Genomic DNA, 57,671 nt, shown 5'->3' with positions numbered 1-57,671 from the left:
GTCAACAAATACAAAGATAAAGCGGGCTGGGAATATAAATATGACGCTACCGCGGAAGCGCCATACCTGTTCAACAAGAGCAGCGGCACGCTGATCACCTATGACGATGCCCGCTCCGTGCAGGCAAAAGGCAAATTTGTGCTGAACAAAAACCTCGGGGGCCTGTTCGCCTGGTCGCTGGAGTCGGATAACGGCGACATCCTCAACGCGATGAATGAAAGCCTGCTGGCTGGCGGTTCCGGTAGCGATGAGCCGGTAACGACTAACCATGCGCCGGTCGCCTCCGCCCACGACGTCACCGTAACCGGCCCGGCGACCGTGACCCTGGACGGCTCTGCCTCTTCAGACCCGGACAACGATGCCCTGACCTGGAAGTGGACGCAGATTTCGGGTACCCCGGTGACGATCGCCAACAGCACCCGTGAGAAAGCCTCCTTCCAGGTGGGCGCGGTTGCCAGCAACCAGACCTTCGCCTTCCGTCTGACCGTCACTGACAGCAAGGGGCTGAGCAGCACCGCCGACGTGCAGGTGGTGAACAAAGCCCCGCAAGCTAACCAGGCGCCGGTACTCAACACCATGGAGCCGGTAACCGTTGAAGCGGGTCAGCCCGTGTCGTTACACGTGCAGGCTGTGGATCCTGATGGCGATGCGTTGACCTACGCCTGGAGCGTACCGGGTAACGTGAACGCCACCGGTAGCGATACGGCGAACCTTAGCTTTATCGCCCCGGACGTGAGCAGCGAAACCGCTTACAACCTGAATGTGCTGGTCAGCGACGGTAAAACCAGCGTGCAGGGCAACGTGGGCGTCACCGTCACGCCAAAAGCGAGCGACGAGGAGATCGCCCCGCCAGAGGACAACACCCCACCTGCCGATGAGGGCAGCTGCGCCAGCGCCGGGGATGCAAATGCCAGCAACTATGCGGCGTGGAGCGCCAGCAAGGTTTACACCAGCGGCAATATCGTCAGCTTTGATAACCTGGTCTGGAAAGCGAAGTACTGGACCAAAGGTAACCAGCCGGGCTTCGGCGTGGATGCGTGGGAGCTGATGAGCCAGGTGAGATTCGACTGGCGTCCAGAGGTGGCCTACAACGGCGGCGACACCACCACCTTTGAAGGCAACGTCTACCGCGCGAAATGGTGGACGAAGGGGGACAAACCGGGCCAGAACGACGTCTGGGTGAAAGAGGGCGCGGCAGCCGATTGTCAATAATCGTCCGCACCGGATCTGACGGGGGCCAGTCTCCCGTCTTTTTATTTCTTGTGGTTAAGCGAATGAAAAATTTGGTTTTTATTTTCCTGCTGTTCAGCCAGAGCGCCCTGGCGAACTGCTGGAATAACGCGGGGCATCGCTATCACGTCGATCCCTGGCTTCTGTTTGCCATTGCCAAAGTGGAGTCCGGCATGAACCCCCGGGCGGTGGGCTGGAACCGGGATGGCACGCGGGACGTCGGGCTGATGCAGATTAACAGCGCGCACTTTCCGGCGCTGCAGCGCGTCGGTATCGACGAGTACCGCCTGATGCGCGAGCCCTGTACCTCCGTTATGGTCGGAGCCTCGATCCTCTCGGCGATGATTCGGGTGTACGGTTACAACTGGGAGGCAGTGGGGGCGTATAACGCGGGGTTAAAGAAAGAGAACTACCCGCAGCGGATGCTTTACGCTCATAAAGTGTGGCAGAAATACCAGCAGCTGACGTATCGCCGCCAGCGTTCATCAACGATGTAACTTACCGTGATCCCGCAGCCATGCTGCGGTGCGCATAATACCCTCATCCAGCGTCACCAGCGGCTTATAGCCCAGCTCACTCTCCGCGCGTTGCGTATCGAGGGTAAAGTCAAAGTTCAGTTTCGACACGCCATAGTGGGTTAACGCAGGCTCTTTGGCGGCTTTATTGCCCAGACGTTCCATGCTGCGGGCAATGATATCCAGCATCGGGTAGGGCACGGAGCGGATCCGGCAGTGAATGTTCAGCTCGTCAATAAGCCGCTGCACAATGCTGCGCAACGAGCGCGGTTCGCCGTTGGTGATGTTGTACGCCCGCCCGGACGGCAGCCCGTCGCATTCGTGCTGGCTGGCCAGCCACATGGCATGAATGGCGTTGTCGTAATAGGTCATATCCACCAGCGCATCCCCACCGCGCGGCAGCAGCACGCTGCCGTAGTGATGCATCATCTGTGCCAGACGCGGAATAAACACTTTGTCGTGCGGACCAAACAGGCTCTGCGGACGCAGGATGGTAAAGCGGGTGTGCGGGTTGGACTGCGCCAGCAGATCGATCACCTCTTCGCTGGCGGCCTTGCTGCGGGCAAACTCGCAGGCGAAGCGCGCCGGACGGAAATCTTCCTGAATATCGCGATGGTGATGGTAGTCGAAGTAGAGCGACGGCGAGGAGATATGCACGAAGTTGCGCACGCCCCAGGCGACGGACCATTCGCCCAGACGGCGGGTGGCGCGCACGTTCGCCAGATCGAAGGCTTCCTGAGTGCCCCACGGGGAGGTAAAACTGGAGCAGTGCCACAGCGTATCGATGCCGGCGAGCATCACTTTTGCCTGGGAAGAGACCAGTTCCGTCAGGTCGGCATGGACAAACTCTGCGCCCATTTTTTGCAGCAATTTACCCATCGCTTCATTACGACCGGTGGCCCGGACGCTGACGCCTTTATTGCGCAAAAACTCCACCGCATTGCGGCCTAAGCCGCTGGTGGCGCCGGTAACCAGTACCTTCATATCGATCCACTGTATTGAAAGAATTTCGTGCGCATTCTTCCGTGAATTACGCCTGTATGCAATGGGAAACGTGAAAGATTCGGAGTTTAAATCAGACTTTTTCTGGGTTTTGTTCTGCCAGAAAAGCAATACGCCGCGCCATACCCCGAAAGATAAACAGGTGCGCCGGGATCATCAGCAGCCAGTAGAACAGACCCGGCATACCGTGGGGGTGCCACCAGGCGCGCACGTCCAGCTCCCGGTGGTCGCCTTTGTCCTTCAGGGTAAAGCACAAACGCCCGAGGCCGGGGGCCTTCATGCCAAACAGCAGCGCCAGCTGCTTCTCTGGCTCAACGATGATCACCTTCCAGCTGTCGACGGCATCGCCGGTTTGCAGGTATGGCGCGGCCGGGCGGCCTTTCGCCAGCTTATGCCCGACCAGCAGGTCCATCATCCCCCGGGTTTGCCACAGGACGTTACCAAAGAAGTAGCGCTCTTTGCCGCCGATCTGGTTCACCACCTGCCACAGGGCGCGCAGGCTGGCGGTGGTTTTTACCGTATATCCGGCCTGTTTCGGGTAGTAACCATATTCCGGACGCCAGCGGGCGAAGGCCTGGGCGTCGTAGCCCCAGTCGCTGGAGTTCACCAGCTTCTCTTCCTCTTTCAGCGTATTGCGTACCGCGTCATCAAAAGGGATTAATCTTTGCGGGATCAATGCCCGCAGTTCGCGATCATCCGCCAGCAGATCGTGTTTCAGCCCCTGGATTAACGCTTTGGCCGTGGTGGGCGGCACCGAGGTGATGACATTTAAAAACCACACCGAGATCCAGCGGGTCGGGAAGGGGATGGGGATCAGCGGACGGCGGCGACCGCTCACCCGCATAAAGTGTTCGAACTGCTGCTGGTAGCTCAGCACCTCGGGGCCGGCGGCCTCCAGCACCCGGTGCGCTGTGGCCGGGTGATCGAGAAGCGCCACCAGGTAGTGCAGCAGGTTTTCCAGCGCTATCGGCGTGGTGCGCGAGCGCACCCAACGCGGCGGCGTCAGCACCGGCAGGTTGTAGACCATGTCGCGCATTACCTCGAAGGCGGCCGACCCGGCGCCAACGATGATCCCGGCCCGCAGTTCGGTAAGCGGGATCCCGGCGCTGCGCAGCGTGTCGGCGGTGAGCTGCCGGGCACGAAGATGGTCGGACTGCTCATGTTCCGGGGCCTGCAACGAACTGAGGAAGATAATCTGCCTGACCGGATGTTCCAGCAGCAGGTCACGCACGTTCATCGCCACCTGGCGCTCGTGGGCGATAAAATCCCCCCCTTCGCCCATGCTGTGTACCAGATAGTAAAGGGTATCCACCCCCTCAAGCAGCGCGGCCAGCGTCTGCGGCCAGGTGAGGTCGATGGCATGACAGGTCACGCCAGGCAGATTCTGCTTTTCCAGGCGCTCAATGCCGCGTGCCGCTGCCCGTACCTGATGCCCGCGTGCGCTCAGGGCGGCCACCAGATGTTGACCGATATACCCGCTGGCACCCAGCACCAGAATACGTTGCGGCACGAGAGCTCCTTAGCGCTGTAAAAACGCCTGCCAGTGAGCAACCACCTCTGCCAGCTGCGCGCGGTTCACATCGAGATGCATCACCAGACGTACCACCGGCGAGGCGTTAATCAGCACGCCGCGCGCCTTCATAAACTCGCCCAACGCCGCCGCGTGCTCTTCCCCGACGCGGACAAACAGCATGTTAGTATCATGGCGCATCACGTCGGCACCGATCTCCCGCAGCTGGCTCGCCATCCACGCGGCGTTGTCGTGATCCTCTTTCAGGCGGACAACGTTGTTTTTCAGGGCATACAGCCCCGCCGCGGCGAGGATCCCGGCCTGGCGCATGCCACCGCCGGTCATTTTGCGCCAGCGGTTTGCGCGCTTAATGTAGTCGGCGTTGCCCACCAGCAGGGAGCCCACCGGCGTGCCCAGCCCTTTGGAGAGACAAATGGTGAACGAGTCGCAATATTGCGTAATATCTTTCAGCTCGCAGCCATACGCCACCACGGCGTTAAAAATGCGTGCGCCATCGACGTGCAGCCCCAGTTTGCGCTCGCGGGTAAATTCCCACGCCGCTTTCAGGTAGTCGCGCGGCAGCACTTTGCCGTTATGGGTGTTTTCGATGCTGAGGAGTTTTGTGCGGGCGAAGTGGATGTCGTCGGCTTTGATTTTGGCGGCGACCTTGTCCAGCGGCAGGGAGCCGTCGGCGGCGGCATCAATTGGCTGCGGCTGAATACTGCCGAGCACCGCTGCGCCACCGGCTTCGTACAGGTAGTTATGCGCACCCTGACCAACGATATACTCTTCGCCGCGCTCACAGTGGCTGAGCAGGGCCACGAGATTCGCCTGGGTGCCGGTTGGCAGGAACAGCGCCGCCTCTTTACCACTGAGTTCAGCGGCATAACGCTGAAGTTCATTAACGGTCGGGTCGTCGCCATAGACGTCGTCCCCGACCGGCGCGGCCAGCATCTCTTCCAGCATGGCGCGCGTCGGGCGGGTCACGGTATCACTACGTAAGTCGATCATTTCACATCCCTATAGTTTTAAAGGTGATGTGAAATGTTTTACCTGAGCCAGTTGGTTTTGGCTAGCTCCAGAACTTCGTCACCGCGGCCGCTGATAATGGCGCGCAGCATGTACAGGCTAAAGCCCTTCGCCTGCTCCAGTTTGATCTGCGGCGGAATGGCCAGCTCCTCTTTGGCGACCACCACATCCACCAGCACCGGGCCTGGGGTGGCAAAGGCGCGCGTAAGAGCCTCATCTACCTCAGACGCCTTCTCCACGCGAATACCGGTGATGCCGCAGGCTTCGGCGATGGCAGCGAAGTTGGTGTCGTGCAGATCCGTACCGTCGGTGAGATAACCACCCGCTTTCATTTCCATCGCCACAAAGCCCAGCACGCTGTTGTTAAAGACGATGATTTTGATCGGCAGCTTCATCTGCGCCACCGAGAGGAAATCCCCCATCAGCATGCTGAACCCGCCGTCGCCGCACATTGCCACCACCTGACGATCCGGCGCGGTGGCTTTCGCCCCCAGCGCCTGCGGCATGGCGTTAGCCATCGAGCCGTGGTTAAACGAGCCCAGCAGGCGGCGCTTGCCGTTCATTTTCAGGTAGCGGGCCGCCCAGACGGTAGGGGTGCCAACGTCGCAGGTGAAGATGGCGTCCTCGTCGGCGTAACGGCTGATCTGCTGGGCCAGATACTGCGGGTGCAGCGCTTTGTCGCCGGGTTTCGCCAGATCGTCCAGCCCTTTGCGGGCATCGCGATAGTCGCTGAGGGCCTTATCAAGGAAGGTGCGATCGGTTTTTTCCTCCAGCAGCGGCATAAGTGCGGCGAGGGTCGCTTTGATGTCGCCCACCAGCGCCATGTCCACTTTGCTGTGTGCCCCGATGCTGGCGGGGTTGATGTCGATCTGGATGATTTTGGCGTCGGTGGGGTAAAACGCGCGATAGGGGAACTGCGTGCCCAGCAGCACCAGGGTATCGGCGTTCATCATGGTGTGGAACCCTGACGAGAAGCCGATCAGCCCGGTCATCCCGACGTCGTATGGGTTATCGTACTCCACATGCTCTTTGCCGCGCAGGGCGTGAACTATCGGCGCCTTAAGGGTACCGGCAAATTCCAGCAGCTCGTCATGGGCACCGGCGCAGCCGCTGCCGCACATCAGGGCGATATTGCTGGAGTAGCGCAGCAGCTGGGCCAGTTTTTTCAGCTCGGCGAGGGCGGGCGTCACCACCGGCTGGGGCGCCGGATACCAGTGGGTGCTGGCCTGCTCCGGCGCCGGTTTCAGCGCCACGTCGCCCGGCAGAACGATCACCGAGACGCCGCGCTTGAGAATGGCGTTGCGCATCGCCAGGGCCAGTACCTGGGGGATCTGTTCCGGCGACGAGACCAGTTCACAGTAGTGGCTGCATTCACGGAACAGCTCCTGAGGATGCGTCTCCTGAAAATAGCCGCTGCCGATTTCGCTCGAGGGGATGTGTGCCGCGATGGCCAGCACCGGGACATGGTTGCGATGACAATCAAACAGACCGTTAATCAGGTGCAGGTTGCCCGGCCCGCAGGATCCGGCGCAGACCGCCAGTTCACCGGTAAGCTGCGCCTCGGCCCCGGCGGCGAACGCGGCGACCTCCTCATGGCGGGTCGGCATCCATTCGATGGTGCCCATCCGGTTCAGGCTGTCGCTCAGACCGTTAAGGGAATCTCCGGTGACACCCCAGATTCGCTTAACCCCCGCCTGTTCCAGCATTTTCGCAATATAGTTCGCCACGGTTTGTTTCATGGTAGTCCGTCTCCTCGATGTGATAACGCTTTCAAGCTTAGATGAAACTCACCGCTATGCCTGTTTAATCCCCCTGATTATTAGTTGCTTTCAATGTGCAATATTTCGTCATACTCTGCGGGGTAGCTGATAAAAAAATGGAGTTAATTCAGATGGTTAAATCATTGTTAATGGCTGTTAATAAAACGCTAACACAGGAAGATTTTGGCAAACTGTTGCTGCGACTGGCAGTAGGGGGATTAATGCTGTTTCACGGTCTGCATAAGGCTATTGACGGAGTGGGGGGCATTGCAGGAATGCTGGTGGCGAAAGGGCTGCCGGGCTTTATCGCGTATGGCGTGTTGATTGGTGAGGTGGTGGCGCCGATCCTGATTATCCTCGGCATTCTTACCCGTCCGTCGGCGCTGGTGCTGGCCTTTACCATGGTAGTGGCGTGGCTGATGGTAGGCACCGGGAAAACCTTCGCGCTGGATGCGGTAGGGGCCTGGGCAATTGAGAGCCTGGTCTATTTCTTTGTGGGTGCGCTGGCAGTGGCGTTTTTAGGGGCTGGGCGGTATTCGGTGGTAAGCGATCCAGTCTGGAAGTAACGCCGGGCGGCACTGCGTTTGCCCGGCTTACGGATTCATTGCACGTTGTGGGTTTTGTAGGCCCGGCAGCGCCACCGGGCTTTTTCATCACGCCAGAACCAAATCCCCCTGCGGATGACAGGAGCAGGCCAGCACGTAGCCTTCCGCCACTTCGGCATCCGTCAGCGTCATGGTGCTGGTGACGGTATAGTTCCCGTCCACCACCTTCGTTTTACAGCAGCCGCACACGCCTGCGCGACAGGCGGCCACCACCGGCACGTTATTACTCTCCAGCGCCTCCAGCAGCGTGCTGCCCACGCGGCCAAAGAAGGTCTTTGCCGGCTGCAGTTTGGTGAATTTCAACCCGCTGGCGGCAGCTTCTGCTACCGGCGTAAAGAACTGTTCTTTGAAGAAGCGGGTGACGCCCAGCGCTTTGACCTCTTGCTCAACGATCTCCATGTACGGCGCCGGACCGCAGGTCATCACGGTGCGGGAGGCGATGTCCGGCACGCTTTGCAGCAGCTCGCGGCTCAGGCGTCCGGCGACAAAGCCCTCTGTGGCGTTGTTCTCGGCCACCAGGGTAACCGGATAATTACGCCATTCGTCGGCAAAAATCACATCCTGCGGCGAACGCACGCTGAAGATCACCTCCACGTCGGCCTGCGGACGGTTCTTCGCCAGCCAGCGGCGCATCGACATCACCGGGGTCACGCCGCAGCCGGCGGCCAGCAGCAGGAATTTATCTTCCGGCTTATCGTCACAGGTGAAATCCCCCTGTGCGTCGGACAGCCAGATGTAATCCCCGCGCTTCACATCGTGCGTCAGCCACTGCGAGCCCGCCCCCTTATCAATGCGGCGGACTGTCAGCGTAATGTATTCGCTGATGCCGGGCGTTGAGGAGATCGTGTACGCCCGCAGCGTCTCTGCGGAGTTACGCACGCTGACCAGCGCATACTGTCCGGCACGGTACGGATAATAGTCGTGGCAGAGCAACGAAATTGTCCAGACATCCGGCGTTTGCTGGTGGATGTGATGAACCTGCATCCGCCATGGGCACTGATGGGTTGGCATCGTCATACTTATACTCCTTACGCGCTCAGCAGTTGCTTCATGTCATCTTCAACGGTGGTCACGGAACGCAGACCAAACTTCTCGTTGAGGACCGCCAGCAGATCCGGGGTAAAGAAGCCGGGTGCGGTTGGGCCGGTAACAATGTTTTTCACGCCCAGCGAGAGCAGGGTCAGCAGGATCACAATCGCTTTCTGTTCGAACCAGGAGAGCACCAGCGACAGCGGCAGGTCGTTTACGCCACAGCCCAGTTTTTCTGCCAGGGTGACGGCCAGGATGATGGCCGAGTACGCATCGTTGCACTGGCCGGCATCGATAAGACGCGGCAGCCCTTCGATATCGCCGAACTCCAGCTTGTTAAAACGATACTTACCGCACGCCAGGGTCAGGATCAGGCAGTCGTCCGGGACGCTGGTGGCAAAGTCCGTGAAGTAGTTACGTTCGCCGCGCGCCCCGTCACAGCCGCCCACCAGGAAGATGTGACGCAGTTTTTCGCGGCTCACCAGGTCAATCAGGGAATCGGCGGCACCCAGCAGGGTCTGACGGCCAAAGCCAACGGTGATCAGGTGTGGGATTTCGCTGTACGGGAAGCCCGCCATCTGCTGTGCCTGGGCGATAACCGGACCAAAGTCGTCGCCTTCAAGGTGGCTTACGCCCGGCCAGCCGACGATGCTGCGAGTCCAGATACGGTCATCGTAGGCGCCAACGGTTGGGTCGATGATGCAGTTTGAGGTCATCACGATGGGGCCAGGGAAACGGGCAAATTCTACCTGCTGGTTCTGCCAGCCGCTGCCGTAGTTACCGATCAGATGTTTGAATTTGCGCAGCTCAGGGTAACCGTGGGCGGGCAGCATCTCGCCGTGGGTGTAGACGTTAACGCCGGTGCCGTCGGTCTGCTCCAGCAGGTTGTAGAGATCTTTCAGGTCGTGACCGGAGATCAGGATGCACTTGCCTTCAGTCGCCTTAACGTTGACCTGAGTCGGGGTCGGGTGACCGTATTTGGTGGTTTCACCGGCGTCCAGAATGCTCATTACTTTGAAGTTCATCTGGCCGATTTCCATGGAACACTCCAGCAGGGCGTTCATGTCGGCAGGCCAGGTTCCCAGCCACGCCATAATCTTGTGATACTGGGCGTAGATGTCGTTGTCGTACTGATCCAGAACGTGGGCGTGTTCCATATAGGCTGCGGCGCCCTTCAGGCCGTACAGGCACAGCAGACGCAGGCCGAGGATGTTCTCGCCAATAGCGGCTTTGTCTTTGTTCGGAGTAAATTCCGCCGCCTGGCGCTGCAGGTCGCCCAGGTCATCGCTGATCAGCTGCAGGTCAGCCATTGGGTTAGCGACACGAGCGCTGGCATCCACGTTGAGGCACTGGGCTTTCAGGGCTTCACGCAGGGCAATGGCTTCGCGGGCGTAGCCCACAATGCGCGGAGAGTCGAAGTTAACGTTCGTCAGGGTTGAGAAAAACGCACGCGGGGCGAAGTTATCAACGTAGTGATCGATAATGCCATATTCCCGGGCTTTTACTGCCCATGCGGATAAACCCTGCAGGGAAGCAATCAGTAAATCCTGCAGATCGGAGGTTTCTGCGGTTTTACCGCACATGCCCTGTGCGTAAGAGCAGCCATTGCCGGCTGGGGTACGGATGGTTTGTTCACATTGCACACAAAACATAATCACACCTGTTAAAGTTATATTTGAGATACATGTTTAAGGTTATGCCTGTGGCGATACGGTGGAAAGTGCTTTCTGCTACAAAATAGAGGGATGTTGATTTAGCGCAATTTTGGCGGCAGCGGGCTACCGCCAAAGAAGTATCAGGCTGAGAAAAACGCCATCAGGACGGGCACCAGCAGGCTTAAAATAAAGCCATGCACGATGGCGGCAGGGACCATCTCCAGCCCGCCCGAGCGTTGCAGAACCGGCAGGGTAAAGTCCATTGAGGTGGCGCCGCACAGACCCAGCGCCGTGGAGCGACTGCGGCGCACCAGTCCCGGGATCAGCATAATGGCGATCAGCTCGCGTCCAAGATCGTTAAAGAAGGCGGCGCTGCCAATCACCGGGCCGAAGGATTCGGTTAACAAAATGCCGGAGAGAGAATACCAGCCGAAACCGGAGGCCATCGCCAGGGCGGTATTGAGCGGCAGATCGAGAATAAAGGCATTAATCACTCCGCCAATGAGCGAACTGCCCACCACCGCCACCGCCACCATCATGCCGCGACGGTTGAGAACGATCTGCTTCAGGGTCATACCATTATTTCGCAGCTGAATACCAATCAGGAACAGCAGGAAGATGAGCGTATATTCGCTGGCTTCGGTGGCATGCTGTAAAAAAGCGAACCCCGTCAGCCCCAGCAGAAAACCGAGCACCACCACGCCGCACAATTTTAATGACTCCAGCGCCATGGCAATGCGCGAGGGTAATTTTTCCTGATGGTGATGGTTTTTCCACGGCATAGTGCGCTCCAGCCAGAACAGGGCCGCGATATTGCAGAGCAAAATAACCGCCATCGTAATAATGGAGTAATGCAGGATAGAGAGCAGATTGGTGGCCAGATTATCGAGGAAGGCGAGACTGATCCCCATAAAAAAGAGGATGACGTAGACAATCCAGCTTAGTAAGCGGTTGATCAGTTTTAACGCTGACAGCTGACGAAGAGGAATGAGGTAGCCCACGACCAGTGGGAGAAGAATGATTAAGAGTCCTGAAAACATGAACAACCGGTCCTTTATTTGAGTGGCGCTGAGACACTACCCAATTAAGGCTGTTCAGTAAAGGCGGAAAAGGGGAGCCGGTGCGGTTTAAAGCCGGGCGGCGCTGGCGCTGGCCCGGCCTGGGTTTTGTTGGCCGGGTAAGACGAAGCCGCTACCCGGCACCACAACGCACAGGAAATTAATCGTGTTTTTCCAGCAGGGTGCGGTACAGCACGCCGCCGAGGATCCCGCCAACAATCGGCATTACCCAGAACAGCCACAGCTGCTGCAGCGCCCAGCCCCCCTGGAAGATGGCCACCGCGGTGCTGCGCGCCGGGTTAACGGAGGTGTTGGTCACCGGAATGCTGATCAGATGGATCAGGGTCAGCGCCAGACCAATCGCAAGAGGTGCGAAACCCGCCGGAGCCTGTTTGTCGGTGGCACCGTGGATCACCAGCAGGAAGCCTGCGGTCAGCACGATTTCAATCACGATGGCAGAGAGCATAGAGAAGCCGCCCGGGGAGTGTTCGCCAAAACCGTTCGAGGCGAAACCGCTCGCGGTGGCGTCAAAGCCCGCTTTACCGCTGGCAATAACATACAGAATGGCAGCAGCGATAATCCCGCCTACCACCTGGGCAATAATATAGCCAAGGATCTCTCTGGCCGGAAAACGACCGCCAGCCCATAAACCCAGAGTCACCGCCGGATTAAAATGGCCGCCGGAAATATGGCCCACGGCATACGCCATGGTTAATACCGTTAAGCCGAAGGCCAGTGAAACACCGACAAAACCAATCCCTAATTCCGGGAATGCGGCTGCCAGAACAGCACTGCCGCAGCCGCCAAAGACCAGCCAGAATGTACCAAAACATTCAGCCGCTAATTTTCTGAACATATCCACCTCTGTAAAAGTAATACCCTGCGGCTATTTAACGCGCAGTGTTATTTATTGCCCCAAAATGTTAAGGGCTTAAGTCAAGCGGCTATATTTTATAAATGACAAAGAGCCTTCACCAGCGGAATAACTCAGAGGAAATTGATTTAAGACAATGATAAGTCATTCGCCTGACGATGGGCGTAAATAATTACAGCCTATAAAGTGAATTACGCGACCGGATATCCATAGATAAATCTCATCCAAACTTATCTAATATTGATGATGACGATAAATACAGGACATATTCTGAATATGGTTGCAAACATTGACACAGGTGAAGGGGAATAAATAGTATTCAACCGAAAATAGACATAAAGACTATTTTCGGGAAATATTGCCGGATAAGGTAATAACGATCAAACTTCTGAAAAAGGATTTTTACAATGAGAGAATTACAGACCGAAGAAATCGCCGCGGTAAATGGTGCGGGTTTAATTGCTGACGCGGCTGCGGCACTGGGTCAGGGCATCGGTAAAATTATTGATGCATCCATGAAAAATGGCACCACTAACGCAGCCGCCGCAGGAGAATCGATGGGCCGTGGTATTGGGCAGATCGTTGAAGCTTCTGTGAATATTTTGCAGAGTCTTTTTTCTTCACTGTTTTCAAAAAAATAAGTGATTCACTGTTTGTAAGGAGAGCTTGCTCTCCTTTTTTATTCCCTCCGGTTCACATCGCAGTACTCTCTCTTCGCTACCAGCGCTATACTCTTGATAACTTAAAGGAAAAAGTTCATCTCTCCCGGAGGGTGCATGTTACTTGAACGTGTGGAAATCGTGGGATTTCGCGGTATTAACCGCCTGTCGCTGATGCTTGAGCACAACAACGTGCTGATTGGGGAAAACGCCTGGGGTAAATCCAGCCTGTTGGATGCCTTAACATTGCTGCTCTCCCCGGCAGCGGATCTGTACCATTTTGTCCGGGAAGATTTCTGGTTCCCGCCCGGAGACGTTCTGGGGCGTGAACATCATCTGCATATCATTCTTACCTTTCGCGAAACCGAGCCGGGTCGCCATCGTGTCCGTCGCTACCGCCCCCTTGCCGACTGCTGGGTGCCTGGCAATGACGGCTATCAGCGTATTTTTTATCGGCTGGAGGGGGAGCTGGCAGACGATGACAGCGTCCTGACGCTGCGCGGTTTTCTGGATCCCGAAGGCCATGCCCTGCCGCTTGACGATATCGACGAGCGGGCGCGCCATCTGGTACGCCTGATGCCGGTGCTGCGTCTGCGCGACGCCCGTTTTATGCGCCGCATCCGCAACGGTACGGTACCCAATATGCCTGATGTGGAAGTTACCGCCCGGGAGCTGGACTATCTGGCTCGCGAGCTGGTAGCCCGCCCGCAAAATTTAACCGACGGCCAGATCCGCCAGGGGCTGTCGGCGATGGTGCAGCTACTGGAACACTACTTCTCCGAGCAGGGCTCTTCGCCGGTACGCAACCGCCTGATGCGGCGTCGTTCGCACGATGAACAGCGTAGCTGGCGCTATCTCGACATCATCAACCGCATGATTGACCGGCCCGGCGGTCGTTCTCACCGGGTGATCCTGCTGGGGCTCTTCTCAACCCTGCTGCAGGCCAAAGGCACCGTTCGCCTGGACCGGGATGCCCGTCCGCTGCTGCTGGTGGAAGATCCCGAAACGCGCCTGCACCCCATCATGCTCTCGGTGGCATGGCACCTGCTGAATCTGCTGCCCCTGCAGCGCATCGCCACCACCAACTCCGGCGAGCTGCTGTCGTTAACCCCGGTAGAGCATGTCTGCCGCCTGGTTCGCGAGTCCTCCCGCGTGACGGCATATCGCCTGGGGCCCGGGGGGATGAACGCCGAAGACAGCCGTCGCATCGCCTTTCATATTCGCTTCAATCGCGCCTCCTCGCTGTTCGCCCGCTGCTGGCTGCTGGTGGAAGGGGAGACCGAAACCTGGGTGATTAACGAGCTGGCCCGCCAGTGCGGCCACCACTTTGATGCCGAGGGTATCAAGGTGATCGAATTCGCCCAGTCGGGACTCAAACCGCTGATCAAATTTGCCCGGCGGATGGGCATAGAGTGGCATGTGCTGGTGGACGGCGACGAGGCGGGTAAAAAATATGCCGCTACCGTGCGCGGGCTTATCAATAATGACCGCGAAGAGGAGCGGGAGCACCTGACGGCGCTCCCCGCTATGGACATGGAACATTTCATGTACCGGCAGGGCTTCTCCGATGTCTTTCACCGGGTGGCGATGATCCCCGACGATATTCCGATGAACATGCGGCGGGTGATCATGAAGGCCATTCACCGGTCGTCGAAACCCGATCTGGCGATTGAGGTGGCGATGGAGGCCGGACGTCGCGGCGTCGAGGCTGTTCCAACGCTGTTGCGTAAGATGTTCTCCCGCGTGCTGTGGCTGGCGCGCGGGCGGGCGGATTAGCGGCAGGTCACCTGGTTGACCTGTTCAATCAGGCTGTCCAGCAGGGCGAAGCGGCGACGGTATTCGGCGCGTTTTTTGCTGGCGATCTCCTCCATCGGTTTACGCGGCATAGCGAGCGGCAGACGGAAATTGCCTTCGTCGTCGCGCTCTCCGCCAAGCGACAGCCAGAAGCCGTCATAATCAGCCAGCAGTTTGCCCTCTTTTTTCTTGCGATAACGCCAGCTGCGGTAAATATGGGTGCTGTTGCTGACGGCAATAATCTGCTCGACGGCCAGGGCGCTACCCAGCGTCATGGCGGCCTCCACCAGCAGACGTTTCGGGAACAGGCCGTGGCAGGCTTTGGTGGCGCTCTGGATCGCTTCATGGGGTACAAAGGCTTTTGCCCCCTGCATCCCGCCGATAAACAGCGTTGGAATGCCGTTAATCTGACACAGCGTAAAGGTCATCTCTGCCAGCACCGTCTGTTGTGCGTCGCAAAAGGCCAGCGTCGCTTCGCCCTCTTTATCGAGAAAGGCGTCAGCGCACAGGCGCAGGGTGAAGGGCCGATCGTCTTTGCCGGTGAGGGTCAGGAGCGTTACCCCTTCCCGGGAGAGATAGCCGTTCATCAACGTGGCCGGGAGCTGACGCTGCATAGTCTGATAGTGCCAGTTCAGCGCTTTCAGCGTCTGCTGGCGGTTCATCGCCACAGAGAGCCACGGGCGATGCAGGCGGCAGGGCAGCCCTGGCTGGGCCTGTAACATTTGCAGGAGTTGCGGCTGCTTCGCCAGGTTAGTCAGCAGACGTGCGGTGCTGAACGGCGTCATCAGCGAGCGCAGCATAAACTTGCGGCGGTAGGCCGGGTTGCGCCAGGCAAGACCGGGAGTTAATGTCCCGGATGCCAGATGCTGAAACAGCTGCCAGGCTGATTTAGGTTGCGGCTGATGTGAATAAGATGACTCTGCGATGGAGGACATAATAGATCCCGGTCTTGTTGCCAGGGTTTTATTTCAGCAGGGGGGATATCAACCTTTCCTCAATAACGTGTACACGCCAGCAAAAGCAGGGGTTTCGTTGAGGCGCGGTTTAGTTAGAATCAACAGTTATGTAAGCCGGAATAGCTATTTGGAATATTTATGAACTTAAAGGGAAAGCGCAGGAAGCTGTTTCTGCTGCTGGTGCTGATTGTACTGGTGGGTGGATTCTGGCTGTGGCGGGTGCTCAATGCACCGGTGCCGCAATATCAGACACTGATTGTCCGTCCGGGCGAGCTGCAGCAGAGCGTGCTGGCAACGGGCAAGCTGGACGCGTTGCGTAAGGTTGACGTGGGTGCTCAGGTCAGCGGGCAGCTCAAAACGCTGTCGGTAGAGATTGGCGACAAGGTGAAGAAAGGCCAACTGCTGGGGGTCATCGACCCGGAGCAGGCCGAAAACCAGATTAAAGAGGTGGAAGCAACCCTGATGGAGCTGCGCGCCCAGCGTAGCCAGGCGGAAGCGGAGCGTAAGCTGGCCCAGGTGACCCTGAATCGTCAGCGGCAGCTGGCGACCACCCAGGCGATCTCGCAGCAGGATCTGGACACCGCGGTCACCGAACTGGCGGTGAAGCAGGCGCAGATTGGCACCATCGACGCGCAGATCAAACGCAATCAGGCCTCGCTGGACAGCGCGAAAACGAACCTCGATTACACCCGTATCGTCGCGCCAATGGCCGGGGAAGTAACGCAAATTACCACCCTGCAGGGGCAGACGGTGATTGCCGCACAGCAGGCACCGAACATCCTGACCCTCGCGGATATGGGCACCATGCTGGTGAAAGCCCAGGTCTCCGAAGCGGATGTGATCCACCTTAAGCCGGGGCAAAAAGCCTGGTTTACCGTGCTGGGGGATCCACAAACCCGCTATGAAGGGGTGCTTAAAGATATTCTGCCGACCCCGGAGAAGGTTAACGACGCCATCTTCTATTATGCCCGTTTTGAGGTACCTAACCCGCAGGGGGTGCTGCGTCTGGATATGACCGCGCAGGTGCACATCCAGCTGTCCGGGGTGAAAAACGTGCTGACCATTCCGCTGGCGGCGCTGGGAGAGCCGGTGGGGGATAACCGCTATAACGTCAAGGTGCTGCGTAACGGTGAAACACGCGAGCGTGAGGTGAGCCTCGGCTCGCGTAACGACACCGATGTGGTAGTGGTTAAAGGGCTGGAAGAGGGTGAAGAGGTGGTCATCAGCGAGAGCCAGCCGGGGGCGGTTAAATGACCGCCCTGCTGGAGCTGAATGATATCCGCCGCAGCTACCCCTCCGGCGACGGTCCGGTGGAGGTGCTGAAGGGTATCACCCTGCAGGTGGAGGCCGGGGAGATGGTGGCGATTATCGGGGCGTCAGGTTCCGGTAAATCGACGCTGATGAATATCCTCGGCTGTCTGGATAAACCTACCAGCGGCACCTACCGCGTGGCGGGTACCGACGTCGCCACGCTGGACAGCGACGCGCTTGCCAAACTGCGGCGGGAGCATTTCGGCTTTATCTTCCAGCGTTACCACCTGCTTTCGCATTTGAGCGCGGCGCAAAACGTCGAAGTGCCGGCGGTCTACGCGGGCGTGGAGCGGAAAAAACGCCTTGAGCGGGCGCAGGCGCTGCTTACCCGGCTGGGGCTGGGGGAGCGGGTGGATTACCAGCCTTCGCAGCTCTCTGGCGGCCAGCAGCAGCGGGTGAGTATTGCCCGCGCGCTGATGAACGGCGGGCAGGTGATCCTCGCCGACGAGCCGACCGGCGCGCTGGACAGCCACTCCGGGGAAGAGGTGATGGCGATCCTGCACCAGCTACGGGATCAGGGACATACGGTGATTATCGTTACCCACGATCCGCAGGTGGCATCCCAGGCCGGGCGGATTGTTGAGATCCATGATGGCGAGCTGGTCAGCAACCCGCCAGCCGCCAGCAACCCGACGCGGCGACAGGAGGTGGCGCTTCCCCCGCCGTCCGGCTGGCGGCAGTTTGCCAGCAGCTTCCGTGAAGCGCTGACCATGGCCTGGCTGGCGATGGCCGCCAATAAAATGCGCACCCTGCTGACCATGCTCGGGATCATCATCGGTATCGCCTCGGTAGTGTCGATTGTCGTGGTGGGGGATGCGGCCAAACAGCTGGTGCTGTCAGATATCCGTTCTATCGGCACCAATACCATCGACGTCTATCCCGGCAAAGACTTTGGCGATGATGAGCCGCAGTACCAGCAGGCGCTGAAGTATGACGATCTGACGGCTATCCAGAAGCAGCCGTGGGTTAATTCCGCCACCCCGGCGGTATCCCAGAACCTGCGTCTGCGCTATGCCAATATCGACGTGGCGGCCAGCGCCAACGGCGTCAGCGGCGATTACTTTAACGTTTACGGCATGACCTTCAGTGAAGGGGGCACCTTCAATGCGGAACAGCTGGCGGGGCGGGCGCAGGTCGTGGTGCTTGACAGCAACTCCCGGCGGCAATTGTTCCCCAATAAAGCGAAGGTGGTGGGCGAGATCGTGCTGGTGGGCAACATGCCCGCAACGGTGATTGGCGTGGCGGAGGAGAAGCAGTCGATGTTTGGCAGCAGCAAGATTTTGCGCGTCTGGCTGCCTTACACCACTATCTCCGGGCGCATTATGGGGCAGTCGTGGCTCAACTCGATCACCGTGCGGGTGAAAGATGGTTACGACAGCGCCCAGGCAGAGCAACAGCTTGAGCGCCTGCTGACGCTGCGCCACGGGAAGAAAGATTTCTTCACCTGGAACATGGACGGGCTCTTGAAAACGGCGGAAAAGACCACACGTACTTTACAGCTCTTTCTCACCCTGGTGGCGATCATCTCCCTGCTGGTGGGGGGAATAGGGGTGATGAACATCATGCTGGTGTCGGTGACCGAGCGTACCCGTGAAATCGGCATCAGGATGGCGGTCGGCGCCCGTGCCAGCGATGTACTGCAGCAGTTTTTAATTGAGGCGGTGCTGGTGTGCCTGGTAGGCGGCGCGCTGGGGATTTCGCTCTCGCTGTTAATCGCCTTTACCCTGCAGCTGTTTTTACCCGGCTGGGAAATTGGTTTTTCGCCGATGGCACTGCTAACCGCCTTTCTTTGTTCTACCTTTACCGGGGTGCTGTTTGGCTGGTTGCCGGCACGAAATGCCGCACGGCTGGATCCGGTGGATGCCTTAGCCCGGGAGTGAGTCTGTTGCCGGGTGGCGGTTATGCCTTACCCGGCCTACAAATCTACCCGTGCCAGCGCTGCCGGACGTTAAGCCGCACAACCGCGCACAAATAAAAATGCCAGCGCATCGGGCTGGCATTTTGAGTGCGGGGTGTACACAATGAAACAGAGGGCTATGCCACCACTTCTGCTTCGATGGGCACAATAACGCTGGCATGATTACCTTTTGGCCCAAGGTGTACATCGAACCGGACGGCCTGCCCGGCTTTCAGCGTTCTGTATCCATCCATCTGAATGGTGGAGTAATGTGCGAAGATGTCTTCGCCACCGCCTTCAGGGCAGATAAAACCAAACCCTTTGGCGTTGTTGAACCACTTAACTGTACCCGTTTCCATGCTTCGACATCCTTCGTAAATCTTATTGAGTTAGATGTAATGAACCGGTGGTGGAGTGGGGGCTGTTCAAAACCTCGCCAACTCACGCTTGTACAATTTAGATAAACCAAAGGGATCGTCAAGCATTTGCCGGGGTAGCGGGGGGAAAAATGAGTCAAAATTTGAAGCAGTTAACGCTATTGGTGGGTATTGTGACAGACATCGCGGATGGCAATAATAGATGTGAGTTATCTGATATCTGAGGTAGATTCAGGTTATGCATAGCCTCCTGTCAGCATCAGAGACACACGACCGGAGACCGTAAACGAAGATGACGACTGACAATGGGTAAGACGAACGACTGGCTCGATTTCGACAAGCTGGCGGAAGATAAAGTGCGCGACGCGCTAAAACCGCCATCTATGTATAAAGTTATGTTAATGAACGATGATTACACGCCGATGGAATTTGTTATTGACGTGCTACAAAAGTTCTTTTCTTATGATGTAGAACGTGCAACGCAACTGATGCTTACGGTTCACTATCATGGTAAAGCCATCTGCGGTGTTTTTACTGCAGAAGTCGCAGAGACGAAGGTGGCGATGGTGAACAAGTATGCGAGGGAGAACGAGCATCCGTTGCTGTGTACGCTGGAAAAAGCCTGAATAAGGCAATGAAAATTGGGGGAGGTGCCTATGCTCAATCAAGAACTGGAACTCAGTTTAAACATGGCTTTCGCCAGAGCGCGTGAGCACCGACATGAGTTTATGACGGTCGAGCACCTGCTGCTTGCACTGCTCAGTAACCCATCCGCCCGCGAAGCGCTTGAAGCCTGCTCCGTGGACCTGGTGGCGCTGCGTCAGGAACTTGAAGCCTTCATCGAACAGACCACACCTGTGCTGCCCGTCAGTGAAGAGGAGCGCGATACGCAACCTACGCTCAGCTTCCAGCGTGTACTCCAGCGTGCGGTATTTCACGTCCAGTCCTCCGGACGTAGCGAAGTCACCGGTGCCAACGTGCTGGTTGCCATCTTCAGCGAGCAGGAGTCGCAAGCTGCCTATCTGCTGCGCAAACACGAAGTCAGCCGCCTTGATGTGGTGAACTTCATCTCTCACGGAACGCGAAAAGACGAGCCGAACCAGGCATCGGATTCCAGCAATCAGGTCAACAGCGAAGAGCAGGCAGGCGGGGAGGAACGTATGGAAAACTTCACCACCAATCTTAACCAGCTTGCCCGCGTCGGCGGTATCGACCCGCTGATAGGCCGCGATAAAGAGCTGGAACGGGCGATTCAGGTGCTGTGCCGCCGCCGCAAGAACAACCCGCTGCTGGTGGGGGAATCGGGTGTGGGTAAAACCGCCATTGCTGAAGGGCTGGCCTGGCGCATTGTACAGGGCGATGTTCCGGAAGTGATCGCCGACTGCACCATCTACTCGCTGGATATCGGTTCTCTGCTGGCCGGAACCAAATACCGTGGTGATTTTGAAAAACGTTTCAAAGCGCTGCTGAAACAGCTGGAGCAGGATACCAACAGCATCCTGTTTATCGACGAAATCCACACCATCATCGGCGCCGGTGCGGCATCGGGTGGCCAGGTGGATGCCGCCAACCTGATTAAACCGCTGCTCTCCAGCGGCAAGATCCGGGTGATTGGCTCAACCACCTATCAGGAGTTCAGCAATATTTTCGAAAAAGACCGTGCCCTGGCGCGTCGCTTCCAGAAAATTGACATTACTGAACCGTCGGTTGAAGAAACGGTGCAGATCATCAACGGCCTGAAGCCGAAGTACGAGGCGCACCACGACGTGCGTTATACCGCGAAAGCGGTGCGTGCGGCGGTAGAGCTGGCGGTGAAATACATCAACGACCGTCATCTGCCGGATAAAGCGATTGACGTGATCGACGAAGCGGGCGCGCGTGCGCGTCTGATGCCGGTCAGCAAGCGTAAGAAAACGGTCAACGTGGCGGATATCGAGTCCGTGGTGGCCCGCATCGCGCGTATCCCTGAGAAGAGCGTCTCTCAGAGCGACCGCGACACGCTGAAAAACCTCGGCGATCGCCTGAAAATGCTGGTCTTTGGTCAGGATAAAGCCATTGAGGCCTTAACCGAAGCCATTAAGATGGCCCGCGCCGGACTGGGGCATGAGCACAAGCCTGTCGGTTCTTTCCTGTTCGCCGGTCCTACCGGGGTGGGGAAAACCGAGGTGACGGTTCAGCTCTCCAAAGCGCTGGGTATTGAGCTGCTGCGCTTTGATATGTCCGAGTATATGGAGCGACACACCGTCAGCCGTTTGATCGGTGCGCCTCCGGGTTACGTGGGCTTTGACCAGGGCGGCCTGCTCACCGACGCGGTGATCAAGCATCCGCACGCGGTTCTGCTGCTCGATGAGATCGAGAAGGCGCACCCGGACGTCTTTAACCTGCTGCTGCAGGTGATGGACAACGGAACGCTGACCGACAACAACGGGCGCAAGGCGGACTTCCGCAACGTGGTGATGGTGATGACCACCAACGCCGGGGTGCGTGAGACCGAGCGTAAATCCATCGGCCTGATCCACCAGGATAACAGCACCGATGCGATGGAAGAGATCAAGAAGGTCTTTACGCCGGAGTTCCGCAACCGTCTGGACAACATTATCTGGTTCGATCATCTCTCTACCGAGGTGATTCAGCAGGTGGTGGATAAGTTCATCGTCGAGCTGCAGGTTCAGCTGGATCAGAAAGGGGTCTCCCTGGAAGTGAGTCAGGAAGCCCGCAACTGGCTGGCAGAGAAAGGCTACGATCGTGCGATGGGTGCACGTCCAATGGCGCGTGTGATTCAGGACAACCTGAAAAAACCGTTGGCTAACGAGCTGCTGTTTGGAACGCTTGTGGATGGTGGGCAGGTGACGGTGGCGCTGGATCAGGCGAAGAATGAGCTGACGTATGATTTCCAGAGTGCGGCGAAGCATAAGCCGGAAGCGGCTCACTGATCTTGTTGAGTGATGATACAAACCGGGCGAAAGCCCGGTTTTTTTATGCCTGCTCGATCGGTTCCCTCTCCTCTTTGGGGAAAGGGTTAGGGTGAGGGGAAACATGCCGACTCCGGTGGTGGTTCCGTTCACCTCACGTTTCCTGCTTCTCTGAGACTCCTGAACCGGTGAACGTGTTAAGGGGGCTATCGCCGCCCCCTTAACAATCCCGGCTCCCGGCAAAGAAAATCGCCGCTTCGCGGTCCCCTCGGCTTATTCCCTTCGGCTTTCGGGTCGGGGGCGATCCTACATCCATGTAGGTCGCCCCCTCTCGGCGCGTCCATGCGCCTCGCCCCGGCCTGCGGTCAACGCCTCAGCGATTTTCAGCCGGACCTGGGCGTTGCTGGCGTTGCTGAGCCCAACCTGCATTCCGTCATCGCTGCACGCTCGATCGGTTCCCTCTCCCTTGAGGGAGAGGGTTAGGGTGAGGGGGAACCGCGCGCACTCTTGCCAAAAATTTTGCGAGGCGTTATCCAGAATTTAAATGCGAGTATTGCTGGATAAAACCACAGTAATAGAATGGCGATGCACCTGCAAAATCAGGTGCCAGGATTGGCGTCCTGAATTGTGTGCACAGATATGTTCCCGTGCATAAAGGATGATTTATGACTAATGAAAATAATGTTGCCCAGCTTTACAGCGAACTCGAACACAGCACCCCCGATCTCTCCACTCTCGCCGCGCGCTGCAACCTGCTCACCGAAATCCTTGTCGATTGCGACTCGCTGCCGCAAACCCAGCCCGTCTGCCGCTGTCTGGCGGCTTACCTTGATGTATTCAGCGCTGAGCTGGCAAAATCGATGACCGATTTTCGCGTGCTGGATGAGAATGAGATCCCGCCCACGCACCAAAAGGAGTGGCTGCTGGACAGCACCGAAGCCCAGTGCGATTACTGCCGGGCGTTAAATCATGTGCTGCTGGTGTCGCATTTCGACCGCGAGATGCTCCCGCACCTTACCGGCCTGCTGCATGAGATTTCCCACGCGATGCTGGCGGATCTGACCGTGGTGCATATCCACTGATACGCGACGGGCACAAAAAAAGGCCGGGATAACCCGGCCTTTATTAATCTCTCTACGCCATTCGCGGCGAAAAACTCTTAGCGACTACGGAAGACAATGCGGCCTTTGCTCAGGTCGTACGGGGTCAGCTCAACAGTCACTTTGTCGCCCGTCAGAATACGGATATAGTTCTTACGCATTTTACCGGAGATATGCGCGGTAACAACGTGACCGTTTTCCAGTTCTACGCGAAACATGGTGTTAGGCAACGTTTCAAGAACGGTACCCTGCATTTCAATATTGTCTTCTTTGGCCATCTAATCCTCTGGGGTATCACTACCAAGTTTTGAACCGGCAAGATAATGCCGAAATTCATCAATTAAGTAAAGATTTGCGCGTTTAAAACGCAACAAAGCAGTTTCAGCGTATTACCCGGACGTCACGGATGAACCGTACGAAAAGCGCATACGTAAAGGGGAGGTGGCAGGATAAACGATAGGGCGTTATCGGATGCGAACTATTCCCAAACGGCGGCGGGGCAACAGGCAGAACCTACTCTGCGGCAGAATTATAGCACCTTGAGGAAAAATATGCGGAAAACATTTATCTCTGGGGCACAAATAACGTCGTCGGCACCCAGAAGTTCTGCGGTAATTTTTGCATGCGCAGGGTCGCCAGCTGCGACAGATATTCATGACGGGTAATTTCAACGGCACCCAGGGAGGCGGTATGTTCGTTCAGCACCTGACAGTCAATTAACTGGCCGCCGCTGCGGACAAAACGTTCGCAGAAGACCAGCAGCGCGGTTTTCGACGCGTTAACCGCCCGGCTGAACATCGACTCGCCGCAAAACAGCGTGCCCTGCGCCACGCCGTACATCCCGCCCACCAGTGCGTTGTTGTCATCCCATACCTCAATCGAGTGGGCGTAACCCAGCTCGTGCAGGCGATGGTAGGCGTCGACGACCTCGGGCGTGATCCATGTCCCTTCAAAGCGATCGCTGGCGCACCCCCGGATCACCTGACCAAAGGCGTGGTTGAGGGTGACGCGATAGGGGGAGCGGGTGTGAAAACGCTTCATGCTGCGGCTGACATGAAACGCCGCGGGCCACAGAACAGCCCGGGGGTCGGGCGACCACCATAAGATCGGATCGCCCGGGGAGAACCACGGAAAAATCCCTCGCTGGTAGGCCATCAATAAGCGTGACGGGCTCAGATCGCCGCCCAGGGCCAGCAAACCGTTAGGTTCACGCAGCGCCCCTTCCGGAGAAGGGAACGCAAGAGAATGACGAGAGAGCTGGACCAGGCGCATGACAACAAAACTCCAGTACGCAAAGTGGGGATCGGTTCAAATATAGACTACAGACGTTGTTTAAACTGGTAGTAGCGGCCCTGTTTTGCCAACAGTTCAGCGTGATTACCTTGCTCAATAATTTGTCCGTTGTCCATCACAATAATTCGATCGAAATCCGCCAGCCCGCGCAGACGGTGCGTCACCATCAGCACCGTTTTGCCCTGCATCTCTTTTTTCAACAAATCAAGGATTTGCCGCTCGGTGGTAGCATCCAGCCCTTCGGTAGGTTCATCCAGCAGCATCAATGGCGCATTGTGCAGCAGCGCACGCGCAATCGCCAGGCGGCGCAGCTCGCCGCCGGAGAGCTGACGGCCACCTTCGCCGAGCCAGCTGTTCAACCCTTCATCTTCCAGCAGCTTGTGCAGCCCCACCTTTACCAGCATCCCGCGTAATTCTTCATCGGAGGCGCCGGGAGCGGCCAGCAGCAGGTTATCGCGCAGGGTGGCGCTGAAAAGATGAACCCGCTGCGGCACCACGCTTACCGTCTTGCGCAGCGCGGGCTCGCTCATCTGTACCAGAGGCGTGTCGTTAAACAGGATCTGCCCCTGGGCCGGATCCCAGGCACGGGTCAGCAGCTGCAGCAGGGTCGATTTACCGCAGCCGGTACGTCCCAGCACCGCCACACGCGCGCCAGCGGGAACCGTCAGGTTAACCTGGTTCAGCGCCGGTTGCGCCTGGCCTGGGTAGGCAAAGCTGACATCCGCAAGGCGCAGGGCCAGCTGCTCAGGCACCTCAGCCGCGGTGGCGCTGAACTGCACTTCGGGCTGCTGGCCGGTGATTTGCGTGATGCGCAACGCGGAGGCCACGACCTGACCCAGATGCTGGAAAGCGCCGGTCACGGGGGCAAGGGCTTCGAACGCCGCCAGCGCGCAGAAGACAAACAGCGCAATCAACGGACCGGGCTGAGTGTTACCGCCGACGCCGCCTGAGGCCAACCACAGCATCGCCATTACCGCCAGCCCGCCAATCAGCAGCATCAGTGCCTGGGACAAGGCCGTCAGCTCCGACTGCTTGCGCTGGGCTTCGTGCCAGTTCAGTTCGGTGTTTTCCATTTGCGCGCGATAGCGACGGCTGGCGCCAAAGATGGTCAGCTCCGCCTGACCCTGCAGCCAGCCAGTAAGCTGCTGGCGATACTCGCCGCGAAGACGCGTCAGGTTTTCGCCGGTCGGTTTTCCGGCGCGGTAAAACAGCGGCGGTAATATAACGAGCGTCGCGAGCATGATCCCGCCGAGCACCAGCGCAATATTGACGTCCAGCAGGCACAGCCCCAGGGTGACGACCACAATCACCACCAGGGCGCCAACCAGGGGAGAAATCACGCGCAAATAAAGGTGATCGAGGGTATCCACGTCGGCGACGACGCGGTTAAGCAGTTCGCCCTGACGATAGCGTACCAGCCCGGCAGGGGAGAGGGGCAGTAATTTACTGAAGGTGGTGACGCGCAGGTGTTGCAGCACGCGGAAGGTCGCGTCATGGCTGACCAGACGTTCAAAATAGCGCCCGGCGGTACGAGTGATGGCCGTGCCGCGCACCCCGGCGGCAGGCAGCATATAGTTAAAGCTATAGAGACCGGCAAACCCGGCTACCGCTGAGGCAGAAAGGAACCAGCCGGAAAGCGTTAACAGGCCGATACTGGCCAGCAGGGTAACGATCGCCAGCACCACACCAAGCGTCAGCATCCATTTGTGACGCATATACAGCGCCAGGTAAGGCAGTAAAGCGCGCATCAGATCTCCTCCTGACGGTTCGCCAGCAGAGCCGCAAACGGCCCCTGGGCCGCCGCAAGCGTGGCGTAATCGCCCTGCTCAACAAGCTGGCCATTTTCCATGACCCAAATCTGATCCCACCGGGCGATGCCCTCCAGCTGGTGAGTCACCATCAGCGTAGTTTGTTGCTGCGACGCGGCATCCAGCGCCAGCATCACGCGCTGTTCACTGTGCGCATCCAGGCTGGCGGCGGGTTCATCCAGGAGTAAAAGCTGGCACGGGTTGAGCAGGGCGCGGGCCACGGCGATACGCTGCGCCTGGCCGACGGAGAGCCCTGCGGACTGATCGCCCACTACCGTGTCCACGCCGTTCGACAGCAGGGGCAGAAACTCGCTGACCCAGGCGCGATCGAGCACCGACTGCAGCTCCTCTTCGCTGGCATCCGGGCGCGCCAGCAGCACGTTTTCCCGCAGCGTGGCCGCTGGCAGCTGCGGGTTCTGGCCCACCCAGCTTAAATGGGTGCGCCACTCGTCAGGATCGAGCGCTGAAAGCTCAACCTGATTGATCCGCAGCGAGCCGCTGTAGGCCATAAAGCCGGATAACGCATTCAGCAGCGAGCTTTTACCGGAGCCGCTGGTGCCGACCAGCACCACGCGCTGGCCAGCGGCCAGCGTAAAGTTGAGCGGTCCGGCCAGCACTTTGCCTTCCGGTGAGAGCACGCAAAAATCGTCTGCTTCAACGCTGACCGGCCTGGTGGTGCTCAGGGTCACGTCGCCGCGCTGCGGATGCGCCAGCGGCGTTTCAAGGAAGGTTTTCAGGCTGTCTGCCGCGCCCACCGCCTGTGCTTTCGCATGATAGAAGGTGCCCAGATCGCGCAGCGGCTGGAAAAACTCCGGTGCCAGAATCAAGGCCAGGAAGCCTGCGGAGAGGGTCACGGCGGTACCGTAATGACCAAAATCGAGTGCGCCCAGGTAGGAGAAACCAAAATAGACAGCAACCAGCGCAATCGACAGCGAGGTGAAGAACTCCAGCACCCCGGAGGATAAAAAGGCCAGGCGTAACACTTCCATGGTGCGCTGACGGAAATCCTGCGAAGCGTGGCGGATATTTTCGGTTTCGGCTTCACCACGACCAAAGATACGCAGCGTTTCCATGCCGCGCAGGCGGTCAAGGAAATGGCCGCTGAGGCGCCCGAGGGCCAGGAAGTTGCGGCGGTTGGCATCGGCGGCGCCCATGCCGACCATCGCCATAAACAGCGGGATCAGCGGAGCGGTGCCCAGAAGGATCAGTGCGGCGACCCAGTTGTAGGGGAAAATCGCGAGCACAATCAGCAGGGGGACGAAAGCGGCGAGCGCCATCTGCGGCAGATAGCGGGCATAGTAGTCGTGCATATCATCGATTTGTTCGAGGATAAGCGTTGCCCAGCTTCCGGCAGGTTTGCCCTGGATCCAGGCGGGACCGGCCTCCTGCAGCCTGTCGAGCACCTGGCGGCGAATTTCATAGCGGATATTCTGCCCGGCGTGAAAACCCACGCGCTCACGCAGCCAGACAACCCAGGCGCGCAGAATAAAGACCAGAGTCAGCACAATGAAAGGCAGTAACAGAGCCTCGCGCGGGATATTTTCCATGATCATAAGGTTAAGAATGCGGGCCAGAAGCCATGCCTGGCCGACAATCAACAGTCCGCTGATAAACCCTAAGAGACGGGAAATATTCAGCCAGCGGCGGGAAAGAACGCTTTGCTTTTTAAGCCAGCGCGTTAACTCTTGTTGACGGGTTTTTTCCATTGCGTGCTTTGCAGGTGATGTTATGTGGTATTGGGCACGGCAATGTTACATCGCAGAGACAATAAAGGCGACTTATCGCCGCCTTATTTACGTTTGTTGCTGATTTGTAAAAATTATTTACTCTGATCGGCCAGTCCGTCGAGATAACGTTCTGCATCCAGCGCCGCCATACAACCGGTACCCGCAGAGGTGATCGCCTGACGATAAATGTGGTCCATCACGTCACCCGCAGCGAACACGCCCGGGATGCTGGTCTGGGTAGCATTACCATGAATACCAGACTGCACTTTAATGTAGCCGTTCTCCAGCTCCAGCTGACCATCGAAAATCGCCGTGTTCGGACTGTGACCGATGGCCACAAACAGACCTGCTACTTCCAGCGTTTCGACGTTGTCGGTGTTCTGCGTATCGCGAATACGCAGGCCCGCCACGCCCATCTGATCGCCGGTCACTTCTTCCAGCGTGCGGTGGGTGTGCAGCACGATATTGCCGCTGGCCACTTTGTCCATCAGACGCTTAATCAGGATCTTTTCCGCGCGGAAAGTATCACGGCGGTGAATGAGGTGTACTTCAGAGGCGATATTCGCCAGATACAGTGCCTCTTCTACTGCAGTGTTGCCGCCGCCGATGACCGCAACCTTCTGGTTACGGTAGAAGAAACCGTCGCAGGTTGCGCAGGCGGAAACGCCACGGCCTTTAAATTCCTCTTCAGACGGCAGACCCAGATAGCGGGCAGAGGCGCCGGTGGCAACGATCAGCGCGTCGCAGGTGTATTCCGCGTTATCGCCGGTCAGGCGGAACGGGCGGTTTTGCAGATCGACCTTGTTGATGTGGTCAAAAATGATTTCGGTATCAAATTTGGCGGCATGTTCGTGCATGCGCTCCATCAGCAGCGGCCCGGTCAGGCCTTCAGGATCGCCTGGCCAGTTTTCTACTTCGGTTGTGGTGGTCAGCTGACCGCCTTTTTCCATGCCCGTAATCAGTACCGGTTGCAGGTTAGCGCGTGCAGCGTAGACCGCTGCGGTGTATCCCGCAGGTCCAGAACCAAGGATTAGCAGCTTACTGTGTTTGGCCGTGCCCATGAGATCCCCATTGTTGTTGGCAGACATTTTCACGGATTGTAGGGAATTTGTTGCCGTAAAAAAAGGGCGCAGCGATTTTGTTAACGATGTGTGTAATAGAAAGCGCCAATCAACGGCAGGGCAGGAAAGGTAATTTTATAACAATAATGGTGGGTAATCGGTCGAAACGACGGCGATAAAATGAGGATTAATCGCCGGACGTAATGAATATCCGGCATGTTGTACTAAAAATCGATGTTTTGCTTTGACAATCCCCTGCGCTTTTGCGAAAACATTCAAGGAAGAAAAAAAACGGTGCTTTTGTAACGCATAGTCATGCACAAAATCACCATTTTTACCGGGTCAGCGAAATCTACGCATGGTGTGGACAGATGCCATACGTGATGTTGATGGCCGCCTCTGGGCAACGGTCTTCATACCACATAACCCCAATCGGCATCGCGTAAACTAAAAAACAGGCGATGCGATTAACCGCGGGGAAAGACTCTGAACAGTGAAGTGCACAGGGTCCTGGCAGGAGTTAGGGAAGGAATACAGAGAGACAATAATAATGGTAGATAGCAAGAAGCGCCCTGGCAAAGATCTCGACCGTATCGATCGTAACATTCTTAATGAATTGCAAAAGGATGGGCGTATTTCCAACGTCGAGCTTTCAAAACGTGTGGGACTTTCCCCGACGCCATGCCTTGAGCGTGTGCGCCGACTGGAAAGACAGGGTTTTATTCAGGGCTATACAGCACTGCTGAACCCGCATTATCTGGATGCCTCACTTCTGGTATTTGTTGAGATTACTCTGAATCGTGGTGCGCCGGATGTGTTTGAGCAATTCAATGCCGCCGTACAAAAACTTGAAGAAATTCAGGAGTGTCATCTGGTTTCCGGTGATTTCGACTACCTGTTGAAAACCCGCGTACCTGATATGTCCGCCTACCGTAAGCTGCTGGGTGAAACCCTGCTGCGACTGCCTGGTGTGAACGACACCCGTACCTATGTGGTAATGGAAGAAGTCAAACAGAGCAATCGTCTGGTTATTAAGACGCGCTAACACGGAACAGGTGCAATATCAGCGTACTTTGATTACACTCCTGGTAATCCATACAGCAACAGTGTCGGGCTTCCCGACACTGTTGTCCGTTTAGCACTCAGGCAGGAATTGCCTGATACCTGGAGAGCCTGTTTTGAGCCAGGAATATACCGAAGACAAAGAAGTCAATTTAACCAAGCTCAGCAGTGGACGCCGACTCCTTGAGGCGTTACTGATCCTTGTTGCTCTTTTTGCCGTCTGGTTGATGGCAGCCTTACTCAGTTTTAATCCCTCCGATCCGAGCTGGTCACAAACCGCATGGCACGAGCCTATCCATAATTTAGGCGGTGTACCGGGCGCCTGGCTGGCGGATACGCTGTTCTTTATCTTTGGCGTGATGGCGTACACCCTTCCCGTGATTATTATCGGCGGCTGCTGGTTCGCCTGGCGCCATCGCCAGAACGATGACTACATCGACTATTTTGCCGTGTCGCTGCGCCTGATTGGTGCGCTGGCTTTAATTCTTACTTCCTGCGGTCTGGCGGCGATTAACGCCGATGACATCTGGTACTTTGCCTCCGGTGGCGTGATTGGTAGCCTGCTGAGCACCGCGCTGCAGCCGATGCTGCACAGTAGCGGCGGCACGCTCGCGCTGCTCTGCGTCTGGGGGGCGGGACTGACGCTCTTTACCGGCTGGTCCTGGGTCACTATCGCCGAGAAAATCGGCAGTGTAATCCTCAATATTCTCACCTTCGCCAGCAACCGTACCCGTCGCGACGATACCTGGGTTAACGACGAAGAGTACGAAGACGACTATGAAGACGCCGAGCCGGTCGCTGAGCGTCGCGAATCTCGCCGTGCCCGCATTATGCGCGGGGCGCTGGCGCGTCGTAAGCGTGTGGCAGAGAAATTCGCCAATCCATTAGGCCGCAAAACCGATGCGGCGTTGTTCTCCGGCAAACGGATGGACGACGAAGAGGTGGCTTACAGCGCCCGTGGCGTGGCCGCCGATCCGGATGATGTGCTGTTCTCCGGTAATCGTGCGCTGGCATCCGATTATGATGAATACGATCCGCTGCTCAACGGGCACTCAGCGGCTGAGCCGCTTGCCGCCGCCGCTGCTGCAACCACGGCAACTCAGGCCTTCGCAGCCCCGGTTGAGCCGGTGATTCCGGCGCCTGCTGTGCCGGAGATGCCACTTCAGCCGCCGGCAGTTGACTGGCAGGCTGAGCCTGGTGCGCCAGTAGCCCCGGCGTATATCCCTGAGCCAGAACCTTACACCGCCCCTGCATCACAGGAGCAGTGGCAACCGCCTTATCAACCTGAGCCGGTCTATGCGCAGCCGCAGTACGAGCCGCAGCAGCCCGTGTATCAGCCGGAACCCGTGTATCAGTCTGAACCGGTCTGTCAGCCTGAACCTGTTTATCAGCCTGAGCCGGTTATCGCTCAACCGGTCGCTGAAGAGCCTCCGGTAGAAGAGGTTAAACCCTCCCGTCCGCCGCTTTACTATTTCGAAGAGGTGGAAGAGAAACGTGCCCGTGAGCGCGAGCAGCTCGCGGCCTGGTACCAGCCGGTGCCTGAGGCGGCGCAAGAGCCAGCCCCGGTTCAGGCTGCTGAAATTCCGGCTGTTCCGGTTCCGGTTGTGGAGCCAGCGTCTACCGTCGCGCCAGTTGCCGCAAGCGTGCAGCAGGCAACAAGCGCAGGCGCTGCTGCGGCCAGCGTTGCCTCACCTTTATTCAGCCTGGCAACCGGCGGCGCACCGCGGCCGCAGGTGAAAGAGGGTATTGGCCCGCAGCTGCCGCGCCCTAACCGCGTGCGGGTTCCTACCCGCCGTGAGCTGGCCTCGTATGGCATTAAGCTGCCTTCTCAGCGAATGGCGGAGGAGAAAGCGCGTGAGGCCGGACGTCAGCAGTACGAAGATGAACATTACGACGATGCCGATGGCATGCAGCAGGAGGAGCTGGCCCGCCAGTTCGCCCAGCAGCAGCAACAGCGTTATGGTGATGAGTATCAGGCTGAGCCGCAGCAGTATCAGACCCAGGATGACGAAGATGATGCCGCCGAGGCGGAGCTGGCTCGCCAGTTCGCCGCCACGCAGCAGCAGCGCTATTCCGGTGAGCAACCGACAGGCGCCAATCCGTTCTCTCTGGCAGATTTCGAATTCTCGCCAATGAAAGACTTGGTGGATGACACGCCGAGTGAACCGCTGTTTACGCCGGAGGTAATGCCTGAAGCTGAGCCGCCGCGTCAGGCGTTTACGCCGCCCCAGCCGCAGCAGTATGCCCAGCCACAGCAGCCAGCGCAGCCGCAGCAGTATGCCCAGCCACAGCAGCCAGCGCAGCCGCAGCAGTATGCCCAGCCGCAGCAGCCCGTGCAGCCGCAGCAGTATGCCCAGCCGCAGCAGCCGCAGCAGCCAGCCGCTCAGCCTCAGCAGAGCCTGATCCATCCGCTGCTGATGCGTAACGGTGACAGCCGCCCGCTGCAGAAGCCGACCACGCCGCTGCCGTCGCTGGATCTGTTAACGCCGCCGCCAACGGAAGTCGAACCGGTCGATACCTTTGCCCTGGAGCAGATGGCGCGTCTGGTTGAGGCGCGTCTGGCCGACTTCCGCATTAAAGCCGATGTGGTGAACTACTCCCCGGGCCCGGTGATCACTCGATTCGAGCTGAACCTGGCACCGGGCGTGAAGGCCGCGCGTATTTCTAACCTCTCCCGTGACCTTGCGCGATCGCTGTCGACCGTGGCCGTGCGCGTGGTGGAGGTGATCCCGGGCAAACCTTACGTTGGCCTCGAGCTGCCGAACAAAAAGCGCCAGACCGTTTACCTGCGTGAGGTGCTTGATAACGCCAAATTCCGTGATAATCCATCCCCGCTCAGCGTGGTGCTGGGTAAAGATATCGCTGGTGAACCGGTGGTGGCGGATCTGGCTAAAATGCCGCACCTGCTGGTCGCGGGTACGACCGGTTCCGGTAAATCTGTCGGCGTGAACGCCATGATCCTCAGCATGCTCTATAAAGCGCAGCCGGAAGATGTGCGTTTCATCATGATCGACCCGAAAATGCTGGAGCTGTCGGTCTATGAAGGAATACCGCATCTGCTGACCGAAGTTGTGACCGACATGAAAGATGCTGCCAACGCCCTGCGCTGGAGCGTTAACGAGATGGAGCGTCGCTACAAGCTGATGTCTGCGCTGGGCGTGCGTAACCTTGCGGGTTATAACGAGATCATCGCCGAAGCGGCGAAGATGGGGCGCCCCATTCCGGATCCGTACTGGAAACCGGGCGACAGCATGGATGCCGAGCATCCGGTGCTGGAGAAACTGCCGTATATCGTGGTGCTGGTGGATGAGTTCGCCGACCTGATGATGACCGTCGGCAAGAAGGTGGAAGAGCTGATCGCCCGACTGGCACAAAAAGCACGTGCGGCAGGCATCCACCTGGTGCTGGCGACTCAACGTCCGTCGGTGGATGTGATCACCGGCCTGATTAAAGCCAACATTCCGACCCGTATCGCCTTTACCGTGTCGAGCAAAATCGACTCCCGTACCATCCTCGACCAGGGGGGCGCGGAATCGCTGCTCGGCATGGGGGATATGCTCTTCTCCGGCCCTAATTCGACCTCGCCGGTGCGTGTCCACGGTGCCTTTGTCCGCGACCAGGAAGTGCATGCCGTAGTCCAGGACTGGAAGGCGCGCGGTCGTCCGCAATATGTCGAAGGCATCACCTCTGACAGCGAAAGTGAAGGCGGTGGCGGTGGCGGCTTTGACGGCGGTGAAGAGCTGGATCCGCTGTTCGATCAGGCAGTTAACTTCGTCACCGAAAAACGCAAAGCTTCTATTTCCGGGGTACAGCGTCAGTTCCGCATCGGTTACAACCGGGCGGCGCGCATCATTGAGCAGATGGAAGCCCAGGGCATCGTCAGCGAGCAGGGGCATAACGGCAACCGGGAAGTTCTGGCGCCGCCGCCGTTTGAGTGATCCCCTCTCGATTGCAAAGATGGGTAAATCAACAAAAATTAAGCATTTTCTTCTGTCGCCTGCCTGCGGGCAGGTCCAGAATAGTGACAGAACCCCCATTCCGGGAAGACGCTTTGTAAGGATGAACAATGAAAAAAATCGCAATCACCTGTGCATTACTGACTGGCTTTGTGGCAAGCAGCGTCTGGGCTGATGCCGCCAGCGACCTGAAAAGCCGTCTGGATAAAGTGAGCAGCTTCCATGCCAGCTTCACGCAAAAAGTGACCGACGGCAGCGGCAACGCGGTGCAGGAAGGTCAGGGTGACTTGTGGGTTAAACGACCGAATCTATTCAACTGGCATATGACCCAGCCGGACGAAAGCATCCTCGTCTCCGATGGCAAAACCCTGTGGTTCTTTAACCCCTTTGTTGAGCAGGCCACGGCAACCTGGCTGAAGGATGCGACCAGCAATACGCCATTCATGCTGATTGCCCGTAACCAGTCCAGCGACTGGCAGCAATACAACATCAAACAGACCGGCGACGACTTTGTGCTGACCCCGAAAGGCAGCACTGGCAATCTGAAGCAGTTCACCATCAATGTGAGCAGCAACGGCACCATCAATCAGTTCAGCGCCGTAGAGCAGGACGATCAGCGCAGCAGCTACCAGCTGAAATCCCAGCAGAACGGTGCGGTCGATGCATCGAAATTCACCTTTACCCCGCCGAAGGGCGTAACGGTGGACGATCAACGTAATAAGTAAGAGGCGTGAGTGAGCAACCTGTCGCTCGATTTTTCAGATAATGCGTTTCAACCTCTGGCCGCCCGTATGCGGCCAGAAAATTTAGCGCAGTATATCGGACAGCAGCATCTGCTGGCTGCGGGCAAGCCGTTGCCGCGGGCCATTGAGGCCGGGCATCTGCATTCGATGATCCTCTGGGGGCCGCCGGGTACGGGCAAAACAACGCTGGCTGAAGTGATAGCCCGCTATGCCGATGCGGACGTCGAGCGCATTTCCGCCGTCACCTCCGGCGTGAAAGAGATTCGCGAAGCCATCGAGCGGGCGCGACAGAACCGCAATGCCGGGCGCCGCACAATCCTGTTTGTCGACGAGGTTCACCGCTTTAACAAAAGCCAGCAGGACGCCTTTCTGCCGCACATCGAAGACGGTACTATAACCTTTATCGGCGCCACTACCGAAAACCCTTCGTTTGAACTGAACTCGGCGCTGTTGTCCCGTGCCCGCGTCTATCTGCTGAAGTCCTTAACCACTGACGATATCGAGCTGGTGCTGACTCAGGCAATGACCGATAAGGCCCGGGGCTACGGCGGCCAGGATATCGTGCTGCCTGACGATACCCGTCGCGCCATTGCTGAACTGGTAAACGGCGATGCGCGCCGGGCGCTGAATACCCTGGAAATGATGGCCGATATGGCCGAAGCCGACGACAGTGGAAAGCGGGTTCTGCTCCCGGCACTGCTGACTGAAATCGCCGGCGAGCGCAGCGCGCGCTTTGATAATAAAGGCGATCGCTTTTACGATCTGATCTCTGCGCTGCATAAATCGGTACGAGGTAGTGCGCCCGATGCCGCGCTTTACTGGTATGCGCGTATTATCACCGCCGGTGGCGATCCGCTGTATGTTGCCCGTCGCTGTCTGGCGATTGCCTCAGAAGATGTTGGCAATGCCGATCCGCGCGCCATGCAGGTGGCACTTTCCGCCTGGGACTGCTTTACCCGGGTCGGGCCTGCCGAAGGCGAGCGCGCCATTGCACAGGCGATTGTCTATCTGGCCTGTGCGCCAAAAAGTAATGCCGTCTATACCGCCTTTAAAGCGGCGATATCCGATGCCCGCGAGCGTCCGGATTACGACGTGCCGGTACATTTGCGCAACGCGCCGACCAAACTGATGAAAGAGATGGGTTACGGTCAGGAGTATCGCTATGCGCACGACGAGCCCAACGCCTACGCCGCCGGAGAAGAGTATTTCCCTCAGGAAATGGCACAAACACGCTACTATCACCCGACAAACAGAGGCCTTGAGGGCAAGATTGGCGAAAAGCTCGCCTGGCTTGCCGGACAGGATCAAAATAGCCCTATAAAACGCTACCGTTAGGGCTATCGTTGCGGTAATGTTGGCAATGTATACCCGTTATACTTCAGGTTGCATGTGCGTTGGCTGCGCTCGTTCACCCCATTCGCATAGTTTTCTATGCTCCCGGGGATTCACTCGCTTGCCGCCTGCCTGCAACTCGAATTATTCAGGGTATATTCTTGTGACCGCAGGCTGCGGTCATTTCCTCCTATTTTTTTAATTCGATAAGCACAGGATAAGCATGCTCGATCCCAATCTGCTGCGTAACGAGCCAGACGCAGTCGCTGAAAAACTGGCACGCCGGGGCTTTAAACTGGATGTAGATAAGCTGCGCGCTCTCGAAGAGCGTCGTAAAGTTCTGCAGGTACAAACAGAAAACTTGCAGGCAGAGCGTAACTCTCGATCGAAATCCATCGGCCAGGCGAAAGCGCGCGGGGAAGACATCGAGCCATTACGCCTGGAAGTGAACAAGCTGGGTGAAGAACTGGATCAGGCGAAAGCGGAGCTGGACGTGCTTCAAGCCGAAATTCGTGATATCGCGCTGGCGATCCCTAACATCCCTGACGACAGCGTACCTGTCGGTAAAGACGAAAACGACAACGTGGAAGTGAAACGCTGGGGCACCCCGCGCGAGTTCGACTTCGACGTGCGCGATCACGTGACCCTGGGCGAAATGCACGCGGGGCTCGATTTTGCCGCTGCCGTTAAGCTGACCGGTTCTCGCTTTGTGGTGATGAAAGGCCAGATTGCTCACCTGCACCGTGCACTGGCGCAGTTCATGCTGGATCTGCATACCGAGCAGCACGGCTACAGCGAAACCTACGTCCCGTATCTGGTCAACCACGATACGCTGTACGGTACCGGCCAGCTGCCGAAGTTTGCCGGCGATCTGTTCCATACTCGTCCGCTGGACGAGGAAGCAGACAGCAGCAACTACGCGCTGATCCCAACGGCAGAAGTGCCGCTGACCAACCTCGTGCGTGACGAAATCATCGATGAAGATGACCTGCCGATCAAACTGACTGCGCACTCGCCGTGCTTCCGTTCTGAAGCGGGCTCCTATGGCCGCGATACCCGTGGTCTGATCCGTATGCACCAGTTCGACAAAGTTGAAATGGTGCAGATCGTCCGTCCTGAAGAGTCCATGGCGGCGCTGGAAGAGATGACCGGTCACGCGGAAAAAGTGCTTGAGCTGCTGGGTCTGCCATACCGTCGTATGGCGCTGTGCACGGGTGATATGGGCTTTGGTGCCTGCAAAACCTTTGACCTTGAAGTGTGGGTTCCGGCGCAGGGTACCTACCGTGAAATCTCCTCCTGCTCCAACGTCTGGGATTTCCAGGCGCGTCGTATGCAGGCACGTTGCCGCAGCAAGTCTGACAAGAAAACCCGTCTGGTGCACACCCTGAACGGTTCTGGTCTGGCCGTAGGGCGTACGCTGGTCGCGGTGCTGGAAAACTACCAGCAGGCTGACGGACGTATCGAAATTCCTGAAGTGCTGCGCCCGTATATGAAAGGCCAGCAGTACATCGGTTAATTTGCTTTTAAGTAAAAAAGCGCCTGTGGGCGCTTTTTTTATGTCCTGCTTTTGATGTCAGGCAATATTCCCTCCCTCTAAAGTAGTAATACTTCTCAAACAGCTGGTTAGCGTAAACGTCTGCTAACGAACGCCTTCCTTATATAAAAAACTATATAGCGGTTATCGCCGCACTTTTGAACTTTGTGAGCAATCAAAGTGAGAGCCTATGAAAATGAAAACGCCTGATGCGTTGCTGGCGGCTGAGGTGAGCCGGCGTGGGTTGATGAAAACCACCGCGATTGGCGGTCTGGCTGTTGCCAGCAGCGCATTGACCCTGCCTTTTTCACGTCTGACATCTGCCGCCGAAGCCGTTGCGGCAGTCAAGCCTGACGAGAAAGTGGTCTGGAGCGCCTGCACGGTGAACTGTGGCAGCCGCTGTCCGCTGCGTATGCATGTCGTTGACGGTGAAATTAAATACGTTGAGACCGACAATACCGGGGACGATAACTACGAAGGGTTACATCAGGTTCGCGCCTGCCTGCGTGGTCGCTCGATGCGCCGCCGCGTCTATAACCCGGATCGCCTGAAACAGCCGATGAAGCGCGTGGGCAAACGCGGTGAAGGCAAATTTGAACCCATCAGCTGGGAAGAAGCCTATGACACCATCGCCAGCACGATGCAGCGTCTGATTAAGGATTACGGCAACGAATCTATCTATCTGAACTACGGCACCGGCACCCTCGGCGGCACCATGACCCGCTCCTGGCCGCCGGGAAAAACCCTGATCGCGCGCCTGATGAACTGCTGCGGGGGTTACCTCAACCATTATGGTGACTACTCCACCGCGCAGATTGCCGCAGGCCTGAATTACACCTATGGCGGCTGGGCCGATGGCAACAGCCCCTCGGATATCGAAAACAGCCAGCTGGTGGTGCTGTTCGGCAATAACCCTGGTGAAACCCGCATGAGCGGCGGCGGGGTGACATACTACGTTGAACAGGCGCGGCAAAAATCGAACGCCCGGATGATCGTCATTGATCCTCGCTATACCGACACCGGGGCTGGGCGTGAAGATGAGTGGATCCCCATCCGTCCGGGAACCGATGCGGCGCTGATCTCAGCGCTGGCGTGGGTCATGATCACTGAAAACCTCGTCGATCAGCCTTTCCTTGACAAATACTGCATCGGCTACGATGAAAAAACGCTGCCGGAAGGCGCACCAGCGAACGGTCACTATAAAGCCTATATTCTTGGTCAAGGAAATGACGGCATTGCCAAAACCCCGGCCTGGGCCGCAGCCATCACCGGTATTCCCGAGGCGCGTATCGTTAAACTGGCACGTGAAATTGCCGGGGCGAAGCCCGCATTTATTTCCCAGGGCTGGGGCCCGCAGCGCCATGCCAATGGTGAACTGGTCTCCCGCGCTATCGCCATGCTGGCAATTTTAACCGGCAACGTCGGGATAAACGGCGGCAACAGCGGCGCACGGGAAGGGTCGTATTCCTTGCCGTTTGTACGTATGCCGACTCTGGATAACCCGGTTCAGACCAGTATTTCGATGTTTATGTGGACCGATGCCATTGAGCGCGGTACGGAGATGACCGCCACCCGCGACGGCGTTCGCGGCAAAGATAAACTTGACGTACCGATCAAAATGGTCTGGAACTACGCCGGGAACTGCCTGATCAACCAGCATTCGCAGATCAACCGCACCCACGAGATCCTCCAGGATGACAAAAAGTGTGAGCTGATTGTCGTGGTAGACTGCCATATGACCTCCTCGGCGAAGTATGCCGACATTCTGCTGCCGGACTGCACCGCCTCTGAGCAGATGGACTTCGCCCTGGATGCCTCCTGCGGCAACATGTCTTATGTCATTTTTGCTGACCAGGCGATCAAACCGCGCTTCGGCTGCAAAACCATCTATGAGATGACCACCGAGCTGGCAAAACGCATGGGCGTTGAGCAACAGTTCACGGAAGGCCGCACCCAGGAAGGCTGGATGCGCCACCTGTACGAGCAATCCCGCGAAGCCATTCCGGATCTGCCGTCATTTGATGAATTCCGCCAGCAAGGTATGTTCAAAAAGCGTGACCCGGAAGGGCATCACGTGGCTTACAAAGCCTTCCGCGCCGATCCTGTCGCTAACCCGCTCACTACGCCGTCGGGCAAAATTGAGATCTACTCCGCCCAGCTGGCGCAGATTGCTGCGACCTGGGAGCTGGCGAAAGACGACGTGATCGATCCGCTGCCGGTGTACAGCCCGGGCTTTGAAAACTACGACGATCCGCAGAGCAAATCCTTCCCACTGCAGCTGACCGGCTTCCACTATAAAGCGCGTACGCACTCCACCTACGGCAACGTTGACGTCCTGAAGGCAGCCTGTCGTCAGGAGATGTGGATCAATCCACTGGATGCAAAATCGCGCGGGATCGCCAACGGTGACCGGGTGCGCATCTTCAACGGTCGTGGCGAAGTACACATTGAAGCCAAAGTAACGCCGCGTATCCTGCCGGGCGTGGTCGCGTTAGGTGAGGGGGCCTGGTACAACCCGGACGCGAAGCGCGTCGACCAGGCGGGCTGCATTAACGTGCTCACCACGCAACGCCCGTCGCCGCTGGCGAAAGGCAATCCGTCTCACAGTAACCTCGTTCAGGTTGAAAAGGCGTAAGGAGTAGCCGATGACCACTCAGTATGGATTTTTTATTGATTCAAGCCGCTGCACCGGGTGTAAAACCTGTGAGCTGGCCTGTAAAGATTACAAAGATCTGACGCCGGATGTCAGCTTCCGCCGTATCTACGAGTACGCGGGAGGCGACTGGCAGGAAGACAACGGCGTCTGGCATCAGAACGTCTTTGCCTACTATCTGTCCATTTCCTGTAACCACTGTGAAGATCCTGCCTGCACCAAAGTGTGCCCGAGCGGTGCGATGCACAAGCGCGACGACGGTTTTGTCGTCGTGAATGAAGATGTCTGCATTGGCTGCCGCTACTGCCATATGGCCTGCCCGTACGGTGCGCCGCAGTATAACGCCGCCAAAGGCCACATGACTAAGTGCGACGGTTGCCATGACCGCGTGTCCGAAGGCCATAAGCCCATTTGCGTTGAATCCTGCCCGTTACGCGCGCTGGATTTTGGCCCGATTGCCGAGCTGCGGCAGAAATACGGCAAGCTGGCTGCCGTCGCGCCGCTGCCGTCAGCGCACTTCACGAAGCCGAGTATCGTCATTAAACCCAATGCCAACAGCCGACCAACGGGTGATACCACCGGCTATCTGGCTAATCCAAAGGAGGTGTGAGATGGGAAGTGGATGGCATGAATGGCCGTTAATGATTTTCACTGTCTTTGGACAGTGCGTAGCGGGTGGTTTTATTGTGCTCGCGCTGGCGTTGCTAAAAGGTAATCTCAGTACCGAACAACAGCAGCGTCTGGTAGTGAGTATGTTTGGCCTGTGGGTGCTGATGGGTATTGGCTTTATCGCCTCTACGCTGCACCTGGGGTCGCCAATGCGCGCATTCAACTCCCTGAACCGCGTGGGTGCCTCTTCACTCAGCAATGAGATCGCCAGCGGGGCGATCTTCTTCGCTGTTGGTGGTCTGGGCTGGCTACTGGCGGTGCTGAAGAAGCTGCCTGCCGGGCTGCGCAGCCTGTGGCTGGTGGTCACTATGGTGCTGGGTGTGGTCTTTGTCTGGATGATGGTACGGGTCTATAACACCATCGACACGGTGCCCACCTGGTACAGCCTATGGACGCCGATGAGTTTCTTCCTGACGATGTTCATCGGCGGGCCGCTGCTGGGCTTCCTGCTGCTGCGCATGGCAGGCGTAGACGGCTGGGCAATGCGTTTACTGCCTGCCGTGTCGCTGCTGGCGCTGGTTGTCAGCGCCATCGTCGCCGTGATGCAGGGCGCTGAACTGGCAACGATCCATAGCTCCATTCAGCAGGCTTCGGCCCTGGTGCCGGATTACGGCTCGTTGATGGCCTGGCGTTTGGTACTGCTGGTGGCTGCGCTGGGCTGCTGGGTCGTACCTCAGGTTAAAGGCTATCAGCCTGCTCTCCCGTTACTGTCGGTGGCATTTGTGCTGGTGCTGGCGGGTGAGTTGCTGGGGCGTGGGGTGTTTTACGGCCTGCATATGACCGTTGGAATGGCTGTCGCCAGTTAACCCTGATTTTTGTTATATAAAGCCGGGACTTAGTGCCCGGCTTTTCATTTTCGATCATGAAATTTTTCAACTGTCGTTTGGTTTTAATTTTGTCCCTACATAAATAAAAACAAACACATAATTAATATCGATAGCAGTCATTGCATGAACAGGATGAGTTTTTTCAATCGACAGGCAACATATTGTGCGTGCGGCCCAATCGGGTGGATTGACTTTGTTTTTGCCAGTGGCATGATGCGCACGAAATCTGAACTTCCTCACGGTTTTTAATCCATGTCGACCTATACCCGGCCAGTGCTTTTGTTGCTCTGTGGCCTGCTTTTGCTGACCCTGGCGATCGCGGTGTTAAATACGCTCGTTCCGCTGTGGCTCGCCCATGAAAACTTACCGACCTGGCAGGTGGGCATGGTCAGCTCGTCCTTTTTTACCGGCAACCTGCTGGGAACATTGCTGACGGGAAGCCTGATAAAACGCTTCGGTTTTAACCGCAGCTATTATCTGGCATCGCTTATTTTTGCTGCCGGATGTGCCGGGCTGGGGTTGATGGTCGGCTTCTGGAGCTGGATGTTCTGGCGATTTATTGCCGGCGTAGGCTGCGCCATGATCTGGGTGGTGGTGGAAAGTGCCCTGATGTGCAGCGGCACCTCCCGCAACCGCGGCCGCCTGCTGGCAGCCTATATGATGGTCTATTATGTCGGCACCGTTCTGGGCCAGCTGATGGTCAGCAAACTTCCGACCGACCTGATGAACGTGCTGCCGTGGGTGACGGGCATGGTACTGGCCGCGATTCTGCCGCTGCTCTTTACGCGCATTGTCAATCAGAGCAGCGAGCATCAGGAAGCGACCCACGTGTGGCCGATGCTGAGATTGCGCCAGGCGCGTCTGGGCGTTAATGGCTGCATCATCTCCGGAATTGTGCTGGGTTCACTCTATGGTCTGATGCCGCTCTACCTCAACCATCAGGGCGTCAGTGATTCTGGAATTGGTTTCTGGATGGCGGTGATGGTCAGCGCGGGCATTGTCGGACAGTGGCCGGTGGGACGTCTTGCTGACCGCTTCGGGCGCCTGCTGGTGCTGCGGGTTCAGGTCTTCGTGGTGATCATGGGTTGTGTTGCCATGCTCAGTAATGCCGCCATGGCGCCTGCGCTATTTATTCTGGGCGCGGCAGGCTTTACCCTCTATCCGGTTGCAATGGCCTGGGCCTGCGAAAAAGTGGAGCATCATCAGCTGGTTGCCATGAACCAGGCGCTGCTGCTGAGCTATACCATCGGCAGTTTACTGGGGCCGACTTTTACCGCCATGCTGATGCAGAATTATTCCGACAATCTGCTCTTTATCATGATCGCCAGCGTGTCGTTTATTTACCTCTTAATGCTGCTGCGTAAAGTGGGTGAACACCCAACGCCGGTGGCGCATGCCTGAAGAAATAAAAGCCTGTCGACGACAGGCTTTTTTGTCTCTGTCACATCTAAGAGTTTTACGCATTGTTTGTTTATTACGCCTGGCGATAATTCAGATGCGTTCTACCACTAAAAGGCAGCGATCATGTCTATTTGTCGTTTTACCACTACCGCGCTGGCAGTAGTGTTGTCTTTATCATTTGCAACTGCACCTGTTATGGCTAATCCGGGAAATGGCAATGGCCACGGCAACGGCGGTGGGCAAGGTAATAGCGGTAATCATGGTAACGGAAATGCCGGCAAAGGGAATGCCGGCAAAGGGAATGCCGATAACCATGGCAATAAACAAAATAATGGTAGCCACAGTTCCGGAAAATCAAATAAAAGCGTAAGGGATGATGTGGATGCGCGTGTCAGTTACGATCATGTCCGTCATCTGGCTCTGAACTATGGTTTAACAGGCTATGATTCACTGCCGCCGGGGATTGCAAAAAACCTTGCGCGCGGTAAACCGCTGCCTCCGGGCATTGCGAAAAAGACCGTACCGGCGTCGATGTTAGGCCAGTTGCCCTCTTATCCAGGCTATGAATGGCGGGTAGTCGGTAAAGATCTGGTATTAATTGCGCTGAGTACGGCGATTGTGACCACCATTATTAATGGTGTCTTTGACTAATAAATAAAACGCCCGGTGAATACCGGGCGTTTTGTTAATACATTACCTTGTGACCGTACTGCTCAAGAATGCCTTTGACGCGTTCCATGGTCTCTTTCTTCGGCGGCTTCACGCCATCAAGCTTGTACTCTTCACCCATCGCCACCCATTTATGTTTGCCCAACTCGTGATAAGGCAGCAATTCAATTTTCTCGACGTTACCCATATCACGCGTGAACTCACCCAGGCGGTGCGCGGAGTCGTCGTCGTCTGACCAGCCAGGAACCACAACATAACGGATCCAGGTTTTAATGCCTTTGGCGGAAATATATTTCGCGAACTCTAAAGTGCGATGGTTAGAGACGCCCACCAGATTCTGGTGGATTTCATCGTTCATCTGCTTGAGATCGAGCATCACCAGGTCAGTCACTTCCAGCAGTTCATCGATCACCGGATCGTAGCGGCGGACAAAGCCGTTGGTATCCAGGCAGGTATGAATGCTCTCTTTACGGCAGGCGCGGAACCAGTCGCGCACAAACTCGGCCTGCAGGATCGCTTCACCACCGGATGCGGTCACACCGCCACCGGAGGCGTTCATAAAGTGGCGATAGGTCACCACTTCTTTCATTAATTCTTCGACGGTGACCTCTTTGCCGCCGTGGGTATCCCATGTATCGCGGTTATGGCAATACATGCAGCGCATCAGGCAGCCCTGGAAGAAAGTAATAAAACGGATGCCCGGGCCATCGACGGTGCCACAGGACTCAAAGGAGTGAATGCGACCAATAGTTGACATTGCGGTGATATCTCCAGATTCGGCCCGTCCGGGGCCTGTTTATTTGCACAGCTCAGGCGGCTGTGTCGAGTCTGTTTTGGCTGTTATCCATTCATTATAGATAGCGGGCAAAAGAGACTGCGGAGCGGGAGGTGTTAAAAAGGCCCCACTTATGTGGAGCCTTTATTGTACGCCTTTTACCTGGCGTTTTCAGTCAAATCCACTTACATGGACTGAGTGAAAGTACGGGTAATAACGTCTTTCTGCTGTTCTTTAGTCAGCGAGTTAAAACGTACTGCGTAGCCAGATACACGGATGGTCAGCTGCGGATATTTTTCCGGATGTTCCATCGCATCGAGCAGCATTTCACGGTTCATCACGTTCACGTTCAGGTGCTGACCACCTTCGATGGATGCTTCGTGATGGAAGTAACCGTCCATCAGACCCGCGAGGTTGGTTTTACGCACTTCGTCGTCTTTACCCAGCGCATTTGGAACGATAGAGAAGGTGTAAGAGATACCATCTTTAGCGTAAGCAAACGGCAGTTTGGCAACGGAAGTCAGAGAGGCAACTGCACCTTTCTGGTCACGGCCATGCATTGGGTTGGCACCAGGTCCGAATGGCGCACCAGCACGACGACCGTCTGGGGTGTTACCGGTTTTCTTACCATACACAACGTTAGAGGTGATGGTCAGAACAGACTGGGTCGGGATAGCGTTACGGTAAGTAGTCAGTTTCTGAATTTTCTTCATGAAACGTTCTACCAGGTCAACCGCCATGTCATCAACGCGAGCATCGTTGTTACCAAACTGCGGATATTCGCCTTCGATTTCGAAGTCGATAGCCAGACCGTCTTCATCACGAACGGGTTTAACTTTCGCATATTTGATAGCAGACAGGGAGTCAGCAGCCACGGACAGACCTGCGATACCACACGCCATGGTGCGTACCACGTCACGGTCGTGCAGCGCCATCAGAGAGGCTTCGTAGCTGTACTTGTCGTGCATGTAGTGGATGACGTTCAGCGCGGTGACGTACTGTTTAGCCAGCCAGTCCATGAAGTGATCCATGCGATCCATCACTTCGTCGTAGTTCAGCACATCGCCTTTGATCGGCTCAGACTTAGGACCAACCTGCATTTTCAGTTTTTCATCAACGCCGCCGTTGATTGCGTACAGCATGGTTTTCGCCAGGTTTGCACGCGCACCGAAGAACTGCATTTGTTTACCAACAACCATTGGGCTTACGCAGCAAGCGATAGCGTAGTCATCGTTGTTGAAGTCAGGACGCATCAGGTCATCGTTCTCGTACTGCAGAGAAGAAGTGTCGATGGAGACTTTAGCGGCGAATTTTTTGAAGTTCAGTGGCAGTTTTTCAGACCACAGAACGGTAATGTTCGGCTCCGGAGATGGCCCCATGGTGTACAGGGTATTCAGGAAGCGGAAGCTGTTTTTAGTGACCAGGGTACGGCCATCAACACCCATACCGGCGATGGATTCAGTTGCCCAGATTGGGTCACCAGAGAACAGTTCATCATACTCTGGGGTACGCAGGAAGCGAACCATACGCAGTTTCATGACCAGGTGGTCAATCATTTCCTGAGCGTCAAGTTCTGTGATTTTGCCTGCTTTCAGGTCACGTTCGATGTATGCATCCAGGAAGGTGGAGACACGACCGAAGGACATTGCTGCACCGTTCTGGGACTTAACAGCAGCCAGATAACCGAAGTAGGTCCACTGAATAGCTTCCTGAGCGTTGGTCGCAGGTCCAGAGATATCGCAACCGTACTTAGCTGCCATCTCTTTGATCTGGCCCAGCGCACGGTGTTGTTCAGAAATCTCTTCACGCAGACGGATAGTGGCTTCCAGGTTTACGCCATTTTCCAGATCGGACTGCAGAGACAGGAACTGGGAGTATTTGTCTTTCAGCAGGAAATCAATACCGTACAGCGCAACGCGACGGTAGTCACCGATGATACGGCCACGGCCATACGCATCTGGCAGACCGGTCAGGACGCCAGATTTACGGCAGTTCAGGATGTCTTTGGTGTAAACGTCAAACACGCCCTGGTTATGGGTTTTACGGTATTCAGTGAAGATTTTTTTCAGCATTGGGTCCAGCTCGCGATTGTACGCTTTGCAGGAACCTTCAACCATTTTGATACCACCGAACGGGATAATCGCACGTTTCAGTGGTGCTTCAGTTTGCAGACCAACGATCTTCTCAAGGGACTTGTTGATATAACCCGCGTCGTGAGAAGTGATGGTGGACGCGATGGAGGTGTCGAAATCAACAGGCGCGTGAGTGCGGTTTTCCTGCTTAACGCCTTCCATAACGCTGTCCCACAGGGCTGTGGTTGCGTCGGTAGCACCGGCCAGGAAGGATTCGTCACCTTCATATGGGGTGTAGTTTTTCTGGATGAAGTCACGAACGTTGACTTCATTCTGCCAATCACCTTTGGCAAAACCTTCCCATGCTGTGGCTAACTTTTCATTAAGTTCGGACATGTAACACCTACCTTCTTAAGTGGATTTTTTATTTACTGCCTGAGAAAACCATTACTCACTAATGATGGTTATCGCCACGCAGGTAAATGACCCAGTATGTCAACCCAACCAGCAGACCACCGCCAATAATGTTCCCGATTGTGACTGGGATCAGGTTATCAGTAATGAAGTTCATAACGGTCAGGTGAGAGAAACTTTCCGGGCTGGCGCCAACTGCGGTCCAGAACTCCGGGGTGGCAAAGTTACGGATTACGATACCGAAAGGAATCATAAACATGTTTGCAATGCTGTGCTCAAAGCCGCTGGCAACGAACATGGCGACCGGCAGCACCATGATCATGGCTTTGTCCATCAGGCTGCGTCCGGAGTAGCTCATCCAGACTGCCAGGCAGACCATCAGGTTTGCGAGGATGCCAAGGGCAACGGCTTCAATAAATGTATGGTGTACTTTGTGGTCGGCGGTTTGCAGGACGTTAAGCCCCCACGCACCGTTGGCGGTCATATATTCACCTGACAGCCACATCAACAAAACAAAGAGCAGGGCACCAATCAGGTTGCCTACGTAAACGTTGAGCCAGTTTTTCCCCAGTTGACCCCAGGTGATCCTGCCGCTGGCTTTTGCCACCACGATAAGCACCGTAGAGGTAAAAAGATCGGCACCGCAAATGACGCACAGAATCAGACCCAGTGAGAAACAGATGCCGCCAATCAGCTTGGCAATACCGAATGGCATCGCGGCTGTACCGGTGGTCGCAGTAATATAAAAAACAAAGGCAATGGAGATGAACACCCCGGCAGTAATCGCCAGGAAGAACGTCGTCAGCGGTTGTTTCGTTGCTTTATAGACACCCGCTTCTTCGGCAACTTTTGCCATTGCAGCTGGGAGTAAAAGATCAAAAGGGTTGTCAGCTTTCACACTAACTCTCTCTTTATTAAGTCGGCGACGAGATACTAACAAAGCATTATAGAAGAGAAATTGATATAGATCATATCTCGCCTGGCTTATAGGCCCGCACGGTGTATGGTTTTTCAGCAAATGCGGGGTAAGTTTATGATTATCCAAATAAAAATAAATTTTAAAAGTTACAAAATGATTTGATTTTTTTCTCCTGACGCCATCTGTGACAGTTAATTAGAATGGAGTATTTCATATAAAAAGTAACAATAACCGCCAGGTCGCTATTATTATAGCTACCAATATTTAACTTAATTATTACAATTAAACATTTATTACCGCAGAAATAAAAAACGGGGCAATAAAATTGCCCCGTAATATAACGTAGGTGATTGTATTCGCCTACTCTTTGTAATGGTATGTAACGTTATTTAGCCCAGAATGCGCTTTTTGCCTTCTGCAACTTCTCATAGGCTTTTAGTAATGACTGGTGCGCAGGGAAGGCTTTCAGATCGCTATCCACTGCTTGCAGGCCATAGAACGGCGCTTCGCCGCAGAGGGCCGCGCTGGCGTTCTCTACCGCTTCGGCACCATACATGCGGGTAAAGGCATTCAGATACTGTAAAGGCTGACGATCTTCTTCCTGTGACAGTAACAGCAGCGTCTGCAGGCAGCGGTAGTAGTTCGCACGCTCAGCGCTGAATACCGAGGCGTTGAATTCGATGGTCCACTCAGTCCAGATGAGCGCCTGTTCCAGATCGCCACCCGCCAGCGCCAGCATCGCCTTCAGCTCGCCGATACGCAGGGTGTACCAGCCGTTATCTTTGCCTGTTGCCAGACCCAGCAGCTCGCGCACGCGCGTGAAGTCGTCGTGACCTTCGTCGTCCAGTTGGGTAATGAGATTCAGGTAATCCTCTTTCTCCCATGCACTCTCCGGCAGCGCCAGCAGGGTTTCGCGCAGATGGCTGCCCATGCTGTTATTTGCCAGCCACAGATCTTCCACCGGATAGATATCAGACATGCCCGGCACCAGAATACGACAGGCATAAACGCCCAGGTGCTCATAATCGGCGATGTACACTTCCTGATCTTCGGCTGTGAAGATAGCCATCAGCGTGGCGAACTCTTCCTCCGTGGTACCGGAGAAGCTCCAGTCAACAAATGGATAATCGGCGTCCTGCTTAAACAGATCCCAGGAGATAGAACCGCTGGAGTCGATGAAGTGCGTTTCCAGGTTGGCATGTTCCGCCACCTCTTCGTCATCGAACGTCGGCGGCGTAAACACGTCGAGATCTTTAAGGCTACGGCCCTGCAGCAGTTCGGTAACGGTACGCTCCAGCGCCACGCCGAAGTCCGGATGTGCTCCAAAGGAAGCGAAGCAGGTACCGTTCGCTGGATTGAACAGCACCACGCAGATGACCGGATACTTACCGCCCAGAGAGCCGTCATAGGCGAAGATCGGGAAGCCTTCTGCTTCCAGTTTGGCAATAGACTCCACCACGCCCGGATAGCGGGCCAGTACTTCAGCCGGGATTGCCGGCAGGCTGATAGATTCTGCGATAATGCGATTTTTAATATGACGCTCAAAGACCTCGGACAGACCCTGAACACGCGCTTCGTTGCGGGTGTTACCGGCTGACATGCCGTTGGAGACGTACAGGTTGCCGACAATGTTCATCGGAATATAGACGGTTTGCTCATCCGACTGACGGGTAAACGGCAGGGCGCAAATACCGCGATCTTCATTACCCGACTGCAGATCGACCAGCATGCTGGCGGTCAGTTGATTCTCCAGATCGTAAAACGCACGCAGACGATCGTCGAGGATCCCTTCCGGCAGTTCATCGTCTTCGGTCAGCGGGAACCATTTTTCATTTGGATAGTGGACAAACGGGCCATTTGCCACAGTCTCGCCCAGCCAGAAATCGGCAAAGAAATAGTTAGTGGAGAGACGCTCAAAATACTCACCCAGCGCGGAGGCCAGCGCCGCTTTTTTGGTCGCGCCTTTACCGTTGGTAAAGCACAGCGCACACTCTTTATCGCGAATATGCACAGACCAGACGTGGGGAACCGGGTTTAGCCAGGAAGCCTCTTCGATGTTAAAGCCCAGGTCGGTCAGTTTTTGCTGGAAGCGCGCAATGGAATCTTCCAGGGCGGCGTCTTTGCCGGGGATAAACGTTTGGGTCATGGGGATCACTTATATCGTACGGAAAGCGCGCAATGATACGGGTTTTACGTGACAGGCGCTATCTCCGCAGGGGTCGCGGCAAAAATAAAAGCCTGGGCTATGCTTATCTTCAGTAACTTGCTGTAAAGGAATATAAAAATGAAAGCGTTCGATCTTCAGCGGATGGCCTTTGATAAAGTGCCCGTTGAATTTTTAGGTGAGGTGGCGCTGCGAAGTCTCTACACCTTTGTGCTGGTTTTCCTGTTTCTTAAGATCACTGGCCGGCGCGGTGTGCGCCAGATGTCCCTCTTTGAAGTGTTAATCATTCTTACCCTGGGGTCGGCGGCGGGTGACGTGGCCTTTTACGACGATGTGCCGATGGTACCGGTGTTCATCGTTTTTGTTTCGTTGGCCGTGCTCTATAGGCTGGTCATGTGGCTGATGTCCAAAAGTGAAAAGCTGGAAGATCTGCTGGAAGGAAAGCCTGTCGTCATCATCGAAGAGGGAAAACTGGCCTGGGATAAGGTCAAAGGCGCCAATATGACTGAATACGAGTTTTTTATGGAACTTCGAAACAGTAGCGTTGAGCAACTGGGCCAGATCCGGCTGGCCATTATGGAAACGAATGGTGAAATTAGCATTTATTACTATCCAAATGACGAAGTAAAGCCGGGATTATGTATCCTGCCAGCTGAGTATGTTGAGCGTTATACCCATGTTCCTTCAACGCAGGAATACGCCTGTATAAGATGTGGCCACGTCGAGGCAATGGTCGCGGGGGATCATAAATTGTGCCCACGCTGCGTGAATCCAGAATGGACGAAGGTTAGCCGGGCCAAACGCATTGCCTGACAGCGATTTTGTCGGTTTTGTGACAGCCCGCTGGCAGAATCTATTGTGTGATGGCGGGCACATTTTCCGGGTCATAAGTTTTAGACATTGCGGCGCGTGTCACTGAATGATAAAACCGATATCCACAGTTATAACTTATTGCTTTTAGCGTGGTGAGGGGAAATGGCTCAGGTTTTTAATTTCAGTTCAGGTCCGGCAATGTTACCGGCGGATGTACTCAAACAGGCTCAGCAGGAGCTGGTTGACTGGCAGGGTCTTGGTACGTCGGTGATGGAAATCAGCCACCGTGGTAAAGAGTTTATTCAGGTGGCGGAAGAGGCAGAACAGGATTTCCGCGATCTGCTGAATATCCCCTCCAGCTACAAAGTGCTGTTCTGTCACGGCGGTGGTCGCGGTCAGTTTGCAGGCATTCCACTGAACCTGCTGGGCGACAAAACAACGGCGGACTATGTTGATGCTGGTTACTGGGCGGCGAGCGCGGTAAAAGAAGCCCACAAATATTGCGCCCCGAACGTTATCGATGCCAAAGTTACCGTTGACGGCTTACGCGCGGTGAAACCGATGAGCGAATGGCAGCTCTCCCGCGATGCGGCCTACCTGCACTACTGCCCGAATGAAACTATTGACGGCATCGCCATCCACGAAGAGCCAGACTTTGGCGATGACGTGGTTGTGACGGCGGATTTCTCCTCCACCATTCTCTCTAACCCGCTGGATGTCAGTCGCTACGGCGTTATCTACGCAGGCGCACAGAAAAATATCGGTCCGGCCGGTCTGACGTTAGTGATCGTGCGTGAAGATCTGCTGGGTAAAGCGCATAAGTCTTGTCCGTCGATCCTTGATTATACCGTGCTGAACGACAACGATTCTATGTTCAATACCCCACCGACGTTTGCCTGGTATCTCTCCGGCCTGGTCTTCAAATGGCTGAAGCACAAGGGCGGCGTGACGCAGATGGAAAAACTCAACCAGCAAAAAGCAGAACTGCTTTACGGCACCATTGATAACAGCGATTTTTACCGCAACGACGTCGCCAAAGCGAACCGTTCCCGCATGAACGTGCCGTTCCAGCTGGCCGACAGCAATCTCGATAAGCTGTTCCTGGAAGAGTCTTTCGCCGCAGGTCTTCATGCGCTGAAAGGCCACCGCGTGGTTGGCGGAATGCGTGCATCTATTTATAACGCCATGCCGCTTGAAGGCGTTCAGGCCCTGACTGACTTCATGATTGACTTCGAACGTCGCCACGGTTAATCACGGCATGGCTCACCCCCGCGGCCTGGCTGCGGGGTTTTTATTATGTTGAACTGAGAATTAAATTTCATGGAATCCCTGACGTTACAACCTATCGCGCGGGTAGATGGCACCATCAATCTGCCTGGTTCAAAAAGTGTCTCGAACCGCGCCTTGCTGCTGGCTGCGCTGGCAAACGGCACCACTGTTCTCACTAACCTGCTGGACAGCGATGACGTTCGCCATATGCTCAATGCGCTAAAAGCGTTAGGAGTCCACTATACCCTGTCTGCCGATCGTACCCGTTGTGAAGTGACGGGCAATGCTGGTGCTCTGCACTCCGCTGAGGCGCTGGAGCTGTTCCTCGGGAATGCCGGTACGGCAATGCGTCCGCTGGCTGCGGCGCTGTGCCTGGGTAGCAATGACATTGTGCTGACGGGCGAACCGCGCATGAAAGAGCGCCCGATTGGCCATCTGGTTGATGCGCTGCGTCAGGGCGGCGCGCAAATTGATTATCTGGAGCAGGAAAACTATCCGCCGCTGCGTCTGCGCGGTGGCTTTATCGGTGGTGAGGTGGCGGTGGATGGCAGCGTCTCCAGCCAGTTCCTGACCGCGCTGTTAATGACCGCACCGCTGGCACCGCAGAACACCACCATCACCATCAAAGGTGAGCTGGTTTCAAAACCCTATATCGATATCACGCTGCATCTGATGAAGACGTTTGGCGTTGAGGTCGAAAACCAGAACTACCAGCGTTTCGTGGTGCGCGGTGCACAGCAGTATCAGACGCCGGGGCACTACCTGGTGGAGGGAGATGCCTCGTCTGCCTCTTACTTCCTGGCGGCGGGTGCCATTAAAGGCGGTACCGTTAAAGTGACCGGAATTGGCCGCAACAGCGTGCAGGGCGACATTCGTTTTGCCGATGTGCTGGAGAAGATGGGTGCCGTTGTGACCTGGGGCGATGATTATATTTCCTGCACCCGCGGTGAACTGAACGCCATTGATATGGACATGAACCATATCCCTGATGCGGCGATGACCATTGCCACAGCGGCTCTGTTTGCCAAAGGCTCCACCACGTTACGCAATATCTATAACTGGCGCGTGAAGGAGACCGATCGTCTGTTCGCCATGGCGACCGAGCTGCGTAAAGTCGGTGCCGAAGTGGAAGAGGGCGAAGACTATATTCGCGTGACGCCGCCGGCGAAGCTGCAGGTTGCAGAGATTGGCACCTACAACGATCACCGTATGGCCATGTGCTTCTCGCTGGTGGCGCTGTCGGACACGCCGGTCACCATTCTGGATCCGAAATGTACCGCGAAAACCTTCCCGGACTATTTCGACCAACTGGCGCGTATCAGCACGCCGGCCTGATAAGCCATGCCGCACCGTCCGGTGCGGCATTTCCTTACTCTTCCTGACGTTAACATCGCCCATTTCTTCTACACTCAGCTTCAATCATTCCGTAATTTGCACGCAAAGGTAACAGTTGTGCACATTGACGCGTATAATGCGCGGCGTTTACACAACGGTATGCCTAATTTAAGGAGAAAAAGATGACGGCAATTGCCCCGGTTATCACCATTGACGGGCCGAGTGGCGCAGGTAAGGGTACCCTGTGCAAAGCGATGGCGGAAGCACTGCAATGGCATCTTTTAGATTCGGGCGCAATCTATCGTGTGCTGGCGCTGGCTGCTCTGCATCATCATGTTGATGTGGCCTCTGAAGAGGCGCTGGTGCCGCTGGCCGCCCATCTGGACGTGCGTTTTGTCTCCACCAACGGCAACCTTGAAGTGATCCTCGAAGGGGAAGATGTGAGCGGGGAGATCCGCACCCAGGACGTGGCGAACGCCGCCTCTAAGGTCGCCGCTTTCCCGCGCGTTCGCGAGGCGCTTTTACGTCGCCAGCGCGCCTTCCGCGATGCACCGGGCCTGATCGCCGATGGACGCGACATGGGGACCGTGGTTTTCCCTGATGCACCGGTCAAAATTTTCCTTGATGCCTCCCCGGAAGAGCGTGCGCAGCGCCGCATGCTACAGTTGCAGGAAAAAGGCTTTAGTGTTAACTTTGAACGTCTTTTGTCTGAGATAAAAGAGCGCGACGATCGCGACCGTAATCGCGCCGTTGCACCGCTTGTTCCTGCAGATGATGCATTAGTTCTGGATTCTACCAGTTTAACTATTGAGCAAGTGATTGAAAAAGCGCTACAATATGCGCGCCAAAAACTGGCACTCGCGTAATTGCGACCGATTTAGCAGTACCCCCGCTGCAATGGATTGACGGCGGGTATGTGAAACAACCCCATCCGGCACGGAGCCAGGTGGACGTTAATATTAACCTGAAGATTAAACATGACTGAATCTTTTGCTCAACTGTTTGAAGAATCCTTAAAAGAAATCGAAACCCGTCCGGGTTCCATCGTTCGTGGCGTTGTTGTTGCTATCGACAAAGATATCGTACTGGTTGACGCCGGTCTGAAATCTGAGTCTGCCATTCCGGCAGAGCAGTTCAAAAACGCCCAGGGCGAGCTGGAAATCCAGGTTGGTGACGAAGTTGACGTTGCTCTGGATGCAGTAGAAGACGGCTTCGGTGAAACCCTGCTGTCCCGTGAAAAAGCTAAACGTCACGAAGCTTGGATCACGCTGGAAAAAGCTTACGAAGAAGCTGAAACTGTGGTCGGTGTTATCAACGGCAAAGTTAAAGGCGGCTTCACTGTTGAGCTGAATGGTATTCGTGCGTTCCTGCCAGGTTCACTGGTAGACGTTCGTCCAGTTCGTGACACCCTGCACCTGGAAGGCAAAGAGCTTGAGTTCAAAGTAATCAAGCTGGACCAGAAGCGTAACAACGTTGTTGTTTCCCGTCGTGCCGTTATCGAATCCGAGAACAGCGCAGAACGCGATCAGCTGCTGGAAAACCTGCAGGAAGGCATGGAAGTCAAAGGTATCGTTAAGAACCTCACTGACTACGGCGCATTCGTTGACCTGGGCGGCGTTGATGGCCTGCTGCACATCACCGACATGGCGTGGAAACGCGTTAAGCACCCAAGCGAAATCGTGAACGTGGGCGACGAAATCACTGTTAAAGTGCTGAAGTTCGACCGCGAGCGTACTCGTGTATCCCTCGGCCTGAAACAGCTGGGCGAAGATCCATGGGTTGCTATCGCTAAACGCTACCCAGAAGGTACTAAACTGACTGGCCGCGTTACCAACCTGACCGACTACGGCTGCTTCGTTGAAATCGAAGAAGGCGTTGAAGGCCTGGTTCACGTTTCCGAAATGGACTGGACCAACAAAAACATCCACCCATCCAAAGTTGTTAACGTTGGTGACGTAGTGGAAGTTATGGTTCTGGATATCGACGAAGAACGTCGTCGTATCTCCCTGGGCCTGAAGCAGTGCAAAAACAACCCATGGCAGCAGTTCGCGGAAACCCACAACAAGGGCGACCGTGTTGAAGGTAAAATCAAGTCTATCACTGACTTCGGTATCTTCATCGGCCTGGACGGCGGCATCGACGGCCTGGTTCACCTGTCTGACATCTCCTGGAACGTTGCAGGCGAAGAAGCAGTACGTGAATACAAAAAAGGCGACGAAATCGCAGCAGTTGTTCTGCAGGTTGACGCAGAGCGTGAGCGTATCTCTCTGGGCGTTAAACAGCTCGCAGAAGATCCGTTCAACAACTGGGTTGCACTGAACAAGAAAGGCGCAATCGTAAACGGTAAAGTCACTGCAGTTGACGCTAAAGGCGCAACCGTAGAACTGGCTGACGGCGTTGAGGGTTACCTGCGCGCTTCTGAAGCTTCCCGTGACCGCGTTGAAGATGCAACTCTGGTTCTGAGCGTAGGCGACGACGTTGAAGCTAAATTCACCGGCGTTGATCGTAAGAACCGTACAATCAGCCTGTCTGTTCGTGCTAAAGACGAAGCTGATGAGAAAGATGCAATCGCAACTGTTAACAAACAGGAAGATGCAAACTTCTCTAACAACGCAATGGCTGAAGCTTTCAAAGCAGCTAAAGGCGAATAAGTTACTCGCAGAGTGACTTGACAGATTGCAGGATTCGTCCTGTAATCAATAACAAAGGGCGGCTACGGCCGCCCTTGTTTAAGCTGTTTAGCTAATGGGTTTGAAGGAACCGGAGGAATCATGACCAAGTCAGAATTGATTGAAAGACTTGCCAGCCAGCAATCGCATATACCTGCGAAAGCAGTGGAAGACGCTGTAAAAGAGATGCTGGAGCATATGGCTACCACTCTTGCACAGGGCGAGCGCATTGAAATCCGCGGTTTCGGTAGTTTTTCTCTGCACTATCGTGCTCCACGTACCGGGCGTAACCCGAAGACTGGCGATAAAGTAGAGCTGGAAGGTAAATACGTTCCGCACTTTAAGCCGGGTAAAGAACTGCGCGATCGCGCCAATATTTACGGCAACTGAGTTCTGCCTGCGGGCGGAACTGAGTGACCACAAGAAAAGCACCTGCGGGTGCTTTTTTGTTTTTCTGCTTTTTATCTGGAAGCTGCGCCGCAAAGTTTGCCGCACTTTTCTGCAAACTGTTAATTTACGCCAGCCTGCGTCGCAACCGCTCATTTTCGCACCTGACATACTCAACCTTCAACGGCACACTGCCCTGACACAGGGAGGTGTGAATGCGTTTGACTACGTTGGCGACAAGTCTGATCCTGGCTATCTTGCCGCTGCTCTGGCTGCCCGCTCTGCCAAAGCTTTCGCTGATTCAGGGCATGATGATTGCCGGCTTCCTGCTCGCTTTAATTCGCCATAATACTGCCCGCTATTGTGGCTTCTGGCTGCTTTTTTTTGCCTGGGGAGCGCTTGCGGCACACGGTGCGGTCTGGCCGATGCAGAATCTGACCCGAGGTCCGCAAAAAGCCGGGGTTGAGATCCTGGCCGTTGAGAGCGATACGGTATATCGGGCCCGCATTATCCAGCTTAACGGTAAAGCGGTGGTGCCGGCGGTGGGCGTCAGATTGTATGGTAACACTCTGCCGCAAACAGGCTGCGCCGGGCAGCGCTGGTCAATGACATTGTCATTACGTGCCGTTCACGGGCAGCTTAACGACGGCGGTTTCGATTCTCAGCGCTATGCTCTGGCACAGCATCAACCTCTGACCGGTCGCTTTACCCACGCCGAAGTGACAGATGCCCGCTGCAGCTTGCGCGCCCGCTACCTCGCCTCGCTGACAACCTCACTCTCTGCCTATACCTGGGGGCCGGTTCTGCTGGGGTTGGGTATGGGGGAGCGGCTGGCGGTGACGCCGG

46 protein-coding genes (2 of these 46 only partly in view) are annotated in these 57,671 nt (G+C 56.2%); 27 read left to right on the top strand and 19 right to left on the bottom strand.

Annotation, left to right across the window (positions count from 1 at the left end; translation table 11 throughout):
- Both MXM41_RS09305 and iagB read left to right on the top strand, forming a co-directional pair.
- Positions 1–1,212 carry the final stretch of a glycosyl hydrolase family 18 protein gene (locus MXM41_RS09305; RefSeq protein WP_325931456.1) on the top strand. 1,428 nt of this gene lie to the left of the window's left edge, so 1,212 of the gene's 2,640 nt are visible here — the last part of the coding sequence; its start codon lies off the left edge, out of view; it ends in the stop codon at positions 1,210–1,212.
- A 62-nt stretch (positions 1,213–1,274) separates the two neighbouring features.
- Complete coding sequence (iagB, locus tag MXM41_RS09300) at positions 1,275–1,727, top strand: type III secretion system invasion protein IagB (RefSeq protein ID WP_325931454.1); 453 nt, start codon at positions 1,275–1,277, stop codon at positions 1,725–1,727.
- On the opposite strand, the gene MXM41_RS09295 is transcribed toward iagB, so the two are convergent.
- The 4 genes from MXM41_RS09295 to poxB form a co-directional block, all read right to left on the bottom strand.
- The gene (locus MXM41_RS09295) at positions 1,716–2,729 is read right to left on the bottom strand and encodes an NAD(P)-dependent oxidoreductase (RefSeq protein WP_325931452.1); all 1,014 of its coding nucleotides are present in this window, start codon (positions 2,727–2,729) and stop codon (positions 1,716–1,718) included. The genes iagB and MXM41_RS09295 overlap by 12 nt on opposite strands.
- A gap of 91 nt (positions 2,730–2,820) precedes the next feature.
- Positions 2,821–4,257: an SDR family oxidoreductase gene (locus MXM41_RS09290; RefSeq protein ID WP_325931450.1), complete on the bottom strand. Its 1,437-nt coding sequence runs from the start codon at positions 4,255–4,257 to the stop codon at positions 2,821–2,823.
- Between the two features lie 9 nt (positions 4,258–4,266).
- Complete coding sequence (gene ltaE / locus MXM41_RS09285; protein ID WP_325931447.1) at positions 4,267–5,268, bottom strand: low-specificity L-threonine aldolase; 1,002 nt, start codon at positions 5,266–5,268, stop codon at positions 4,267–4,269.
- Between the two features lie 38 nt (positions 5,269–5,306).
- Complete coding sequence (gene poxB, locus MXM41_RS09280; RefSeq protein ID WP_325931445.1) at positions 5,307–7,025, bottom strand: ubiquinone-dependent pyruvate dehydrogenase; 1,719 nt, start codon at positions 7,023–7,025, stop codon at positions 5,307–5,309.
- A 152-nt stretch (positions 7,026–7,177) separates the two neighbouring features.
- Here poxB and MXM41_RS09275 point away from each other — a divergent pair, with 152 nt between their 5' ends.
- Positions 7,178–7,612 (top strand): DoxX family protein, encoded by a 435-nt coding sequence (locus tag MXM41_RS09275; protein ID WP_325931443.1) that lies wholly within the window; start codon positions 7,178–7,180, stop codon positions 7,610–7,612.
- A gap of 87 nt (positions 7,613–7,699) precedes the next feature.
- Here the strand turns inward: MXM41_RS09275 and hcr are convergent, their stop codons facing one another.
- From hcr to aqpZ, 4 genes are all read right to left on the bottom strand, one after another.
- Positions 7,700–8,668, bottom strand: a complete 969-nt coding sequence (hcr, locus tag MXM41_RS09270; protein ID WP_325931441.1) for an NADH oxidoreductase — start codon at positions 8,666–8,668, stop codon at positions 7,700–7,702.
- 11 nt (positions 8,669–8,679) lie between these two features.
- A complete protein-coding gene (gene hcp / locus MXM41_RS09265) occupies positions 8,680–10,332 on the bottom strand; it encodes a hydroxylamine reductase (protein WP_325931440.1) in 1,653 nt (550 codons plus the stop codon).
- 143 nt (positions 10,333–10,475) lie between these two features.
- Positions 10,476–11,375 carry a lysine exporter LysO family protein gene (locus tag MXM41_RS09260; RefSeq protein WP_325931437.1) on the bottom strand — a complete coding sequence of 300 codons (900 nt, stop codon included), beginning with the start codon at positions 11,373–11,375 and terminating at the stop codon, positions 10,476–10,478.
- Positions 11,376–11,553: 178 nt separating this feature from the next.
- Positions 11,554–12,249: an aquaporin Z gene (aqpZ, locus tag MXM41_RS09255; RefSeq protein ID WP_325931435.1), complete on the bottom strand. Its 696-nt coding sequence runs from the start codon at positions 12,247–12,249 to the stop codon at positions 11,554–11,556.
- Positions 12,250–12,674: 425 nt separating this feature from the next.
- Between aqpZ and MXM41_RS09250 the strand changes: the two genes are divergently transcribed.
- Positions 12,675–12,908 carry a hypothetical protein gene (locus MXM41_RS09250; RefSeq protein WP_325931433.1) on the top strand — a complete coding sequence of 78 codons (234 nt, stop codon included), beginning with the start codon at positions 12,675–12,677 and terminating at the stop codon, positions 12,906–12,908.
- 135 nt (positions 12,909–13,043) lie between these two features.
- A complete protein-coding gene (locus MXM41_RS09245) occupies positions 13,044–14,702 on the top strand; it encodes an ATP-dependent endonuclease (protein WP_325931431.1) in 1,659 nt (552 codons plus the stop codon).
- Here the strand turns inward: MXM41_RS09245 and MXM41_RS09240 are convergent.
- The gene (locus tag MXM41_RS09240; protein ID WP_325931429.1) at positions 14,699–15,655 is read right to left on the bottom strand and encodes a VirK/YbjX family protein; all 957 of its coding nucleotides are present in this window, start codon (positions 15,653–15,655) and stop codon (positions 14,699–14,701) included. The genes MXM41_RS09245 and MXM41_RS09240 overlap by 4 nt on opposite strands.
- Positions 15,656–15,814: 159 nt before the next feature.
- Here MXM41_RS09240 and macA point away from each other — a divergent pair, with 159 nt between their 5' ends.
- Together macA and macB are read left to right on the top strand one after the other, a co-directional pair.
- A complete protein-coding gene (macA, locus tag MXM41_RS09235) occupies positions 15,815–16,930 on the top strand; it encodes a macrolide transporter subunit MacA (protein WP_325931427.1) in 1,116 nt (371 codons plus the stop codon).
- The gene (macB, locus tag MXM41_RS09230; protein ID WP_325931425.1) at positions 16,927–18,867 is read left to right on the top strand and encodes a macrolide ABC transporter ATP-binding protein/permease MacB; all 1,941 of its coding nucleotides are present in this window, start codon (positions 16,927–16,929) and stop codon (positions 18,865–18,867) included. Before macA ends, macB begins: the two co-directional genes overlap by 4 nt.
- Before the next feature lie 154 nt (positions 18,868–19,021).
- Here macB and cspD read toward each other — a convergent pair whose 3' ends face one another.
- On the bottom strand, positions 19,022–19,243 hold the full coding sequence (gene cspD / locus MXM41_RS09225; protein ID WP_032617324.1) for a cold shock-like protein CspD: 222 nt from the start codon (positions 19,241–19,243) through the stop codon (positions 19,022–19,024).
- 323 nt (positions 19,244–19,566) lie between these two features.
- On the opposite strand from cspD, the gene clpS reads away from it, so the two are divergent.
- From clpS to MXM41_RS09210, 3 genes are all read left to right on the top strand, one after another.
- Positions 19,567–19,887 carry an ATP-dependent Clp protease adapter ClpS gene (gene clpS, locus MXM41_RS09220; RefSeq protein WP_325931422.1) on the top strand — a complete coding sequence of 107 codons (321 nt, stop codon included), beginning with the start codon at positions 19,567–19,569 and terminating at the stop codon, positions 19,885–19,887.
- Positions 19,888–19,917: 30 nt separating this feature from the next.
- Positions 19,918–22,194, top strand: coding sequence for an ATP-dependent Clp protease ATP-binding subunit ClpA (clpA, locus tag MXM41_RS09215; protein ID WP_325931419.1), 2,277 nt, complete (start codon positions 19,918–19,920; stop codon positions 22,192–22,194).
- Positions 22,195–22,838: 644 nt separating this feature from the next.
- On the top strand, positions 22,839–23,255 hold the full coding sequence (locus MXM41_RS09210; RefSeq protein WP_325931416.1) for a hypothetical protein: 417 nt from the start codon (positions 22,839–22,841) through the stop codon (positions 23,253–23,255).
- Positions 23,256–23,332: 77 nt separating this feature from the next.
- Here the strand turns inward: MXM41_RS09210 and infA are convergent, their stop codons facing one another.
- From infA to trxB, 5 genes are all read right to left on the bottom strand, one after another.
- Positions 23,333–23,551 carry a translation initiation factor IF-1 gene (gene infA, locus MXM41_RS09205; RefSeq protein ID WP_001040187.1) on the bottom strand — a complete coding sequence of 73 codons (219 nt, stop codon included), beginning with the start codon at positions 23,549–23,551 and terminating at the stop codon, positions 23,333–23,335.
- A gap of 286 nt (positions 23,552–23,837) precedes the next feature.
- Positions 23,838–24,545, bottom strand: a complete 708-nt coding sequence (aat, locus tag MXM41_RS09195; protein ID WP_325931412.1) for a leucyl/phenylalanyl-tRNA--protein transferase — start codon at positions 24,543–24,545, stop codon at positions 23,838–23,840.
- 47 nt (positions 24,546–24,592) lie between these two features.
- Positions 24,593–26,314: a heme ABC transporter ATP-binding protein/permease CydC gene (gene cydC / locus MXM41_RS09190; RefSeq protein WP_325931409.1), complete on the bottom strand. Its 1,722-nt coding sequence runs from the start codon at positions 26,312–26,314 to the stop codon at positions 24,593–24,595.
- Positions 26,314–28,080 carry a heme ABC transporter permease/ATP-binding protein CydD gene (gene cydD / locus MXM41_RS09185; RefSeq protein WP_325931406.1) on the bottom strand — a complete coding sequence of 589 codons (1,767 nt, stop codon included), beginning with the start codon at positions 28,078–28,080 and terminating at the stop codon, positions 26,314–26,316. Before cydD ends, cydC begins: the two co-directional genes overlap by 1 nt.
- A gap of 113 nt (positions 28,081–28,193) precedes the next feature.
- Positions 28,194–29,162, bottom strand: coding sequence for a thioredoxin-disulfide reductase (trxB, locus tag MXM41_RS09180; protein WP_103823391.1), 969 nt, complete (start codon positions 29,160–29,162; stop codon positions 28,194–28,196).
- A 550-nt stretch (positions 29,163–29,712) separates the two neighbouring features.
- Here trxB and lrp point away from each other — a divergent pair.
- The 10 genes from lrp (at position 29,713) to MXM41_RS09130 (ending at position 43,990) form a co-directional block, all read left to right on the top strand.
- The gene (gene lrp, locus MXM41_RS09175) at positions 29,713–30,207 is read left to right on the top strand and encodes a leucine-responsive transcriptional regulator Lrp (protein WP_000228469.1); all 495 of its coding nucleotides are present in this window, start codon (positions 29,713–29,715) and stop codon (positions 30,205–30,207) included.
- A 133-nt stretch (positions 30,208–30,340) separates the two neighbouring features.
- Positions 30,341–34,162 (top strand): DNA translocase FtsK, encoded by a 3,822-nt coding sequence (gene ftsK, locus MXM41_RS09170; RefSeq protein ID WP_325931396.1) that lies wholly within the window; start codon positions 30,341–30,343, stop codon positions 34,160–34,162.
- 128 nt (positions 34,163–34,290) lie between these two features.
- Positions 34,291–34,905 carry an outer membrane lipoprotein chaperone LolA gene (gene lolA, locus MXM41_RS09165; RefSeq protein WP_325931393.1) on the top strand — a complete coding sequence of 205 codons (615 nt, stop codon included), beginning with the start codon at positions 34,291–34,293 and terminating at the stop codon, positions 34,903–34,905.
- A gap of 9 nt (positions 34,906–34,914) precedes the next feature.
- Positions 34,915–36,258 (top strand): replication-associated recombination protein RarA, encoded by a 1,344-nt coding sequence (gene rarA / locus MXM41_RS09160; RefSeq protein ID WP_325931391.1) that lies wholly within the window; start codon positions 34,915–34,917, stop codon positions 36,256–36,258.
- A gap of 220 nt (positions 36,259–36,478) precedes the next feature.
- Entirely contained in the window at positions 36,479–37,771 is a 1,293-nt protein-coding gene (serS, locus tag MXM41_RS09155; protein WP_325931390.1) for a serine--tRNA ligase, read from the top strand.
- A gap of 208 nt (positions 37,772–37,979) precedes the next feature.
- Complete coding sequence (gene dmsA / locus MXM41_RS09150; protein ID WP_325931388.1) at positions 37,980–40,424, top strand: dimethylsulfoxide reductase subunit A; 2,445 nt, start codon at positions 37,980–37,982, stop codon at positions 40,422–40,424.
- A 10-nt stretch (positions 40,425–40,434) separates the two neighbouring features.
- Positions 40,435–41,052, top strand: a complete 618-nt coding sequence (locus MXM41_RS09145; protein ID WP_325931386.1) for a DMSO/selenate family reductase complex B subunit — start codon at positions 40,435–40,437, stop codon at positions 41,050–41,052.
- A gap of 1 nt (position 41,053) precedes the next feature.
- On the top strand, positions 41,054–41,917 hold the full coding sequence (locus MXM41_RS09140; protein WP_325931384.1) for a dimethyl sulfoxide reductase anchor subunit family protein: 864 nt from the start codon (positions 41,054–41,056) through the stop codon (positions 41,915–41,917).
- Positions 41,918–42,190: 273 nt separating this feature from the next.
- Positions 42,191–43,339 (top strand): MFS transporter, encoded by a 1,149-nt coding sequence (locus MXM41_RS09135; RefSeq protein WP_325931381.1) that lies wholly within the window; start codon positions 42,191–42,193, stop codon positions 43,337–43,339.
- Positions 43,340–43,462: 123 nt separating this feature from the next.
- The gene (locus MXM41_RS09130; RefSeq protein ID WP_325931379.1) at positions 43,463–43,990 is read left to right on the top strand and encodes an anti-virulence regulator CigR family protein; all 528 of its coding nucleotides are present in this window, start codon (positions 43,463–43,465) and stop codon (positions 43,988–43,990) included.
- 34 nt (positions 43,991–44,024) lie between these two features.
- Here the strand turns inward: MXM41_RS09130 and pflA are convergent, their stop codons facing one another.
- The 4 genes from pflA to ycaO form a co-directional block, all read right to left on the bottom strand.
- Complete coding sequence (gene pflA, locus MXM41_RS09125) at positions 44,025–44,765, bottom strand: pyruvate formate lyase 1-activating protein (protein WP_325931377.1); 741 nt, start codon at positions 44,763–44,765, stop codon at positions 44,025–44,027.
- A 203-nt stretch (positions 44,766–44,968) separates the two neighbouring features.
- Positions 44,969–47,251, bottom strand: a complete 2,283-nt coding sequence (pflB, locus tag MXM41_RS09120; protein WP_325931375.1) for a formate C-acetyltransferase — start codon at positions 47,249–47,251, stop codon at positions 44,969–44,971.
- 58 nt (positions 47,252–47,309) lie between these two features.
- Positions 47,310–48,167 (bottom strand): formate transporter FocA, encoded by an 858-nt coding sequence (focA, locus tag MXM41_RS09115; RefSeq protein ID WP_325931373.1) that lies wholly within the window; start codon positions 48,165–48,167, stop codon positions 47,310–47,312.
- A gap of 406 nt (positions 48,168–48,573) precedes the next feature.
- Positions 48,574–50,334, bottom strand: coding sequence for a 30S ribosomal protein S12 methylthiotransferase accessory factor YcaO (gene ycaO, locus MXM41_RS09110; RefSeq protein WP_325931371.1), 1,761 nt, complete (start codon positions 50,332–50,334; stop codon positions 48,574–48,576).
- Positions 50,335–50,472: 138 nt separating this feature from the next.
- On the opposite strand from ycaO, the gene MXM41_RS09105 reads away from it, so the two are divergent.
- The 7 genes from MXM41_RS09105 to MXM41_RS09075 form a co-directional block, all read left to right on the top strand.
- Positions 50,473–51,165, top strand: coding sequence for a DUF421 domain-containing protein (locus tag MXM41_RS09105; RefSeq protein WP_325931368.1), 693 nt, complete (start codon positions 50,473–50,475; stop codon positions 51,163–51,165).
- A gap of 162 nt (positions 51,166–51,327) precedes the next feature.
- The gene (gene serC, locus MXM41_RS09100) at positions 51,328–52,416 is read left to right on the top strand and encodes a 3-phosphoserine/phosphohydroxythreonine transaminase (protein ID WP_325931365.1); all 1,089 of its coding nucleotides are present in this window, start codon (positions 51,328–51,330) and stop codon (positions 52,414–52,416) included.
- A 69-nt stretch (positions 52,417–52,485) separates the two neighbouring features.
- Positions 52,486–53,769, top strand: a complete 1,284-nt coding sequence (gene aroA, locus MXM41_RS09095) for a 3-phosphoshikimate 1-carboxyvinyltransferase (protein WP_325931362.1) — start codon at positions 52,486–52,488, stop codon at positions 53,767–53,769.
- Between the two features lie 182 nt (positions 53,770–53,951).
- Positions 53,952–54,635: a (d)CMP kinase gene (gene cmk / locus MXM41_RS09090; RefSeq protein ID WP_325931361.1), complete on the top strand. Its 684-nt coding sequence runs from the start codon at positions 53,952–53,954 to the stop codon at positions 54,633–54,635.
- Positions 54,636–54,746: 111 nt separating this feature from the next.
- Positions 54,747–56,420, top strand: coding sequence for a 30S ribosomal protein S1 (rpsA, locus tag MXM41_RS09085; RefSeq protein WP_325931359.1), 1,674 nt, complete (start codon positions 54,747–54,749; stop codon positions 56,418–56,420).
- A gap of 120 nt (positions 56,421–56,540) precedes the next feature.
- Positions 56,541–56,828, top strand: coding sequence for an integration host factor subunit beta (gene ihfB / locus MXM41_RS09080; protein ID WP_039029484.1), 288 nt, complete (start codon positions 56,541–56,543; stop codon positions 56,826–56,828).
- A gap of 212 nt (positions 56,829–57,040) precedes the next feature.
- On the top strand, positions 57,041–57,671 hold the beginning of the coding sequence (locus tag MXM41_RS09075; RefSeq protein ID WP_325931357.1) for a ComEC family protein. Its footprint extends 1,634 nt past the window's final position; the window shows 631 of its 2,265 coding nt (coding positions 1–631); its start codon is at positions 57,041–57,043; the stop codon falls past the right edge of the window.

It is taken from the genome of Leclercia adecarboxylata, from assembly GCF_035787115.1.
In the GTDB taxonomy this organism is placed as follows: Bacteria; Pseudomonadota; Gammaproteobacteria; order Enterobacterales; family Enterobacteriaceae; genus Enterobacter; species Enterobacter adecarboxylatus_E.
This window is presented reverse-complemented; position numbering and strand designations above follow the sequence as displayed.

Excerpts from the sequence above, each read along its gene's own strand:
- MXM41_RS09140 (WP_325931384.1), top strand. The coding sequence starts at position 41,054 with ATGGGAAGTGGATGGCATGAATGGCCGTTAATGATTTTCACTGTCTTT.
- ihfB (WP_039029484.1), top strand. The coding sequence starts at position 56,541 with ATGACCAAGTCAGAATTGATTGAAAGACTTGCCAGCCAGCAATCGCAT.
- MXM41_RS09135 (WP_325931381.1), top strand. The coding sequence starts at position 42,191 with ATGTCGACCTATACCCGGCCAGTGCTTTTGTTGCTCTGTGGCCTGCTT.
- MXM41_RS09245 (WP_325931431.1), top strand. The coding sequence starts at position 13,044 with ATGTTACTTGAACGTGTGGAAATCGTGGGATTTCGCGGTATTAACCGC.
- lolA (WP_325931393.1), top strand. The coding sequence starts at position 34,291 with ATGAAAAAAATCGCAATCACCTGTGCATTACTGACTGGCTTTGTGGCA.
- serS (WP_325931390.1), top strand. The coding sequence starts at position 36,479 with ATGCTCGATCCCAATCTGCTGCGTAACGAGCCAGACGCAGTCGCTGAA.
- MXM41_RS09210 (WP_325931416.1), top strand. The coding sequence starts at position 22,839 with ATGACTAATGAAAATAATGTTGCCCAGCTTTACAGCGAACTCGAACAC.
- pflB (WP_325931375.1), bottom strand. The coding sequence starts at position 47,251 with ATGTCCGAACTTAATGAAAAGTTAGCCACAGCATGGGAAGGTTTTGCC.
- cydD (WP_325931406.1), bottom strand. The coding sequence starts at position 28,080 with ATGGAAAAAACCCGTCAACAAGAGTTAACGCGCTGGCTTAAAAAGCAA.
- clpS (WP_325931422.1), top strand. The coding sequence starts at position 19,567 with ATGGGTAAGACGAACGACTGGCTCGATTTCGACAAGCTGGCGGAAGAT.
- MXM41_RS09130 (WP_325931379.1), top strand. The coding sequence starts at position 43,463 with ATGTCTATTTGTCGTTTTACCACTACCGCGCTGGCAGTAGTGTTGTCT.
- macB (WP_325931425.1), top strand. The coding sequence starts at position 16,927 with ATGACCGCCCTGCTGGAGCTGAATGATATCCGCCGCAGCTACCCCTCC.
- pflA (WP_325931377.1), bottom strand. The coding sequence starts at position 44,765 with ATGTCAACTATTGGTCGCATTCACTCCTTTGAGTCCTGTGGCACCGTC.
- cmk (WP_325931361.1), top strand. The coding sequence starts at position 53,952 with ATGACGGCAATTGCCCCGGTTATCACCATTGACGGGCCGAGTGGCGCA.
- cspD (WP_032617324.1), bottom strand. The coding sequence starts at position 19,243 with ATGGAAACGGGTACAGTTAAGTGGTTCAACAACGCCAAAGGGTTTGGT.
- serC (WP_325931365.1), top strand. The coding sequence starts at position 51,328 with ATGGCTCAGGTTTTTAATTTCAGTTCAGGTCCGGCAATGTTACCGGCG.
- MXM41_RS09275 (WP_325931443.1), top strand. The coding sequence starts at position 7,178 with ATGGTTAAATCATTGTTAATGGCTGTTAATAAAACGCTAACACAGGAA.
- iagB (WP_325931454.1), top strand. The coding sequence starts at position 1,275 with ATGAAAAATTTGGTTTTTATTTTCCTGCTGTTCAGCCAGAGCGCCCTG.
- macA (WP_325931427.1), top strand. The coding sequence starts at position 15,815 with ATGAACTTAAAGGGAAAGCGCAGGAAGCTGTTTCTGCTGCTGGTGCTG.
- aqpZ (WP_325931435.1), bottom strand. The coding sequence starts at position 12,249 with ATGTTCAGAAAATTAGCGGCTGAATGTTTTGGTACATTCTGGCTGGTC.
- MXM41_RS09105 (WP_325931368.1), top strand. The coding sequence starts at position 50,473 with ATGAAAGCGTTCGATCTTCAGCGGATGGCCTTTGATAAAGTGCCCGTT.
- trxB (WP_103823391.1), bottom strand. The coding sequence starts at position 29,162 with ATGGGCACGGCCAAACACAGTAAGCTGCTAATCCTTGGTTCTGGACCT.
- cydC (WP_325931409.1), bottom strand. The coding sequence starts at position 26,314 with ATGCGCGCTTTACTGCCTTACCTGGCGCTGTATATGCGTCACAAATGG.
- dmsA (WP_325931388.1), top strand. The coding sequence starts at position 37,980 with ATGAAAATGAAAACGCCTGATGCGTTGCTGGCGGCTGAGGTGAGCCGG.
- MXM41_RS09295 (WP_325931452.1), bottom strand. The coding sequence starts at position 2,729 with ATGAAGGTACTGGTTACCGGCGCCACCAGCGGCTTAGGCCGCAATGCG.
- poxB (WP_325931445.1), bottom strand. The coding sequence starts at position 7,025 with ATGAAACAAACCGTGGCGAACTATATTGCGAAAATGCTGGAACAGGCG.
- rpsA (WP_325931359.1), top strand. The coding sequence starts at position 54,747 with ATGACTGAATCTTTTGCTCAACTGTTTGAAGAATCCTTAAAAGAAATC.
- ltaE (WP_325931447.1), bottom strand. The coding sequence starts at position 5,268 with ATGATCGACTTACGTAGTGATACCGTGACCCGCCCGACGCGCGCCATG.
- MXM41_RS09240 (WP_325931429.1), bottom strand. The coding sequence starts at position 15,655 with ATGTCCTCCATCGCAGAGTCATCTTATTCACATCAGCCGCAACCTAAA.
- MXM41_RS09145 (WP_325931386.1), top strand. The coding sequence starts at position 40,435 with ATGACCACTCAGTATGGATTTTTTATTGATTCAAGCCGCTGCACCGGG.
- aat (WP_325931412.1), bottom strand. The coding sequence starts at position 24,545 with ATGCGCCTGGTCCAGCTCTCTCGTCATTCTCTTGCGTTCCCTTCTCCG.
- hcr (WP_325931441.1), bottom strand. The coding sequence starts at position 8,668 with ATGACGATGCCAACCCATCAGTGCCCATGGCGGATGCAGGTTCATCAC.
- aroA (WP_325931362.1), top strand. The coding sequence starts at position 52,486 with ATGGAATCCCTGACGTTACAACCTATCGCGCGGGTAGATGGCACCATC.
- MXM41_RS09260 (WP_325931437.1), bottom strand. The coding sequence starts at position 11,375 with ATGTTTTCAGGACTCTTAATCATTCTTCTCCCACTGGTCGTGGGCTAC.
- infA (WP_001040187.1), bottom strand. The coding sequence starts at position 23,551 with ATGGCCAAAGAAGACAATATTGAAATGCAGGGTACCGTTCTTGAAACG.
- MXM41_RS09250 (WP_325931433.1), top strand. The coding sequence starts at position 12,675 with ATGAGAGAATTACAGACCGAAGAAATCGCCGCGGTAAATGGTGCGGGT.
- clpA (WP_325931419.1), top strand. The coding sequence starts at position 19,918 with ATGCTCAATCAAGAACTGGAACTCAGTTTAAACATGGCTTTCGCCAGA.
- hcp (WP_325931440.1), bottom strand. The coding sequence starts at position 10,332 with ATGTTTTGTGTGCAATGTGAACAAACCATCCGTACCCCAGCCGGCAAT.
- ycaO (WP_325931371.1), bottom strand. The coding sequence starts at position 50,334 with ATGACCCAAACGTTTATCCCCGGCAAAGACGCCGCCCTGGAAGATTCC.
- lrp (WP_000228469.1), top strand. The coding sequence starts at position 29,713 with ATGGTAGATAGCAAGAAGCGCCCTGGCAAAGATCTCGACCGTATCGAT.